50 protein-coding genes and 3 pseudogenes are annotated in these 56144 nt (G+C 55.2%); 18 read left to right on the forward strand and 35 right to left on the reverse strand.

The window, feature by feature from the left end; genetic code table 11:
- Both MELB17_RS19100 and MELB17_RS24715 read right to left on the reverse strand, forming a co-directional pair.
- A pseudogene (locus MELB17_RS19100) lies at positions 1 to 680 on the reverse strand (site-specific integrase); the annotation flags it as partial.
- A 162-nt stretch (positions 681 to 842) separates the two neighbouring features.
- A complete protein-coding gene (locus MELB17_RS24715) occupies positions 843 to 1292 on the reverse strand; it encodes a DUF1499 domain-containing protein (RefSeq protein ID WP_227498979.1) in 450 nt (149 codons plus the stop codon).
- A 215-nt stretch (positions 1293 to 1507) separates the two neighbouring features.
- Here MELB17_RS24715 and MELB17_RS24720 point away from each other — a divergent pair.
- Positions 1508 to 1612, forward strand: a pseudogene (locus MELB17_RS24720) (IS5/IS1182 family transposase); the annotation flags it as partial.
- A 146-nt stretch (positions 1613 to 1758) separates the two neighbouring features.
- Here the strand turns inward: MELB17_RS24720 and MELB17_RS19110 are convergent.
- The 8 genes and pseudogenes from MELB17_RS19110 to MELB17_RS19140 form a co-directional block, all read right to left on the reverse strand.
- Positions 1759 to 3720 (reverse strand): aconitate hydratase, encoded by a 1962-nt coding sequence (locus MELB17_RS19110; RefSeq protein WP_036185589.1) that lies wholly within the window; start codon positions 3718 to 3720, stop codon positions 1759 to 1761.
- Positions 3721 to 3783: 63 nt separating this feature from the next.
- Entirely contained in the window at positions 3784 to 5247 is a 1464-nt protein-coding gene (locus MELB17_RS19115) for a glutamate synthase subunit beta (RefSeq protein ID WP_007351983.1), read from the reverse strand.
- 104 nt (positions 5248 to 5351) lie between these two features.
- On the reverse strand, positions 5352 to 10208 hold the full coding sequence (gene gltB / locus MELB17_RS19120) for a glutamate synthase large subunit (RefSeq protein ID WP_227498980.1): 4857 nt from the start codon (positions 10206 to 10208) through the stop codon (positions 5352 to 5354).
- Positions 10162 to 10434: pseudogene (locus MELB17_RS25845) on the reverse strand (hypothetical protein); the annotation flags it as partial. The gene gltB and the pseudogene MELB17_RS25845, both read right to left, overlap by 47 nt.
- The gene (locus MELB17_RS26220; protein WP_007351986.1) at positions 10400 to 10525 is read right to left on the reverse strand and encodes a hypothetical protein; all 126 of its coding nucleotides are present in this window, start codon (positions 10523 to 10525) and stop codon (positions 10400 to 10402) included. The pseudogene MELB17_RS25845 and the gene MELB17_RS26220, both read right to left, overlap by 35 nt.
- Before the next feature lie 49 nt (positions 10526 to 10574).
- Entirely contained in the window at positions 10575 to 12290 is a 1716-nt protein-coding gene (locus tag MELB17_RS19125) for an NADPH-dependent assimilatory sulfite reductase hemoprotein subunit (protein WP_007351987.1), read from the reverse strand.
- Positions 12291 to 12310: 20 nt separating this feature from the next.
- A complete protein-coding gene (locus MELB17_RS19130; RefSeq protein ID WP_007351988.1) occupies positions 12311 to 14056 on the reverse strand; it encodes a sulfite reductase flavoprotein subunit alpha in 1746 nt (581 codons plus the stop codon).
- Between the two features lie 289 nt (positions 14057 to 14345).
- Positions 14346 to 14999: a MarR family winged helix-turn-helix transcriptional regulator gene (locus MELB17_RS19140; protein WP_227498981.1), complete on the reverse strand. Its 654-nt coding sequence runs from the start codon at positions 14997 to 14999 to the stop codon at positions 14346 to 14348.
- A 247-nt stretch (positions 15000 to 15246) separates the two neighbouring features.
- Here MELB17_RS19140 and MELB17_RS19145 point away from each other — a divergent pair, with 247 nt between their 5' ends.
- The 8 genes from MELB17_RS19145 to MELB17_RS19180 all read left to right on the forward strand — a co-directional run bounded on the left by MELB17_RS19145 (position 15247) and on the right by MELB17_RS19180 (position 22994).
- A complete protein-coding gene (locus MELB17_RS19145) occupies positions 15247 to 16767 on the forward strand; it encodes a protein adenylyltransferase SelO (protein ID WP_007351991.1) in 1521 nt (506 codons plus the stop codon).
- A 138-nt stretch (positions 16768 to 16905) separates the two neighbouring features.
- Positions 16906 to 18354 (forward strand): Fe-S cluster assembly protein SufB, encoded by a 1449-nt coding sequence (gene sufB, locus MELB17_RS19150; protein ID WP_007351992.1) that lies wholly within the window; start codon positions 16906 to 16908, stop codon positions 18352 to 18354.
- 35 nt (positions 18355 to 18389) lie between these two features.
- Entirely contained in the window at positions 18390 to 19154 is a 765-nt protein-coding gene (sufC, locus tag MELB17_RS19155; RefSeq protein WP_007351993.1) for a Fe-S cluster assembly ATPase SufC, read from the forward strand.
- 12 nt (positions 19155 to 19166) lie between these two features.
- The gene (gene sufD / locus MELB17_RS19160) at positions 19167 to 20453 is read left to right on the forward strand and encodes a Fe-S cluster assembly protein SufD (protein WP_007351994.1); all 1287 of its coding nucleotides are present in this window, start codon (positions 19167 to 19169) and stop codon (positions 20451 to 20453) included.
- Positions 20454 to 20512: 59 nt separating this feature from the next.
- On the forward strand, positions 20513 to 20866 hold the full coding sequence (locus MELB17_RS19165; RefSeq protein ID WP_007351995.1) for a HesB/IscA family protein: 354 nt from the start codon (positions 20513 to 20515) through the stop codon (positions 20864 to 20866).
- Positions 20867 to 21162: 296 nt separating this feature from the next.
- The gene (locus MELB17_RS23365; protein WP_007351996.1) at positions 21163 to 22005 is read left to right on the forward strand and encodes an iron-sulfur cluster assembly protein; all 843 of its coding nucleotides are present in this window, start codon (positions 21163 to 21165) and stop codon (positions 22003 to 22005) included.
- Positions 22006 to 22150: 145 nt separating this feature from the next.
- Positions 22151 to 22726 carry an isopentenyl-diphosphate Delta-isomerase gene (idi, locus tag MELB17_RS19175; protein WP_007351997.1) on the forward strand — a complete coding sequence of 192 codons (576 nt, stop codon included), beginning with the start codon at positions 22151 to 22153 and terminating at the stop codon, positions 22724 to 22726.
- Complete coding sequence (locus tag MELB17_RS19180; RefSeq protein ID WP_007351998.1) at positions 22719 to 22994, forward strand: hypothetical protein; 276 nt, start codon at positions 22719 to 22721, stop codon at positions 22992 to 22994. Before idi ends, MELB17_RS19180 begins: the two co-directional genes overlap by 8 nt.
- Positions 22995 to 23146: 152 nt before the next feature.
- Here MELB17_RS19180 and erpA read toward each other — a convergent pair whose 3' ends face one another.
- The 8 genes from erpA to MELB17_RS19220 all read right to left on the reverse strand — a co-directional run bounded on the left by erpA (position 23147) and on the right by MELB17_RS19220 (position 28746).
- A complete protein-coding gene (gene erpA, locus MELB17_RS19185) occupies positions 23147 to 23500 on the reverse strand; it encodes an iron-sulfur cluster insertion protein ErpA (protein ID WP_007352000.1) in 354 nt (117 codons plus the stop codon).
- Positions 23501 to 23612: 112 nt separating this feature from the next.
- Positions 23613 to 23963, reverse strand: a complete 351-nt coding sequence (locus MELB17_RS19190) for a tetratricopeptide repeat protein (RefSeq protein WP_007352001.1) — start codon at positions 23961 to 23963, stop codon at positions 23613 to 23615.
- Positions 23964 to 24050: 87 nt separating this feature from the next.
- A complete protein-coding gene (locus tag MELB17_RS19195) occupies positions 24051 to 25799 on the reverse strand; it encodes a protein adenylyltransferase SelO (RefSeq protein WP_007352002.1) in 1749 nt (582 codons plus the stop codon).
- Complete coding sequence (locus MELB17_RS19200; protein WP_007352003.1) at positions 25796 to 26431, reverse strand: NifU family protein; 636 nt, start codon at positions 26429 to 26431, stop codon at positions 25796 to 25798. Before MELB17_RS19200 ends, MELB17_RS19195 begins: the two co-directional genes overlap by 4 nt.
- Positions 26424 to 27671 (reverse strand): P-loop NTPase, encoded by a 1248-nt coding sequence (locus MELB17_RS26380; protein ID WP_007352004.1) that lies wholly within the window; start codon positions 27669 to 27671, stop codon positions 26424 to 26426. The genes MELB17_RS19200 and MELB17_RS26380 overlap by 8 nt, the downstream gene beginning before the upstream one ends.
- A gap of 132 nt (positions 27672 to 27803) precedes the next feature.
- Positions 27804 to 28127 carry a rhodanese-like domain-containing protein gene (locus MELB17_RS19210; RefSeq protein ID WP_036185626.1) on the reverse strand — a complete coding sequence of 108 codons (324 nt, stop codon included), beginning with the start codon at positions 28125 to 28127 and terminating at the stop codon, positions 27804 to 27806.
- A 35-nt stretch (positions 28128 to 28162) separates the two neighbouring features.
- Complete coding sequence (gene grxD / locus MELB17_RS19215) at positions 28163 to 28480, reverse strand: Grx4 family monothiol glutaredoxin (RefSeq protein WP_007352006.1); 318 nt, start codon at positions 28478 to 28480, stop codon at positions 28163 to 28165.
- Positions 28481 to 28497: 17 nt separating this feature from the next.
- On the reverse strand, positions 28498 to 28746 hold the full coding sequence (locus tag MELB17_RS19220) for a BolA family protein (protein WP_036185598.1): 249 nt from the start codon (positions 28744 to 28746) through the stop codon (positions 28498 to 28500).
- 216 nt (positions 28747 to 28962) lie between these two features.
- Between MELB17_RS19220 and MELB17_RS26560 the strand changes: the two genes are divergently transcribed.
- The 5 genes from MELB17_RS26560 to MELB17_RS19245 all read left to right on the forward strand — a co-directional run bounded on the left by MELB17_RS26560 (position 28963) and on the right by MELB17_RS19245 (position 34007).
- A complete protein-coding gene (locus MELB17_RS26560) occupies positions 28963 to 29298 on the forward strand; it encodes a MarR family winged helix-turn-helix transcriptional regulator (RefSeq protein WP_007352008.1) in 336 nt (111 codons plus the stop codon).
- A gap of 495 nt (positions 29299 to 29793) precedes the next feature.
- Positions 29794 to 30816: an amino acid ABC transporter substrate-binding protein gene (locus MELB17_RS19230; protein ID WP_007352010.1), complete on the forward strand. Its 1023-nt coding sequence runs from the start codon at positions 29794 to 29796 to the stop codon at positions 30814 to 30816.
- A 93-nt stretch (positions 30817 to 30909) separates the two neighbouring features.
- The gene (locus MELB17_RS19235) at positions 30910 to 32100 is read left to right on the forward strand and encodes an amino acid ABC transporter permease (RefSeq protein ID WP_007352011.1); all 1191 of its coding nucleotides are present in this window, start codon (positions 30910 to 30912) and stop codon (positions 32098 to 32100) included.
- A complete protein-coding gene (locus tag MELB17_RS19240) occupies positions 32100 to 33185 on the forward strand; it encodes an amino acid ABC transporter permease (RefSeq protein WP_007352012.1) in 1086 nt (361 codons plus the stop codon). Before MELB17_RS19235 ends, MELB17_RS19240 begins: the two co-directional genes overlap by 1 nt.
- A gap of 111 nt (positions 33186 to 33296) precedes the next feature.
- On the forward strand, positions 33297 to 34007 hold the full coding sequence (locus MELB17_RS19245; protein WP_319795891.1) for an amino acid ABC transporter ATP-binding protein: 711 nt from the start codon (positions 33297 to 33299) through the stop codon (positions 34005 to 34007).
- A gap of 68 nt (positions 34008 to 34075) precedes the next feature.
- Here MELB17_RS19245 and MELB17_RS19250 read toward each other — a convergent pair whose 3' ends face one another.
- Positions 34076 to 36046, reverse strand: a complete 1971-nt coding sequence (locus tag MELB17_RS19250) for a hypothetical protein (RefSeq protein WP_007352014.1) — start codon at positions 36044 to 36046, stop codon at positions 34076 to 34078.
- A gap of 304 nt (positions 36047 to 36350) precedes the next feature.
- Here MELB17_RS19250 and MELB17_RS19255 point away from each other — a divergent pair, with 304 nt between their 5' ends.
- Positions 36351 to 37658 (forward strand): ATP-grasp domain-containing protein, encoded by a 1308-nt coding sequence (locus MELB17_RS19255; protein ID WP_007352015.1) that lies wholly within the window; start codon positions 36351 to 36353, stop codon positions 37656 to 37658.
- Between the two features lie 232 nt (positions 37659 to 37890).
- On the opposite strand, the gene MELB17_RS19260 is transcribed toward MELB17_RS19255, so the two are convergent.
- From MELB17_RS19260 to MELB17_RS19300, 10 genes are all read right to left on the reverse strand, one after another.
- Complete coding sequence (locus tag MELB17_RS19260; RefSeq protein WP_007352016.1) at positions 37891 to 39180, reverse strand: sensor histidine kinase; 1290 nt, start codon at positions 39178 to 39180, stop codon at positions 37891 to 37893.
- A complete protein-coding gene (locus MELB17_RS19265) occupies positions 39177 to 39956 on the reverse strand; it encodes a response regulator transcription factor (protein ID WP_007352017.1) in 780 nt (259 codons plus the stop codon). Before MELB17_RS19265 ends, MELB17_RS19260 begins: the two co-directional genes overlap by 4 nt.
- Positions 39946 to 41445 carry an ArnT family glycosyltransferase gene (locus MELB17_RS19270; protein ID WP_007352018.1) on the reverse strand — a complete coding sequence of 500 codons (1500 nt, stop codon included), beginning with the start codon at positions 41443 to 41445 and terminating at the stop codon, positions 39946 to 39948. Before MELB17_RS19270 ends, MELB17_RS19265 begins: the two co-directional genes overlap by 11 nt.
- Positions 41429 to 42469 (reverse strand): glycosyltransferase family 2 protein, encoded by a 1041-nt coding sequence (locus MELB17_RS19275; protein WP_007352019.1) that lies wholly within the window; start codon positions 42467 to 42469, stop codon positions 41429 to 41431. The genes MELB17_RS19270 and MELB17_RS19275 overlap by 17 nt, the downstream gene beginning before the upstream one ends.
- A complete protein-coding gene (locus MELB17_RS19280) occupies positions 42453 to 42920 on the reverse strand; it encodes a GtrA family protein (protein WP_227498983.1) in 468 nt (155 codons plus the stop codon). The genes MELB17_RS19275 and MELB17_RS19280 overlap by 17 nt, the downstream gene beginning before the upstream one ends.
- A gap of 91 nt (positions 42921 to 43011) precedes the next feature.
- Positions 43012 to 44028, reverse strand: a complete 1017-nt coding sequence (locus MELB17_RS25175; RefSeq protein WP_050774965.1) for a phosphatidylglycerol lysyltransferase domain-containing protein — start codon at positions 44026 to 44028, stop codon at positions 43012 to 43014.
- Between the two features lie 17 nt (positions 44029 to 44045).
- Positions 44046 to 44927, reverse strand: coding sequence for a lysylphosphatidylglycerol synthase transmembrane domain-containing protein (locus MELB17_RS25180; protein ID WP_007352022.1), 882 nt, complete (start codon positions 44925 to 44927; stop codon positions 44046 to 44048).
- Entirely contained in the window at positions 44924 to 45613 is a 690-nt protein-coding gene (locus tag MELB17_RS19290; RefSeq protein WP_036185642.1) for a VIT family protein, read from the reverse strand. The genes MELB17_RS25180 and MELB17_RS19290 overlap by 4 nt, the downstream gene beginning before the upstream one ends.
- A gap of 76 nt (positions 45614 to 45689) precedes the next feature.
- Positions 45690 to 46028 (reverse strand): BON domain-containing protein, encoded by a 339-nt coding sequence (locus tag MELB17_RS25185; RefSeq protein ID WP_007352024.1) that lies wholly within the window; start codon positions 46026 to 46028, stop codon positions 45690 to 45692.
- 134 nt (positions 46029 to 46162) lie between these two features.
- The gene (locus tag MELB17_RS19300) at positions 46163 to 47296 is read right to left on the reverse strand and encodes a ferric reductase-like transmembrane domain-containing protein (RefSeq protein ID WP_227498984.1); all 1134 of its coding nucleotides are present in this window, start codon (positions 47294 to 47296) and stop codon (positions 46163 to 46165) included.
- Positions 47297 to 47419: 123 nt separating this feature from the next.
- Between MELB17_RS19300 and istA the strand changes: the two genes are divergently transcribed.
- Genes istA through istB form a run of 3 tightly spaced genes read left to right on the forward strand, consistent with a single transcriptional unit; the run spans position 47420 to position 49637 of the window.
- Positions 47420 to 48331: an IS21 family transposase gene (istA, locus tag MELB17_RS25860; RefSeq protein WP_007352026.1), complete on the forward strand. Its 912-nt coding sequence runs from the start codon at positions 47420 to 47422 to the stop codon at positions 48329 to 48331.
- A complete protein-coding gene (locus MELB17_RS25865; protein ID WP_227498901.1) occupies positions 48274 to 48885 on the forward strand; it encodes a Mu transposase domain-containing protein in 612 nt (203 codons plus the stop codon). Before istA ends, MELB17_RS25865 begins: the two co-directional genes overlap by 58 nt.
- Positions 48882 to 49637: an IS21-like element helper ATPase IstB gene (gene istB, locus MELB17_RS19310; RefSeq protein WP_007348516.1), complete on the forward strand. Its 756-nt coding sequence runs from the start codon at positions 48882 to 48884 to the stop codon at positions 49635 to 49637. The genes MELB17_RS25865 and istB overlap by 4 nt, the downstream gene beginning before the upstream one ends.
- Before the next feature lie 269 nt (positions 49638 to 49906).
- Here istB and MELB17_RS26565 read toward each other — a convergent pair whose 3' ends face one another.
- The 6 genes from MELB17_RS26565 to MELB17_RS19340 all read right to left on the reverse strand — a co-directional run.
- A complete protein-coding gene (locus MELB17_RS26565; protein ID WP_227498985.1) occupies positions 49907 to 50254 on the reverse strand; it encodes a transposase in 348 nt (115 codons plus the stop codon).
- Positions 50196 to 50987 (reverse strand): ABC transporter ATP-binding protein, encoded by a 792-nt coding sequence (locus tag MELB17_RS19320; RefSeq protein WP_007352028.1) that lies wholly within the window; start codon positions 50985 to 50987, stop codon positions 50196 to 50198. The genes MELB17_RS26565 and MELB17_RS19320 overlap by 59 nt, the downstream gene beginning before the upstream one ends.
- A gap of 26 nt (positions 50988 to 51013) precedes the next feature.
- Positions 51014 to 52069: a FecCD family ABC transporter permease gene (locus MELB17_RS19325; protein WP_007352029.1), complete on the reverse strand. Its 1056-nt coding sequence runs from the start codon at positions 52067 to 52069 to the stop codon at positions 51014 to 51016.
- Positions 52059 to 53063, reverse strand: coding sequence for an iron ABC transporter permease (locus MELB17_RS19330; RefSeq protein WP_007352030.1), 1005 nt, complete (start codon positions 53061 to 53063; stop codon positions 52059 to 52061). The genes MELB17_RS19325 and MELB17_RS19330 overlap by 11 nt, the downstream gene beginning before the upstream one ends.
- The gene (locus MELB17_RS19335) at positions 53060 to 54037 is read right to left on the reverse strand and encodes an ABC transporter substrate-binding protein (RefSeq protein WP_007352031.1); all 978 of its coding nucleotides are present in this window, start codon (positions 54035 to 54037) and stop codon (positions 53060 to 53062) included. The genes MELB17_RS19330 and MELB17_RS19335 overlap by 4 nt, the downstream gene beginning before the upstream one ends.
- A gap of 58 nt (positions 54038 to 54095) precedes the next feature.
- On the reverse strand, positions 54096 to 56144 hold a 2049-nt coding region (locus MELB17_RS19340), incomplete at its 5' end, for a TonB-dependent receptor family protein (protein WP_007352032.1).

Below are 56144 nucleotides of genomic sequence, written 5' to 3' on the forward strand. Positions count from 1 at the left end.
AAATGTCGTTCGCATTTTGGGTTTTGATCGGCTTCGGTCACCAAGGTCTCTAGCAACCAAGACCACTGCCAATCGGTTAGCCGGCGCACAGCGATTTCGAGATCTTTGGCGAGTTGCGGTTTGGCGCGGCGATCACGACGGCGTAGATCGTTGAGCGGGTCTGTCAGCAGATATTGCTGGTAAACCAGATATTTAAAGAAGGTTTGTAAAGCAGTTCGGCTGGCGTTCAGGCTGGCTTGGCTGGCATTGTAAACGGCGTTTTCATCACTGGAGCGCAACGCGAACGGACGCCATTGCCGGTTTGGTAGGCGTAAACCGTTGGCATGGGTGAAAGCCGAAAACACGCCGCGAGCAATCCAACTGTGTGGTGGATTCTTCAGGGTCTTGAAATACGCAGTCACAACATCGGCGTCGGTTTGCGCCAACGTGCGTTTGGTGGTGACCCAAAGATAATTCAGAAAACGCTGAACCTCACCGCGAAAGCGTGAAAAAGTTCCAGGTACATCGGCGTATTTCATCAGAAATTGGCGACTAATTTCATAATCATCGCGCAGTGTGGTTAAGGGCTGCGGCAGAGACGCCAGAAATGTCGGTATGGATGGATGGCAATGAAAGTCTGACAGATCTTCAAGGTAATGAGCGGTATCGAACAGCGGCTGACCGGTAAAGGGTGCTGACACGTTAGTCCTTGATAGTGATGATTTTTACCAGAGTATACAAAGACGTCTATTTTGTCCAATACTCCTAAATATTGGACATTGTATAGTGGGCTCTTCAGAGAGGTTTTGCTCGCAACCTTCGACGACTTTCCCCAAATTTGGTTGGGCTTGACGTTATCGGCATCAGTTAATGGCAATGCCACGTTCTATAAGACGGCTCCTCAGTAACTCGACCCTGCGCCGATTCACTCCTAGATCGTAGAATCCGATAAGCGATTGAGACCTCACGTCCAGATGTTGTTTATCGGAATCGACCAGCAGTTCGAGATAGTCCGGGAAACCCAACAAATCGCTGCGACAGGTGATATCCGCATATCCCAATCGAGCACTGTTGAGCGAAGCGCCAGGCAGTTCGATCGCCACGGCTCTGATCAGCGCCCAGGACGACTGACTCAGTGGCTCAGCCAAACGGATAGGCTCCACAGAATAGAGACCATTTGTGGACGTGCTCGATACGCAGTTCAAAAACGGCGCACAGCCATCGATGCTGAACTGGACTCCTGAAGGCGGCACTTTACCCGTAGAGGCGCATCCTGCGAGCAGGAGGATTGAGAAGGCCAAGAAATGACGCATAGCTATGAGATGCTCCTGAAAAGCGTCCCGGTGGGAACAAGAGACTTTAATACAGTGCATCTTGCACTGCTGGCCCATGAATAAACACATCCTTACTTCTAGCCTGTACTGCGTATAATGTATATTATGTTAAATTACTTACGGCATAGGGATGTTCAGGAAAATTGGAAGGATTGGAAAATAACTAGCCGCCGGCTAAAGCCGTGGTAGCGGACTTGAAACATTTTTGTGGGCTGGCGACGTGCTATGACAAATTGAAACGCAACTATCAGAGCCGCGTCGCCATGGCTTGTGGGTTTTTATGGTTGCCGACGGAATGAAACGTCAACAGACCTTAAAGTAATACAGGTCTTCCTTACTGGACTCCTGCATAACGTTGCGAGAGTTGAAACGCTGGCAGGCCGTTTTACCGCTGCCCTGCCCGGCCTTCGTCAATCCGAGGCGCTGGGGGAGCGCGCGGATTCCATCATGTGCCGCTAGACTCGGGTAAAGCGGAGAGGCGCTCTTTCATCCAGCTGATCAACCCCCCGCGAAGCAAGAACCGCACTTGTCGTGGCGACATGGTGTGACGCATCTGAAATTTGTACTGACGCGTGACGTTTTCGACCACCAGTTCGCCGCCCTCTGTCAGCACGTGGCGCAGATTGGTCAGGCGCAGCACATCGCCGGCCTGAATGCCGTCGTAGTCCGCAGGATCAACGAAGGTCAGCGGCAGCACGCCGAAGTTGATCAGGTTCTGCGCGTGGATCCGCGCAAAACCCTTGGCTAGAACCGCGCGCAGCCCAAGATACTGAGGGCCTAGTGCAGCGTGCTCTCGGCTCGATCCTTGCCCATAATTGCTGCCACCCACCACCACGTGGCCGCGCACCTGCTTGGCTCGCGCGGCGTAGGTGGGATCGAGCCGGTCGAAGGAGAACTCGGCGATCTTGGGAATGTTGCTGCGAAACGGCAGCACCCGCAAGCCAGGTGGCATGATCTCATCGGTGGAAACATCGTCCGCCACCTTGAGCAGAACCGGCACTTCGATCTCATCAGGCAGCGGCTCGAAGTTTGGCAGCGAAGCGATATTCGGGCCCTTCACGAGGTCCACGTGCAGCGCCTCCTCAAGCGGTAACGGCGGCATGAACATCGCGCGGTTGATAATCGGGTGGTCTGGGTCCGCGATGCGTGGATAGGGGATGCCAAGCGTGCGCGGGTCGGTGATCACGCCGGTGAGCGCGGACGCCGTGGCGGTCTCCGGACTGACCAGACACACCTTGTCCTCGCGGGTGCCTGAACGGCCAGGAAAATTGCGCGGTACCGTGCGCAGAGAGATCTCGTTTGTGGCTGGCGCTTGACCCATGCCGATGCAGCCGTTGCAGCCAGCCTGGTGCAGCCGCGCGCCAGCGTGCAACAAGTGGGCTACGTGCCCGTCGCGCACCAAGGTTTCGAGCTGCGCTCGGGACGTGGGGTTGATGTCGAACGACACGCGGTCGTTCACTTTGCGATCCTGTACCATCAGCGCGGAAACGGCGAAGTCGCGGTAGCCGGGATTGGCCGACGAGCCAATGTAGGTCTGGTAGATCCGCTCGCCGGCGACCTCGCTGACCGGGCGCACGTTCCCAGGGCTGGACGGCATGGCGATCAGCGGCACCAGGCTGGACAAATCAATCTCTTCGTTCACATCGTAGGTTGCGTCCGTATCCGCGGCCAGCTCGACCCAGTCCTCTTCCCGCTGCCAGGCGCGCAGGAAACGGCGTACCTCCAGATCGGAAGGGAAAACGGTGGTGGTCGCGCCAAGCTCGGCGCCCATGTTGGCGATCACGTGCCGATCCATCGCGCTCAGCGTGGCCAGCCCCGGCCCGTAGTACTCGACGATCCGGCCCACACCGCCGTCGACGCCGTGGCGGCGCAACATCTCCAGGATCACGTCCTTGGCGCTCACCCAGTCCGGCAAGCTGCCGGTGAGCTTCACGCCCCAGATCAGCGGCATACGTGTGAAGAACGGTTCGCCCGTCATTGCCAGAGCCACTTCCAGCCCACCAGCGCCGATGGCCAGCATGCCAATTGCGCCGGCGGCCGGCGTGTGACTGTCAGAGCCGAGCAGCGTCTTGCCCGGCTTGCCGAAATTTTCCTGGTGGCATGGATGACTCACCCCGTTACCAGGTCGCGAGTACCACACGCCGAAGCGCTGGCAGGCGCTGCGCAGAAAAAGATGATCGTCGGGGTTTTTGAAGTCCTCCTGAATGATGTTGTGGTCAACATACTGGACGCTCACCTCAGTCTTCACCCGGTCCAGGCCCATCGCCTCCAGCTCCAGCATCACCAGCGTGCCGGTGGCGTCTTGGGTGAGCGTCTGGTCAATGCGGATCCCGATCTCCTCGCCGGGTGTCATGTCTCCGTGCATCAGATGCGACTGGATCAACTTCTGCGTAACGTTCATAGTCATGATCTTTCTCCCAACTTTGATAAAATTACGGAATCATACAAAGTTAATGTAGCAATCCTATTTTTAGCGCGGCAAATTAGAGACACCCATCAAAAACTCATCCGCCGCACGCGCGGCCTGACGGCCCTCACGGATTGCCCATACCACCAGAGACTGGCCGCGCCGCATGTCCCCCGCGGCAAATACTTTGTCGACCGACGTCTGGTAGCAACCGTCGCCATCGGTGGTTGCTTTGACGTTGCCGCGCGTATCTTTTTCGACAGCGAACGCTTCCAGCACTTGCGTCACTGGCGACACAAAACCCATCGCCAGCAATACCAAATCCGCTTTCATTTCGAATTCGGAATTTGGCACCTCCTGCATCTTGCCGTCTATCCATTCGACGCGGACTGCAATCAGCTTCTCGACCTTGCCGCCCTTCCCTTCGAAACGCTTGGTCGCAACCGCCCAATCCCGGTCGCAACCCTCTTCTTGTGACGAGGAGGTACGCAACTTGATCGGCCAGTACGGCCATACCAACGGCTTATCCTCTTGTTCCGGCGGTTGCGGCATCAGCTCAAATTGCGCCAAGCTGGCTGCGCTATGGCGGTTGCATGTGCCTACGCAGTCTGATCCGGTATCGCCACCGCCGATAACGACGACGTGCTTACCGCTAGCCATGATCTGGTCGTTGAGCTTGTCACCTGCATCCACCTGGTTTTGCTGCGGCAGGAATTCCATCGCGAAATGGACGCCTTTCAGCTCACGACCAGGTACCGGCAGGTCGCGCGGCAACTCAGCACCGCCAGCGAGGATGATGGCATCGAATTTTTGATTGAGTTGCTTAGGCGAGATGGTTTCTTTGGTCCAGTTGATGATGTTTGACGGAAAATCTTCGCCGATCAAGACACTGGTACGGAACTGCACGCCTTCGGCTTGCATCTGCTCGATGCGGCGGTCGATATGCGACTTTTCCATCTTGAAGCCCGGAATGCCGTAACGCAGCAAACCGCCAATCCGATCGTTTTTTTCGAACACGGTCACATCGTGACCGACACGCGCGAGTTGCTGGGCTGCAGCCAGACCAGCAGGGCCGGATCCAACCACGGCAATTTTTTTACCCGTTTTGAAGGCTGCTGGTTGCGGCGTAACCCAACCGTTTTCCCAGCCTTTATCGATGATGAAATGCTCGATTGATTTGATGCCAACCGCATCGTTGTTGATGGCAAGCACACAGGCAGATTCGCACGGTGCGGGGCAGATGCGGCCGGTGAATTCGGGGAAGTTGTTAGTCGAATGCAGTGTCTCTAACGCTTCGCGATAATTGCCGCTATAAACCAGCTGGTTCCAGTCGGGGATGATGTTGTTAACCGGGCAACCGGTCATGCAAAACGGGGTGCCGCAATCCATACAGCGCGCACCCTCTGTTTTCGCTTGTACATCTTTCAACGGCAGAATGAACTCTTTATAGTTCTTGACGCGTGAAGCGGCCGGTAAATACGATTCTTTCTGACGCTGAAATTCCATAAAGCCGGTTATTTTACCCATTGCCTACCTCTGTCTCATCTAACTCTCCTTGCCAGGGAGAGGGTTCGGGGTCGAATCCCCATCCTGACCTTCCCCCGCAGGAGGAAGGCACTGGCGGAGTAAACTTATATTGCGTTTTTTTCTTTCTGCCGAATAGCCACTCGCGCCACATTCATCTCACCCAGTGCGCGCTTGTACTCGTTCGGGAACACTTTGAGAAATTTGTTGCGGCCATTGGACCAGTCATCCAGCAAATTGCGTGCGCGCGTGCTGCCGGTGTACTTGAAATGGCGCTCAATCAGGCGCTTTAGAATCGCCTCGTCAGTCTCACTTTGGTCGCCGCGCAGCTGGCTATGCCAGATCGAGCGATCGACTTTCGCTTCTTGCTCGGCGTGGGCGAGGACAGGTTCCAGTGTGACCATCGCCATATTGCATTTTTTGGCAAAATCACCGTCAGGGTCCCACACGTAAGCGATACCGCCCGACATACCGGCGGCAAAGTTACGGCCGGCTTCTCCGAACACCACTACTGTGCCGCCAGTCATGTATTCGCAACCATGGTCGCCGACGCCTTCAACCACTGTAATGGCGCCGGAATTGCGCACCGCGAAGCGCTCGCCGGCGACGCCGTTAAAAAATGCCTCGCCAGCAATCGCGCCGTATAAAACGGTGTTGCCGATGATAATGTTGTCGTCTGCCAAACCGGGAAACTCTGTATTCGGACGGACGATAATGCGCCCGCCCGACAAACCTTTGCCGACGTAATCATTGCCTTCGCCGACTAGATCTAGCGTGATGCCGTGCGCCAGAAACGCGCCGGCCGATTGGCCTGCAGTCCCTAGCAACTGGATGTGGATGGTGTCGTCGGGCAAGCCTTCGTGACCGTATTTTTTTGCAACGACGCCAGACAGCATGGTGCCGACCGTGCGGTTAACGTTCCTGATCGGCAAAGTGAACGAGACTTTTTCGCCTTTTTCGAGCGCTGCTTTCGCTTGCGCAATCAGCTTATGGTCGAGTGCCTTTTCCAGGCCGTGGTCTTGCTCCTCCGCGTGATAACGAGGTACGGAAGCAGGTACTTCCGGCTGATAGAAAATCTTGCTGAAATTAAGCCCCTTGGCTTTCCAATGCGTAATCGCTTTCGACTTGTCGAGCAAGTCGACGCGACCGATCAATTCATCAAACGTGCGGATACCGAGTTGCGCCATCAACTGCCGCGCCTCCTCGGCGACGAAGAAGAAATAGTTGACCACGTGTTCTGGCTTGCCGGAGAACTTGGCACGTAGCACCGGGTCTTGTGTCGCGATGCCGACCGAGCAAGTATTGAGGTGGCATTTGCGCAACATAATGCAGCCTTCAACCACCAGCGGCGCGGTCGCAAAACCGATCTCGTCCGCGCCCAGCATGGCTGCGATCACGATATCTCGGCCGGTTTTCATTTGGCCATCGGCTTGTACCCGAATACGGCCACGCAAACCGTTCAGTACCAGCGTTTGCTGGGTTTCGGCCAAGCCCAATTCCCACGGTGTTCCCGCATGTTTGAGTGAAGACAACGGCGTGGCGCCGGTGCCGCCGTCATGACCGGCGATCACCACGTGATCGGCCTTGGCCTTGGTGACGCCGACCGCGACCGTGCCAACTCCGACTTCGGACACCAACTTGATGGAGATCGACGCGCTTGGGTTTACATTTTTCAAATCGTGAATCAGCTGCGCCAAGTCTTCGATCGAATAAATATCATGATGCGGCGGCGGCGAAATCAAGCCCACACCCGGCACCGAGAAACGCAATTTTGCGATGTATTCAGACACCTTGTAGCCTGGCAACTGCCCACCTTCTCCCGGCTTGGCGCCTTGCGCCATCTTGACCTGGATTTGATCAGCGGAATCCAAATACGCTGCTGTCACGCCGAAGCGACCCGCCGCGACTTGCTTGATCCTGGAACGCACCGAATCGCCATCTTGCAGGACAATATCGGCTTCAATCTGGTCATGACCGATGACGGATGCCATGGTCTCGCCTTGCTTGATCGGGATGCCTTTCATCTCCTGGCGATAACGGCTCGGATCTTCACCGCCTTCGCCGGTGTTGGACTTGCCGCCGATGCGGTTCATCGCGACCGCCAGCGTGGCATGCGCTTCGGTGCTGATCGAGCCAAGCGACATTGCGCCGGTGGCGAAACGCTTGACGATTTCTTTCGCCGGCTCGACTTCATCCAGCGCAATCGCCTTGGACGGGTCCAGCTTGAATTCAAACAAACCGCGCAGGGTCATGTGCCGCTTGCTTTGGTCGTTGATGATCTGCGCATATTCTTGGTAGGTGCTGAAATTGTTAGATCGGGTCGAATGCTGCAGTTTGGCAATCGCATCCGGCGTCCACATGTGCTCTTCGCCGCGCACGCGAAACGCGTATTCACCACCGGCATCGAGCGCATGCGCCAATACCGGGTCGTTGCCGAAGGCTTGCTGATGCAGACGCAACGCCTCTTCTGCCACTTCGACGACGCCGATGCCTTCGATATTGGATGCAGTGCCTTTGAAATATTTGTCGATAAGCGATTTATTCAAGCCGATCGCTTCGAAAACCTGCGCGCCGCAATACGACATGTAAGTCGATATGCCCATTTTCGACATCACCTTCAACAAACCCTTGGCGAGCGCTTTCTGGAAATTCTGTATGGCTTTTTCTGGCGACAAATCATCGGATAATCTGTTAGCCATTTCCGCCAGCGTATCCATTGCCAGATACGGGTGGATGGCTTCTGCGCCAAAACCGGCGAGCAATGCGAAATGATGCGTTTCACGGGCAGAACCGGTTTCCACCACCAAGCCGGTCGACGTGCGAAAACCCGTGCTAACCAGATGCAAATGGATTGCCGACGTCGCGAGCAAGGCCGGAATCGCCACTTGCTCGGCGTCCACCTTGCGGTCGGACACGATCAGGATGTTGTGGCCTGATTTGACCGCATCCACCGCTTGCGCACACACCGATGCCAGGCGCACTTCCATGCCTTCTTTACCCCAGGCCACCGGATAGCAAATATTCAGTTCGTGGGATTTGAAATTACCGCTGGTGTGGGCGCTGATGTTGCGCAGTTTGGCGATGTCTGAATAGTCCAGAATCGGCTCCGATACTTCCAAACGCATCGGCGGATTGATGTTATTGACGTCGAGCAGGTTCGGCCTGGGGCCGATGAAGGACACCAGTGACATCACCATCGCTTCGCGGATCGGATCGATCGGCGGGTTCGTCACTTGCGCGAACATCTGCTTGAAGTAGTGATACAGCGGTTTGAGCTTGTTAGACATCACTGCCGGCGGCGAGTCGTTGCCCATTGAGCCCGTCGCTTCTTCGGCATTCAGCGCCATCGGCGACATCAATACCCTGACATCTTCTTGGGTGTAGCCAAATGCCTGCTGACAGTCGAGCAAGGATGCGCTGGTTTTTGCTGCCGATGTTTGCGTCTTGATGTCGTCGAGCGTGACTTCGTGAAGCTTGATGTCGTCCAGATTAATACGCACAGAATTGATCCACGCCTTGTAAGGCTTAGCGTTGGCGTAGGTATCTTTGATTTCCTGGTCATCGATGATGCGCCCGGCTTCGAGGTCGATCAGAAACATCTTGCCGGGTTGCAGGCGCCATTTCTTGATGATTCTGGATTCGGGAATCGGCAGCACGCCGGATTCGGATGCCATCACCACCAAGTCGTCATCGGTTACGATATAACGCGCGGGACGCAAACCGTTGCGATCCAGCGTGCCACCAATGTAACGACCATCGGTGAACGCCATCGCGGCGGGACCATCCCACGGCTCCATCATCGCGGCGTGATATTCGTAGAAGGCGCGGCGGTTGTCGTCCATCAACGGGTGATTTTCCCAGGCTTCGGGGATCATCATCATCATTGCTTGCGCGATCGGATAGCCTGCCATCAGCAGCAGTTCAAGCGCGTCATCGAAGCACGCGGTGTCGGACTGCACGTCGTCAATCAGCGGGAACAATTTTTGCAAATCGTCGCCTAGCACGGCGGATTCCATCACGCCTTCACGCGCGCGCATCCAGTTGATATTGCCCTTGACGGTATTGATCTCGCCGTTGTGGGCAATCAGGCGAAAAGGATGGGCCAGCGGCCATTCCGGGAAGGTATTGGTCGAGAAACGTTGATGCACCAGTGCCAATGCGGAAACGCAGCGCTCATCCTGTAAGTCTTTGTAATAGACGCCGACTTGATCTGCCAGCAGTAAACCCTTGTAGACAATGGTACGGGCCGACATCGAAGGGACGAAAAACTCTTTGCCGTGGGGCAAATCTAGCGCCTGGATCGCGTGACTGGAAGACTTGCGAATCACGTACAGTTTACGTTCCAGCGCGTCGCTCACCGTGATGTCTGGACCGCGACCTATGAAGACCTGGCGGATCACCGGCTCTTTTTCACGCACGGTAGGCGACATCGGCATCTCGGTGTCGATTGGCACGTTGCGCCAACCCAGCACGACCTGGCCTTCGGCGCGCACCACACGTTCTATCTCTTGCTCGCACGCGATGCGGGATGTATTTTCTTTCGGCAAAAAAATCATGCCTACGCCATATTCTTCGGGCGGCGGCAGTTCGACACCCTGCTTGGCCATCTCTTCGCGATAGTATTGATCCGGCAGCTGAATCAGAATGCCCGCGCCGTCGCCCATCAACTTGTCGGCACCGACCGCGCCGCGATGGGCGAGATTCTTTAGGATGAGCAAGCCTTGCTTAACGATCGAATGACTTTTATGGCCTTTGATATGGGCGATAAAACCGATGCCGCAGGCATCATGCTCTTTGGCGGGGTTGTAAAGGCCGTATTGCTGGGCGTGTTGGATTTTGGCTTCGATGTTGTGCTTGTGCTCCACAGCGCACTCCTCATGGATGTTGCGGGAATCGGGCAGCGGCAGAATGGCGCGTTTATCCACCGTGACGGTGGCGGACAAGAATGTCGGTTTGGCGTTCATTATATTCCTTAACGGGCTTCAGGTCAGGCTGCGTTGTGATGCGCAGGTAGGGCTCGACGACTGGGTATCCCTTCGGGAATTTTTTCTTCAACACTTCCCGGTCCTGCAGTGATGGCACAATAATGGTGTCATCACTGACGTTCCAGTTTGCTGGCGGAGCGACGCTGTAACCGTCGGTCAACTGCAGCGAATCAATCACACACAGGATTTGGTTGAAGTTGCGTCCCCAAAACCTTGACGTCGCGGTGCGAGAACAACAGGCCCCAACTGGTGCCGAGCCAGGCGTGAAAATCAATGTCGCCTAAACGTAATGCCATGATGGTTCTCCTTTGTAATTCTAAACAGGAAGTTTAGCATTTTAAAATTTTAGCGGCGGGCGCCCGTGTCCTCATGGAAATCGGTGCCGTTGACGGTCGCGGCGATAAAGCCCGCGCGGATGGTGTAATCGCCGAAGTGTTCTGCGTTCTGGCGCTCGCTCTTGTAAGCGGCGAAGATCGGATCGAGGTTCTCTATGATTGCGCCGTGATCGAGATTTTCGGCGTAGAGTTTGGAAAGCCGCGAGCCGTCGAAGGCGGCCCCCAGATAGAGGTTATAGCGGCCGGGGCCTTTCCCTACCAAGCCGATCTCGGCGATATAAGGCCGAGAACAGCCGTTCGGACAGCCGGTCATGCGGATGACGATTTCGGCCTCGGCCAGCCCGTGCGCGGCCAGACGCTCTTCCAGCGCGGTGATGAGGTCGGGCAGATAGCGTTCGCTTTCGGCGACTGCGAGCCCGCAGGTCGGCAGCGCGACGCAGGCCATCGCATTGCGCCGCAGGGCCGAGGCGCCGGTCGTGGGCCCATACTCGGCCACCAGCGCCTCGATGGCCTGGCGCTTCTCCTTCGGCACGTTGGCGATGATCAGATTCTGGTTGGCGGTGAGGCGAAAATCGCCGTCATGTACCTCGGCGATTCGGCGCAGGCCGGTGAGCCATTGCGGGCCGCCCGGCACATCCTTGACACGGCCGTTCTCGATGAACAGCGTCAGATGCGCGCACCCATTGTCACTTTCGGTCCAACCGTAGCGGTCGCCGGTTGAGGTGAAGGTAAACGGCTTGGCTGCATCCAGCTTGACGCCACTGCGCTGCTCGACCTCGGCCCGGAAAGCGTCGAGACCGCGATCCTCGATCGTGTATTTCAGGCGCGCATGCTTGCGGTTGACGCGGTCGCCCCAGTCGCGCTGTACGGTGACCACGGCTTCGGCCACGGCAATCACCTGGTCCGCTCGGCAATAGCCCATGACGTCTGCCGTGCGGGGATAAGTCTGCGGCTCGCCATGCGTCATGGCCATACCACCACCGACCGTGACGTTATAGCCATCGATCTCATGCTTGCTGTCGAGGATGGCGATGAAGCCGAGGTCATGCGCATAGATATCAACGTCATTCGACGGTGGCACGGCGATGACGATCTTGAACTTGCGCGGCAGGTAGGTTTTGCCGTAGATCGGCTCGACGATCTCATTCTCATCCTCACCACCGGCGATGCGCTCGCCATCGAGCCAGATCTCGCGATAAGCCGTCGTGCGCGGCAATAGATGGTCGGATAGGGCACGGGCAAGCACGAGCGAAGCGGCGTGGGCATGTGACTGATAGGGGTTCGGATTGCACATTACGTTGCGATTGACGTCACCGCATGCCGCCATGGTCGTCAGCAGCACCTCGTCCATCTCGCGCATCGTCGCTTTCAGGTTCGACTTAATGATGCCGTGCAACTGGAAGGTCTGCCGCGTGGTCAGGCGCATCGTGCCGTTGCCGTATGTGCGCGCGATATGGTCCATGGTGAGCCATTGCCCTGGCGTGCACACGCCGCCTGGCACACGCACGCGGATCATGAAGGAGAAGGCCTTCTCCATTTTCTTGCGGCCGCGCTCGGCGCGCAGATCGCGGTCGTCTTGCAGGTACATGCCGTGGAACTTCACCAGCTGCGCATCATCCTCGATGATCGCGCCGGTGATCTCCTCGCGCAGGCCCTCGGCGAGCGTGCCGCGCAGATACTCGCTCGCTTCCTTGATGCGCTCGTTGCGTGAAAGTTCTTTGGTCATGTGGACTCCGTATGAACTATTTAGTAAGTATCCTGAAGATAGCGGTGCTCACCATCGAGATCGTTTACCGCTTGCTCGCCGGCCTCCAAGCTTTGCGCCTTTACATCGGCATAGGCGCGCACGAGCGCCGCACGCACATCCTTCGCCATCGCCTTAGCGTCGCCGCAGACATAGAAATAGGCGCCATTGTCGAGCCAGTCGACGAGGTCGCGGCGCTGCGCCCAGATGAGGTGCTGCACATAGAGTTTCTCCGGCGTGTCGCGGGAGAAGGCGACGTCCATGCGTGTGAGCGAACCATCCTTCAAGGCATCTTGCCATTCGAGCTGGTAGAGGAAATCGTGGGTGAACTGGCGGTCGCCAAAAAACAGCCAGGAGCGGCCGCTCGCGCCGGTGGCACCGCGCTCCTGCACGAAGGCGCGGAACGGAGCTATGCCAGTGCCCGGCCCCACCATGATAATGTCGCGCTCTGGTGGGGGAAGAGCGAAATGCCGGTTCGGTCGCAACTTCACGCGCAGCCGATGGCCTTTCTTTAATTGGTCGGCGACATGGCCGGAAGCGACACCTTTGCGCGCGCGACCGAAGCTCTGGTAGCGCACCGCAGAGATCAGAAGATGCACCTCCTCCCCCACCTCGCGGCGTGAGGAAGCGATCGAATAGGCGCGTGGCGCCAGCGGCCGCGTTATCTGCCGCAGTTGGTCGGCAGACAGCCTAATGGGAAAGGACTGGAGAAGATCGATGAGCTGCCGGCCGGCGATCCAGGCGCGTGCATCAGCTGATTCAAGCAGCGCCTTTACCTCCTGGTGGCCGGTTGTGGCGGCGTAGCTTTCCAGGGTCTTGAGCGACAGCGTCGTGACATCCCGGCTCTTGGTCAGCTCGGCGCGCAGCGCAGCGTCGGCCGCAAGACCTGCCGCTTTCAGCAGATCGTCCACGTAGGCCGCATCGTTCTCAGGGTAGATATCAAGTGAATCGCCAGGTTTATAGGGCGGCGCCGCGCCATCGAAACCGAGTTCGAGATGGATCGTTGCCTTTTCCGACTGCGATGAATTGAGCTGGATGAGCTCGGTGATCTCGGCCTCGACCGGACCGAGGCCTGAGCTGCTCGCCGCCTTCGCGCCAAAATCGACCGCAATAACGCGGCGGCCGGCTTCCTCGACTGGTGCCAGCGCCTTCAGCGCCGTCTCGACCCAGTGCCCGGCGGACTCCGCGAAATCGAGATCGCAATCGACGCGCTCGGCGACGCGCTTGCCGCCGAGCGCTGAAAGTCTTGCGTCCAACGCTTTACCAATCGCGCAGAACTCGGCATAGGCGGTGTCGCCGAGCGCGAGAACGCTGAAAAGGACACCATCGAGGCGCGGCGCGCCCTCGGACATGAGTTCACCGTAAGCGCGAATGGCCCGCGCGGGCGGATCACCTTCACCCCAGGTCGCGGCGATGACGACCAGACGCCGTACCGATGCGAGCGTCGCCACATCGAGATCCGCCATGTCGACGATCGAAGGCTTCAATCCCATCTTGCGCGCCGCCTTGGCCATGTCCAACGCTAGCCGCTCAGAGTTTCCGGATTCGGTGGCGTAGAGGATGGTCAGCGGTTCGGCGGGTTGCGCGCCGCCCACCGGCTGCAGCGCCGTCGTGGAGGCGTCCACTCCGGCAAGAAATCCCGCAAGCCACGCGCGTTGGGTGGGGCTTGCGGGCCCCACCACGCGGTTGAGAATCTCGATCTCCTCTTCGGCGAACGGAGCCGTATTCGGGATCGGCGAAGAATTCATGTCCGGACGCTCATAGTTTGTTGTATCTCAAAAGCGGGGGGCCAACCACGGCCTGCAAAACCCGGCTCAAGACGAGCAGGCGTTTGAGCCTTCAGACTGTCGACGGCGGCCCGTGAATTGGGGATCTGCTGCTCGATAGCCTCGCGGACGATGTCGCAACCCCCGGCGAACTGCCCGCCGACGTACAAGGTGATCGGTGTTGGCCGACCGGCCGAGCTTGGTCGCGAGTAGCTCGGCATCGAGGGTAATCCCGCCGTCTGCGATAGTGATCGCTGATGCGGAACAGGACTCATCGCTGTTCGGCTCCGGTGACAGAACCCTTCACCGTTACGGGTTTGCTCTGGATGAAGTTGATGCAGACTCCGTCGAGTTCTTCCAAAAACAGGGGCGCGCTCATGAAACCGCACGCATAAGGCGCCTGTCCGTCCCGGCTGCAGCCGTCGCTTTCCAGATGTTGACACGACGTGCAGACGCCAAAGCGAGGTTTACATCTCTCTTGCGTCACCTGACCGAGCAAGCGTTGCAACGCGCTGGCGAAGTGGCCTTGGACACTGGGGGGTAGGGATTCCGCAGCACGGACCAGGGATTCGAAGGGGTCATTCGCGAGAATGCCCCGGGCTTTCTCGGTCAGAACTAGCCGGACACTGCGCCTGTCGTCCTCTGACCGTATGCGTGTCAAATAGCCTTGGGTTTCGAGGCTTTTGATTGTCTGTGACGCCGTACCCCGGGTTGTAGCATGGAACGCGGCGAAGGCGGACGGCGTTTGCGAGAAACGGTTGGCCTGTGCGAAGTATCTGAGCGCCGCCCATTGGGCTGCCGTCAGCCCCTCCGCGAGACCCTCGCCGGACGCTATGCGTCCCAAGTGAAAGACCAACTCCGCGTTAGCGCGACCGTTCATTTCCAGCTCCTCGATCATACTTAATTTGGTGGCGTCTAATTTCAAGCTCCTAGATCATTCTTACAGAATAGCGTTTAAGAACTATCTTAACAAGATTGTAGTTTCGAAGCGAAACCATAATATTGTCGTATTCGTGAAGGGTGTGAGGCCCTGAACACCTTTGATAGGTCACCTCTTCAATATTTAGACCGTAATGAGATCACGGTCAATACGATAGCGTTTCGATACTATATTGACAAATTCGTTATCCACATTTAGTATCGTTCCGACACTAATTAAGGAAAAAAGCGATATGGGCGCGCTTACCAGACATCAGGAAGAAAGCTTAGTGCCGTCGCGGATGATGACGGGAATGTGCTTCGATAACAGCTATGCCCGCCTGCCCGCCGCCTTTTATCAACACTGTGAGCCCCTGCCAGTGGCGGCACCAGAATTGCTCGTACTGAACAAACCCCTGGCGGGGGAGTTGGGGATGGATGATTCAGGCTTGATGGCAAATAGCGATCATTTAACGCAACTGTTTGCCGGTAACCGGTTGCCGATGGATGCACAGCCACTGGCCATGGCCTATGCCGGGCACCAGTTTGGCCAGTTTGTGCCGCAACTGGGAGACGACCGGGCGATTCTTCTGGGTGAGGTTATCGACCGCTGCCAACAGCGCCGTGACCTGCAACTGAAGGGCGCCGGTCGGACACCGTTTGCAAGGAGTGGAGATGGCCGTTCGCCGCTAGGACCGGCACTACGTGAATATCTGGTGAGTGAGGCGATGCATGCGCTGGGTGTTCCCACTACCCGGGCACTGGCGTTGACGACAACCGGCGAAAAGATATACCGCCAGGGTACGGAGGCGGCAGCCGTGCTGGCAAGAGTGGCCAGCTGCCATATTCGGGTAGGTACTTTTGAATATTTTGCCCGGCGTCAACAGTGGCAGCCATTAAGGCAGCTGGCTGATTACAGCATTGCCCGCATGGCCCCCGAATTGATGGTCGACCCCGATCCGTATCTCGCTCTGTTGCGCCTGATGGTAGCGCGGCAGGCAAAGCTGGTCGCACACTGGGTGAGTCTGGGGTTTGTTCATGGGGTGATGAACACCGACAACATGTCTCTGGCCGGTGAAACCCTGAATTATAGCTCCTGCGCCTTCCTTGACCATTACGACCCCGATGCGGTGTTCAGCTCGATCGACATCACCGGCCGGTACGCATACAACAGCCAGGGTTTCGCGGCGCAATGGAACCTTGCTCGCCTGGCCGAGGCTCTGCTTGCACTTTTCGAGGGGCCAGAATCCCAGGCCGTGGCCCGGACCTCGCGGGCGGTGCAGGAGTTTTGGCCAATGTACGAAGAACATCTGCTGAACCTGATGCGGGCCCGCCTTGGCCTGGAGGCTGTGATGCCGACGGACCGTCAGCTGGTTCAGGATCTGCGGCAGCTGTTGGCCCTGCAGAAAGTGGATTACCACACTTTTTTCCTGAAACTGGCAGAGGATGTGGAGGGCGGCGGTATCACTGCGGGGCTTTTCGGTGCTGATGCCGGTGATTATCTGAACTGGTACCGGCGTTGGCATCTCAGGCTGACACTGACCGGCCGCAGCTCTCGCCAGTGTGCGGATGCTATGGCTACTGCAAATCCTGTGGTTATACCACGCAATCATCTGGTAGAACACGCCATCCGGCGGGCCCACGAGGGAGATTTCAGTGAGTTCCACCAACTTCTGGAGGCTGTCACCCGGCCGTTCGAGATGCCGGCAGACGCTCGGTATCTGCAGCCACCCAAGCCGGAGGAGGTTTTACGCAGCACGCTTTGTGGCACTTGAGACGGTTTTTTCGTGGGTCCGCGAGGGAGTGTTGTCTCCAGTTTATGGGGTTAAAGCGATGGTGACATTGGGTATTAAATCAAAACCGCAAAAACCAAGGCTCTTGGAGCCTTCAATGAAAGATAAGGAGTGACGATCATGGCGACCACCGATAAAGAAGTGAACGAGCTGGTCAAGCGGGAATACGAACACGGTTTCGTAACTGAGATTGAATCCGACACTTTCGAACCTGGATTGAACGAAGACGTGATTGCCCGCCTTTCCGGCCTTAAGAAAGAGCCGGAATGGATGCTTGAGTGGCGGCTGAAGGCTTATCGTCGTTGGCTGGAAATGGATGAGCCGAACTGGGCGCACGTGGGTTACCCAAAAATTGACTACAACTCAATTTCCTATTATTCCGCGCCCAAGCGCAAAGAAGACATGCTCCAGAGCCTGGACGAAGTGGACCCGGAGCTACTCAGAACCTACGAAAAACTGGGCATCCCCCTGCACGAGCGTGAACAGCTGGCAGGCGTGGCGGTCGATGCCGTGTTTGACTCAGTTTCAGTAGCGACAACGTTCAAAGAACCACTCGCCAAAGCAGGCGTGATTTTCTGCTCCATGTCCGAAGCCATTCAGGAACACCCGGAGCTGGTAAAAAAATATCTGGGCTCTGTCGTTCCGGCGGGTGACAACTTCTTTGCCGGCCTGAACTCTGCGGTCTTCTCCGACGGCACCTTCGTGTACATACCGAAAGGCGTGCGTTGCCCCATGGAGCTGTCTACCTATTTCCGCATCAACGCAGCCAATACTGGGCAGTTTGAACGCACCCTGATCATCGCTGAAGACAGCAGCTACGTCAGCTATTTGGAAGGCTGCACTGCTCCTATGCGGGATGAAAATCAGCTCCACGCAGCTGTGGTCGAACTGGTGGCCCTGGACGACGCCCAGATCAAGTACTCCACCGTCCAGAACTGGTATCCGGGCGATGAAAACGGCAAGGGCGGCATCTTCAACTTCGTCACCAAACGTGGCGCTGCCATCGGCAAAAACTCCAAGATTTCCTGGACTCAGGTAGAAACCGGCTCTGCCGTTACCTGGAAGTATCCGAGCTGCATCCTTCGGGGCGAAAACAGCGTTGGCGAATTCTACTCCGTGGCGCTGACCAACAATTACCAGCAGGCCGACACTGGCACCAAGATGATCCACCTGGGCAAGAACACGTCCAGCACCATCATCGCCAAAGGGATTTCTGCCAGTAACAGCTCGAACGCCTATCGTGGCCTGGTGAAGTTTGGCCCAGGCGCAGAGGGTGCGCGCAACTTTACCCAGTGCGATTCGCTGCTGATTGGCGACCGCTGCGGTGCGCATACCTTCCCGTACATCGAGAGCAAAAATAAATCGGGCATCATCGAGCATGAAGCCACGACCTCCAAGATCAGCGACGAACAAATGTTCCTTTGTCGCCAGCGTGGGATCAACCCTGAACAGGCCGTTTCGATGATTGTCAACGGCTTCTGTAAGGAGGTGTTCAAGGAACTGCCGATGGAGTTCGCCGTTGAAGCTGGCAAATTACTTGAGGTGAGCCTTGAAGGCTCTGTCGGTTAAAAACAGAATTTCAGATTACAGAGAGAAACCAATACATGTTGAACATCAAAAATCTGCACGCGTCCGTTGGGGGTGAAGAAATCCTCAAGGGCATCAACCTGGAAATTAAAGCCGGGGAAATTCACGCCATTATGGGCCCCAATGGCTCAGGTAAAAGCACCTTGTCACAGGTGCTGGCAGGCAGTGAAACCTTTGAAGTCACCGAGGGTGAAGTCACCTTCAACGGTGAAAATCTGCTGGACCTAAAAACCGAAGAAAGGGCCCGTGAAGGCGTTTTCCTGGCGTTTCAGTACCCGGTAGAGATTCCAGGCGTCAGCAACCTGCAGTTCCTGCGTACCGCCGTCAATTCCATGCGCGGCCACCGTGGCGAGCCGGAGATGAATGCGGCTGAGTTTATGAAGCATGCGAGGGAAGTGTCCATGCAAGTCGATCTGGACCCAGCCTTCCTTAAGCGCGGCGTAAACGAGGGCTTCTCCGGTGGCGAGAAGAAGCGCAACGAGATTTTGCAGGCGCTGCTGCTTCAACCGAAGCTGGCCATTCTGGACGAAACCGATTCCGGGCTGGACATCGATGCGCTGCACGTGGTTTCCGACGGTGTCAACGCCCTGCGCGCTAAAGACCGGGCCATCTTGATGGTGACTCACTACCAGCGCCTGCTGAACCACATTGTGCCGGACTATGTTCACGTTCTGGCCGATGGAAAAATTGTCAAATCCGGCGGACGCGAGCTGGCCTATGAGCTTGAAGAGCGCGGTTACGGCTGGCTCAACGTGAAAGACAAAGAAGCCACAGCCAGCTAAGGAGGCCACCGAATGAAGTCAGCACCCACGCTTTCCCGCGTCTTTCTTGAGCCAGCCGGCAACTACCTGCCCGGGCCTTTGCTCGAATTGCGCAAACAAAAGGGCACGGCTCTGGTGGATATGCCATTGCCGACCCGTAAAACCGAGAACTGGAAGTATTCCGTCCGCCACCTAAAGCTGTCGGATGAGCTTGCCGTTGCCCTCCCCTCCCTTGGCAAGGAAGGCACCAGCCTGTCCATGGCTGGATACCGCGTGGTTTTTCGCAACGGCGTAATGGTTCCGGAAGCCAGCGACTTTCCGGATTTTAACGGCATTCGTATTCAGCGGTTCTGCGACCTTGACGACCAGGACGCCGCTGCGCTGGCAGAACGCCTGGACAACACGTTAGACAGCCAAACCGTGCAGATGGCCCGGCTTAACTCCGCCCGGTTTGAGGATGGCCTGTTTATCCAGCTCGACAAAGAAGCCGTTCTCGACCAGCCGCTGTTTATCATCCATGAAGTTACCGCTTCGTCGGTAGGTTCCGCCTATCCGCGGATTTACGTCGATGCGGCAAGGCACAGCCAGATGACGCTGGTAGAAGAGTACATGTCCAGCGGTAGTGAGCCTGTGATGGTCAACACCGTCACTGAATTTTTTCTGGCGGAAGGTGCCCGGATAACCAGCGTGAGGCTTACTCTGGAAGGCGAAAGCGTTCAGCACATCGGGGCAACGGGTGTTCGCCAGGCGACCGCCTCGCGTTTTGAAAGCCATTGCGTTGGCTTTGGCGGCCCGCTGCGTCGGCACGATCTGCAGGTGCGTCTTGAAGGTGAAGGCGCCGAGTGCAAACTGAACGGTGTCGTGGTCACTCAGGGCAAACAGCACTACGACAACCACACGTCAATCGAGCACATAGCAGCCCATTGCGACAGCGAAGAAACCTATCGCAACATCGCTGCCGGCCAGTCTCATGCGATTTTCAATGGGCGCATCCATATTCATCAGGATGCCCAGAAATCCAACGCCAATATGAGCAACAAGAATCTGTTGCTCTCAACCGGCGCAGAAATCGACACCAAGCCCGAGCTGGAAATTTACGCCGACGACGTAAAATGCGCCCACGGCGCCACCATTGGCCAGCTCAATAAAACCTCGTTGTTTTACCTGGTTTCCCGTGGTGTCGGTCGTCGCGAAGCCAACACGTTGTTGACCATCGCATTTATCAACGAGTTGGTTGAACAGATTCCCGTTGAAGCGGTTCGAGAAGCCGTGCAGCTTCGGCTGAATGACTTTTTCAATCAAACGTTTCAGGAGGCGTGAGCCGTTATTCACGGCCCTGCAGAAAATCCAGCGTCTTTTTGCCTGATGGAGGTGGAACCATGACAACCGAAGTATTCACACCAACCGTTGCCGTCACTATGACGCCGAGTGCGGTCACACATGTGCGTAAACAAGTAGACAAGCAACCGGAAGCCAAAGGCATTCGCCTAGCCATTCGGAAGAGCGGTTGCTCCGGGTTCAAATATGAAACCCAATGGGCCGAGGATGTCGCAGCGGACGACAAAGTTTTCCACATTGACGGTGTCGATGTTTACGTCAAAGAGGAGCACCTGGCGTTGGTCAACGGGATCGAAATCGATTTCGTGACGGAAGGCGTGAACTCCGTGTTCCTGTTCCGCAATCCGAATGCCACCGCTGAGTGCGGTTGCGGGGAAAGTTTCACCGTCTTTTAATTGACATCAAACAAGGCCCGATAAGGCATGCAAGACCGTGAAGTGGTCCTGACCAAACGCGAGGTAGACGCTCGACGGGTGCTGACAGTGTGTCAAGAGCTTCCCTCATTTCCACAGTGCCTGAGGACGTAACGATGACTTGCAACAAGCCCGAGCATATTAAAGACGAGATCTGGGATTAACACTCGAGCTGGCTGGATCTTGTAAGCAAAGAGTGTAAAACCAACCGGCTCAAGCGCCGGCGTGAAAACGCAGAACACGAGGGGTATAGCTCGTGAACATTAGGGGTATAGCTCGTGAACATTAATGCTGAAGTAACACCAGAAGCCCATGATTTCCTGATGTCCTTGCTTGCAAAGCAGGAAGTGCCTGGAATGACGGTGCGTGTTTATATGGAGAAGGGTGGCACTCAGAATGCCCAGACCTGCCTGGCCTTCTGCCCGCCCGGCGAAGAGTCAACCAAAGATATCAGAAAAGAGTTTGGTGACCTGATCCTCTATTTCGAAGCGGCGAGCGTGCCCTATCTCCAGGACATGCAGATCGGCCTTGATGAAGAGGATGGTCTTCAGACCCCAACGATCAAGGCACCGAACTCGAAAAAACCGGAAAAGCCGCCCAAAACATTCGTTTTGTCAGAAGACTGCAGTGCCCTAAAGGTACCCTCCGGTGAGTCTGTCACGCTTACGCAGGGAGCGTCTGTCTCGATAACCCAGGCGCTCGGCGGCAGCTACACCGTTAACCACCAGGGCAATCTGTATCGACTGTCACCAGAAGTTACCCAGAAGCTGGGCTTTCAGTCAGACGCCATCGTGTTCGAGCCCCCTGAGGATGGGCAAATCAGTGATCAGCAATGCTGGGATGCGATGCGACTGGTCTATGACCCGGAAATTCCGGTGAATGTTGTCGGTCTGGGTCTCATCTATAAACTGGATATTGACCAGGACAAGCATTTTGTGTTTGTTGAAATGACCCTGACGTCGGCGGGCTGTGGAATGGGCACCATTATTGCCGGCGACGTGAAAGACAAGTTATTGCAGGTTCCGAATGTCAAAGACGGCAAGGTGGATGTTGTGTTTGATCCGCCCTGGAGCTACGACAACCTGGAGGAGGAAGCGCGGCTGGAGTTAGGGCTGATCTGAGCCAGCATCGGTGGCGGTGGTTCCATCATTGCCCTGTGTCCGCCGGCACCCGGCGCTGCCGATCGCATAGAATCGGGTATCCGTGAAGCTGGCTATCAGACGATTCAGATTACAATAGGCGGTAAGCCGAAAAATAGGCGAGGATATGCGGGAAAAAGTATCGTTCGATGACGAGCCCCTGATACTCGTTGATGAAGATGACAACGAGGTTGGCTATCGCTCAAAGAGCGACTGCCACGAGGGCCATGGAACGCTGCACCGGGCGTTCTCAATTTTCCTGTTCGACAAACAGGGCCGGGTGCTGCTGCAGCAGCGTGCGGCGGGCAAACCGCTCTGGCCGCTTTACTGGTCCAACAGTTGCTGTTCGCATCCCCGACGCGGTGAGGCGATGGACCAGGCGCTTCACCGCCGTCTGCGGGAAGAACTGGGGCTGGAAGCGTCGCTGAAATTCGTTTACAAGTTCATCTACCAAGCCGATTTCGGTGATCGCGGTGCTGAGCACGAATTGTGCTACGTATATATCGGCTCATCGGGCGGCGAAGCCCGGGTGCACCCGGCCGAAATTACCGACTGGCGCTGGGTGCCCATCGAAGAAGTGACTCGCGAGCTCGAAGACGCGCCATCCGAGTACACACCCTGGTTCAAGATGGAATGGAAGGCACTAATGGACCAGGGGCGCAACCATATCGACGCACTGCGCGAACGTGGAGCGGATGCTTAGCGGCGAGGGCCGCAATCCGGGAGAGACCACGTCCATTCCAATGATCCAGCAATACCGGATCGCAAAGTACCTGATACAGAGGAAGCTTTCTGGAGAAAAGCGTTTTCCGCTGGTATTGATGCTGGAACCTCTTTTCCAGTGCAATCTCGCGTGCGCCGGTTGCGGCAAGATCGATTATCCGAAGGAAACCCTGCAAAAGCGCCTTTCCGTCGAGGAAGCGCTTCGGGCAGTCGACGAGTGCGGGGCCGCCGATGGTTTGAGTAAATGAGTGGCACGGCCTTTGGCCGTCTGCAGAATGGCCAAAACGATGGCGCCAGAAAGAGATGCCGCATGCTGCAGCTGATTGTAGATTGACCACCACATGACAGTATAAAGTACGATCAGAGGTGGTGCTGGAAATCACTGGTTTTCGTATCGACACTAGATAGTGAACGAACTGCCGCAACCACAGGTTGAGCTGGCGTTCGGGTTCTGCACTACAAACTGGGCTCCTTGTAGCCCCTCCTGATAATCGACCATTGCGCCCACAAGATACTGATAGCTCATCGGGTCGACCAGCATACTCATGCCGTCTTTTTGAATCACCGCGTCTTCATCATCTTGCACCTTATCGAACGAGAAGCCGTACTGAAATCCAGAACAGCCGCCCCCGGTTACGAACACCCGCAGCTTCAGGTTCTCGTTACCTTCTTCTTCGACCAGTTCACGTACTTTGGACACCGCACTGTCACTGAGAAACAGCGGGGTTATCGTATGTTCCTGAACTATGCTCAAAATTGCCTCCGGGTACTTTGATATTTGACTGTTGAATTTCTGACTAAAACAATCAACGGTTCTCTAGCCAGTCGTCATAGGGCCTTGTTGGGTGAATTGACTGCTTTTCACATCACGTGTTTGGCTGTGCTAAGCGTTGCAAATGTTTTTTAGCGATGGGGTCGCCTTGCTGTGCTGCAAGACGATACCAATGAGCCGCCAGGGTCATGTCCAGCGCGATACCTGAGCCATTTTCGTAAAGCTCGCCCAGACTGCGGTGTGCCAAGGCAAAATTTTGTTGTGCGGCGAGCTGCATCCAATAAAAAGCGATGGTCTCATCTTTAGGCACTCCACGGCCGCGCAAGTATCGCATCGCCAATAAACGTTGCGCACGGGCGGAACCCTGCCCAGCATCGGTTTGTAAGGGCACCACCGATTCTTCCCATGTCAAAAACGCTTTTTTTTCGTTAAGTTGATCAGCCATCCCCATGGCTCCTATCGATCTTTTCGTCACGCCTCATAACGTCTATGCTCAGGTGGTTTTCGATCAACTTTTCCGTTACTTTTTTGGTCACGATGAGCAGCTATAATACGACGAGCCGCCAACTTCGAAGAGCTCCAGCGGCTTCAGCCGATAGTATTTTTCCTCTACGTCTTTCGATTGCTCGGCGTATGGCTGCGTCATGACTTCCTGCAGATCTCGCACTAGAGAGTAGTTACCGGCAGCTGCTTGCTGATACGCAGGCACAACGAACCACTCCCGCAAACTGTATTTCGGGTTGACGAGTTTCATCTGTTGAGAGAGCTCCTCACGAGCGCGCGGCGCAGTTGCAGTTGCGTCGGTTGTGCTGACAATGCCGGCAAGCGTTTTCCATTTTTTGAGCCACTCCGCCCAACGCTTGTCCATGCCTTCGAGGTCTGTTTCAAAAGCTGAGCCCTTGTAAAAGCTTTTTTTGAGTAGGCCAATGTCGTCGGGCACCGTCGAGAGCTGGCGAAAGAAAATGGTGTAATCAACAGGCGTTTGCACCATCAGCGTGGCGAGCTCACTGAACAAGGCCTCGTGAAAGGTGGCAAGTCCAAGTTTGGCAGCCCACATCTTCTTCATTTGCGTTTGCATCGCTTTCGAGAAATCACTTTGAATCTGGTCGAGCTCAAGCAGACAGTCCTGATGCGCCGTCAGCAACGGGCGCAACGCCGAACAAAACATGTGGAAGTTGCGTTCGGCTGCTTCTGGCTGATTCAGGAACGAGAAGTGATGTCCGCCACCCGTCCATGGCTGGTACTGCGGATTAAATACATCGCAGAATCCGAATGGACCGTAGTCGAGTGTGAAGCCGCCGGCCGCACAGTTGTCACTGTTGAAGTTTCCCTGGCAGTAGCCGACGCGAATCCAGTTCGCCACAAGCGATGTGAGTCGGCCGCGGAACTCCCGCGCAAGCGATACCACTTTTTCGGTGGTTGCCAGGTTCTGATCGATAACGTCACCGTATTCACGGTCGATCAGGTGCAACACAATCTTCTCAAGCTCTTCCATCGCTTGCGGGTGCTCTTTCTTGCGTGCACGGCGACCGAAGAGCTCCAGTTGACCAACCCGAATAAACGAAGGTGCGACCCGCGTCGAGATGGCGACTGCCTCCGATACAAGCGTGTCTGGATCCTTCGAGCGTGAGCCCTCCGAATACCACGGCCGCTTGACCTTCTCCGTTTTTGACACGTACAAACTCAGCGACCGTGACGTTGGCACCCCAAGCGCGTGCATGTGCTCTTGCGCCAGAAATTCCCGGACACTCGATCGCAGGACGGCCCGACCGTCCGCACCGCGGCAGTATGGCGTCCGGCCGCCACCTTTTAACTGCATCTCCCAGCGGTGACCGTTAATGACGGCCTCAAGCACTGAAATTGCGCGACCGTCGCCGTATCCGTTGCCGGTTTGGAAGGGGCACTGTTGATTGTATTCGGTGCCGAAGATGGAAAGTGCATAGCCACACGCCCAACCGACCTGGCGCATCGGCTCCGGAACGAACGCGATGTTGCCGGAAAACACGCGGATGAAGTCGGCCGACTGTGCCATTCTGTCGGCGAAGCCCAGTTCGCGAAACAGGTTTTTGCTGTGCGCGACGTACTCCGGGTTTTCGATTGGCGTGGGATTGACGGGAACATAGTGGCCCGTGAAGACTTGTCGTGGGGCGTGGTCGCGTCCATTTACTTTCGCGTCAGGGTCGCAGTTGAGGGAATCCATGAGCGAATAGTTTGCCAACGTTGCAAGATCGTCGAGGGTCGAAACAATAGGGGCGGTTTTCTGGGGCGGTCGCTTTATCACAAGGGCTCCTTATGGCGCGGGTAGAAAGGTTGCGTTCCCGCTGCGTGGTCGGTCACATCAATAATCTCCTCAATTTCTGGGGCGACTCTTTTGAGCATGACTTCGAATCCCTGCCTCAGCGTTACCTGAGAAGAAGCGCATCCCTGGCAGCCTCCGCTCATGGTGATAGAAAGCTTCCCTTGCCGGACCCCCACAATAGAAATCTTCCCGCCGTGGTTAGCGATTGAACGATTGACCTCTTTGTCCAGGAGTTCCTGAACCGCCGTAGTGAGCTCTGCATCGGTTTTTCCTTGCCTGCGGTTATGAGCAGGCATCTCCAGGATCGCCGGCACGCCACTACGCAACTGCGTACGGATGGCCATTCCGATACCTGCTTTCAGCCCTGACCACGAGGCGGCCGGCTCTTTGCAGACGGTCACCACGCTATCGGCAATGAGCAAGTTAGCCACGCCAGGGAGTGCGAAAAGTTGCTCTCCGAGCGGCGAACCAACGGCTCGTTCTTTGTTGCCAAAAAAGAACGGGCCGCCAGGATGCAAGGTACGGCTGACGATGAACTTACACGTGTCGGGGTCGGCGAGCGAAGACTCGGCGCGAATACTGACCGGCTGATCCGCAAGCAGGAAATCAGACATTTTCAACATCGCCCGCTACAGCGCTCGCACCCAAGGCACGTAGGTCGTTAAACGAATATATCCCGCTGTTGTGGCCGTCGTTCCAATCGAATTTGATTGCGTAGTTACCTATACTCGTGATCTGTTGCGGAGCGACATCATGGCGTATTGTTTTTGGATCAAGTAGCTTGCGTCCGCTCATCTCCTCGACACAAAGGGCGCAATGACATGCCAGGCGCAGATCGCGGACGTCAAAGTCGTCGCGATGACCATCCTCCCAGAGAATGGATAAAGTGCGCGGATCGCGACGCAATAAACCGATCGGGGTGTTCTGCGATCCAGCAGGCCGCACCGCACCTTCCGTCCAGTCAGGTGCCCCCTCGTTGCTGTCCCACGTCCAGACGAAGGGTTTTAACACTGTAACCGACGCGTGAAGCTGCTCCACAAGCGCCGTTGCGATGGAGGCATACACCTTGGCGCTGACCGATGTTGGCTGTCCCGCCACGATCGGCCGACCTTCATCACCGCTGGTAACGACATCGGCATCGAGAGGTAACGCACCCAGAAACGGGACGCCAAGTTCCTCGCTCATCTGCTCACCGCCGCCGTGACGAAAGATATCCGTGTTCTCGCCGCAGTGAGGACAGGTGAAGGTGCGCATGTTCTCAACCAGCCCGAGAATTTTAACCTGCACTTTCTCGAACATCCGCAAACCTCGGCGCGCGATCTTGAGGCTCACGGTCTGTGGCGTCGTTACGATCACCACACCCGACAGCGGCATACTCTGCGCAAGCGTCAATTGGACGTCGCCTGTGCCGGGTGGCAGGTCAAGAATCAGGTAGTCCAGCGATCCCCATTGCACGCCGTCGACGAACATTTTTAAGTATTTTCCCACCATTGGTCCGCGTAAGACAGCCGGCTCGTCATCTCCGGTGAGCATGCCCATCGACACCACCTTCAGGCCGTGCTGTTCCGCCGGGATCATCTTTCCCTCCGGGGTCGTCGCTGGCCGCTCACCGGTTGGGATGCCGAGCATGCCGGGGATACTGGGGCCAAGAATGTCGGCGTCTACGATTCCGACGCGCGCCCCTAGCCGCTGCAGTGCCAGGGCTAAATTCACACTCACCGTGGATTTTCCAACGCCACCCTTGCCACTTCCGACGGCGATGATATGACGTATCCCCGGCAGCTTATCGGCGCTAACGGCCGACCGGGATGACGCGTCAGGCGCGTGAGGTTGATTACGGTCAGTGCTCTGCATGTTTAAGTTCCTTGTATTTTCAATTAACGGGGGAGAAAGTGGCTTTGATCTCTGCCGCCAAAATAACAACCAATCCCAATTCATACGCTTATTGCCTACCATCATTTTTGCGAAAGTCGATAAACCTGAATCTCAATAGGTCGGCATCGTGCCGTCGACTTGCAGAGCCCAGGCATGAACGCCACCTGTAAGGTTGCTAACGTGGTTAATACCATGCTTTTTTAAAAACAACCCGACTTGCATACTACGCACGCCGTGGTGGCAGATGCAGACAATCGAATGCTCCGCGTCCAGTTCGGAGAACTTGTCAAGGATGGTATTCATAGGCATCGTCAACGCACCGCTAATATGACAGATCTGAAATTCCCACGGCTCACGTATGTCGAGTAATACGGGGTTCGGGCGCGCCGCATTCTCGATCCATGCGGCCAGTTCTGGTGCAGTCAAGCTTTGCATCGTTGGGAGCCCGCCCCTCACCGGTTTCAATGTCATCAAGCCAGCGCTGATTGGAGCAATTTCTGCAGTTCACCTTGCTCATACATTTCACGCACAATATCGGCACCACCGACAAACTCGCCCTTGATGTAGAGCTGAGGAATGGTCGGCCAGTTGCTGTACACCTTGATGCCATCGCGGATTTCCGGATCGGCTAGCACATCGACAGCAGCAAAATCCTGCACGCCGCAGGCATTTAATACCTGCACAGTCGTAGCAGAAAAACCACACAGCGGAGACTGGGGCTTGCCTTTCATGTAAAGCACAATGGTATCAGCTGTGACCTGACTGAGAATTTTTTCCTGTACGTTCATTTCTGATTTCTCCGACGTTATTTGGTGGCTGGTCGCGCCCAGGTTTGGGGCGTAAAAGTGCGCATGGCCAGCGCGTGAATCTCCGAGCGCATCCGATCTCCGAGTGCCAGATAAACCAGTTGATGCTGCTGTATCTTATTTTTCCCGGCAAATTGCTGGCTCACGATGACCGCTTCGAAGTGCTGGCCGTCATCGCCCTGCACTTCCACATGATCGCAGGTCAGGCCATTCATGATGTAGTCTCTTAGATCATTCGCTGTCAGCATTTTGTCCTCCCAAGGGTTACAAAGGCCTCATGACCTTCACCAATACGGCAGGATTATAGTATCGTTCCGAAACTATAATATTGTCAAGATAGTTTAAAAACGCTACTTTCAAAAAATAACGAAAGGGGTTGAATATGGACAGTCGTGCGATCGCAGATTTGGTCTATTACTTGAGGCGTATCGCGAACGCCGTTCGCCTTTGACACTTTCTATGGCATGACCCGAGGTACGGCTTCACAGACAATAAAAAACATCGAAACTCTAGGCTATCTGACACGCATACGCCCAGAAGATGACAGGCACCGTGTCCAGTTCGTTCTGACTGAAAAAACCAGGAACGTTCTTGCGAACGATCCCCTGGGAACCTGCGGCCGCAAGAATAAACTGTATTTTTCTTTCAGGGAGCGGGGCAAAGTGATCCGGATTGGTTTTCTATTGAATTACACCGACGATCTGGAATTGCGTCAGACAATGACGGAAGACATCCCGCCGGGAACGTATTCGCTTGCCGTCATTGGTGCAGGGAGTGGCGCCAGAAGTCATCAGGCGTGAGGGTAAGCACACCGATGATGCGGCCGTTCGACAGTTTTGAGAACAAGAATAAATTCTTTTCTGACCCAGATTATATTCGCGAGATTCAGCGCTGATGAGCGCCGCTTTGCCGACACAGAAAATACATGCTTTTTTGTTACTGAAGAATGCGGCATTATCATCTGAGCTGAACGTCACTGCGTGTTTTTTTAAAAATGAAATACGTACAAACGCGATGCAAAGTCGACAAATATTAGGAGAGATTCCCGGATACCGATGAAGTTCTCGTGAAAGGCACAACCTGCCTCTGAAGTTGCGGTTCGCGGACAGTGCACCACAGTCCGGCCTGAACGCACTAATAAGCGGCGTTTTTTAGGCAATAGGCACCAAGATGAACGATATTTTTCAGGGATGAAGTTTTATTACTATAACAATCATAAAGTTACACGGACTGGCTTGCGCTTTGCTTTACCACAGTGGGTGTGTAACTAACTGAAACTTCGGAGACTTACGACAATGAAAAAACAACTCTTACTGGTCGCCATTGCGACAACCCTCGGTGGCACCCTGATGGCAGGAAGTGTGCAGGCCGCAACCCTGGACGACGTTAAATCAAGGGGGCACGTGCAGTGTGGTGTTACCTCCGGTTTGCCGGGTTTCTCCCAGCCAGATGAAAACGGCAACTGGACAGGTATCGATGTGGATACCTGTCGCGCCGTAGCGGCCGCAGTCTTTGGCAGTGCCGACAAAGTCCAGTTCACGCCGCTGACGGCGAAAGAACGCTTTACCGCGTTGCAGTCTGGTGAAATCGATATTCTTTCACGTAACACCACATGGACCCTTACCCGCGATGCCTCCCTGGGCCTCAATTTTGCCGGCACCAACTACTATGACGGCCAAGGTTTTCTGGTCAGCAAATCGTTAGGCGTAGACAATGCCGAGCAACTGGACGGTGCCACGATCTGTATTCAGGCGGGCACTACAACGGAACTGAATCTGGCGGACTATTTCCGCACCAAGGGTATGAAGTTCAACCCTCTGGTATTCGATACCTCCGAACAGACTGTCAGCGGCTTTGCAGCCGGCCGCTGTGATGTTCTGACCTCAGACCGCTCACAGCTGGCCGCCCTGCGCAGTAAACTGGAAGACCCCAGCAGCGCTGTCATCCTGCCGAACATTATTTCCAAGGAACCTCTTGGCCCTGTCGTTCGCCAGGGAGATGACCAATGGTTCAATATCGTGAAATGGACGCTGTTTGTGCAGATCAACGCGGAAGAACTGGGCGTCACCCAGGCCAACGTTTCAGATATGAAGTCGTCCACAAACCCTGAAATCCAGCGTTTACTCGGCACCACCGGCGACATGGGCGAGAAGCTCGGCGTTCCAGCTGACTTTGGCTTCCGAATCATCCAGACCGTCGGTAACTACGGTGAGATGTATGAGCGTAACGTTGGACCAGACACCCCGCTTGGGCTCGACCGCGGTCTAAACGCTTTGTGGAATAATGGCGGTATTATGTACGCGCCACCGGTTCGTTAATACCCGATAGCCATGACATTCCGGTTGCTGCGTGGCCGGAATGTTTGACGTTCAGTTGCCCCTGGAATCCAGGGGCATTTTTCGGGTTAATCTATGAACGAATCCAATATGACTCCTTCAAACGGCTCGCGGCCAAAGCCCTGGAACAACCCCAAGGTACGGATGTTTGTATTTCAGACCCTCGCGCTGGCAACTGTTTTCTGGTTTGGCTGGACACTGTTCCATAACACCCTGAGCAATATGGAAAGCCGCGGTATTAGCACAGGTTTCGGCTTCCTGGACGAGACTTCGGGCTTTGGCATCATCATGAGCCTGATTCCCTACGACTCCACCATGACCTATGGCCGCACTTTTTTTGTGGGTCTGCTTAATACTTTGCTTGTGTCAGCCATGGGTGTTGTAGCGGCTACGATTATCGGTTTTGTTGTTGGTGTAGCACGACTTTCCAGCAACTGGCTAATTGCCAAGTTGGCGCTGGTTTATATTGAAACCATTCGTAATATTCCGCTCCTACTGCAAATTTTCTTCTGGTACTTTGCGGTGCTGCAAACTCTTCCCAGCCCGCGTCAAAGCCTTGATGTGGCTGACATGTTTTTTCTCAGCAATCGTGGCCTTTACTTCCCGACTGCGAGTGCGGAGCCCGGATTTGGCTGGGTAATGGCAGCGTTGATTGTGGGTGTCGCAGCGGCGGTTTTTGTACACCGCTGGGCTAAGAAACGCCAATTCCGCACTGGCCAGTTGTTTCCGGCCTTACGGGTCGGGGCGGTGCTGATTCTGGCTTTGCCGCTTCTGATGTTCGTGCTGGTCGGCAGGCCCCTGGTCTGGGAAATGCCGTCACTGACCGGTTTTAACTTTACCGGTGGGGCTTCAATACTGCCGGAGCTTGCCGCACTCTGGATTGCTCTGTCGCTCTACACCGCCAGTTTTATCGCGGAAATCGTCCGCTCCGGCATTCTGGCGGTAAACCGCGGCCAAACGGAAGCTGCTAGTGCGCTTGGTCTTAGGTCCAGTTTCACCCTGCGACTGGTCGTCATTCCACAGGCCATGCGGGTCATCATTCCGCCTTTGACCAGCCAATATCTAAACCTGGTTAAAAACTCGTCGCTGGCAACCGCGATCGCCTATCCAGACCTGGTATCGGTGTTTATGGGTACTACCCTGAACCAGACAGGACAAGCGGTTGAGGTGGTGGCCATCACCATGGCTGTTTATCTCACTATCAGCCTGATCATTTCGGGTCTCATGAACATTTATAACCGCGCCGTAGCGCTGCAGGAGCGATGATGAGTCTTCCATCGGAATTGCCGCCCCGTCAGGACATCGGTGTTATTGGCTGGGTGCGTAAAAACCTGTTCTCAACCTGGTACAACATTGTGCTGACGCTGGTAGCCGCCTATCTGGTGATTACGAGCGCGGGGCCGCTGCTGAACTGGGTGATTCTTGAAGCGACGTTCACCGGCGAAAGTGCGTCTGACTGCAGTGGTGAAGGCGCTTGCTGGCTGTTTATCGGTCAACGGTTGAACTTCTTTATCTACGGATTTTATCCCGACGCCTTGCAATGGCGCGTTGACATCATGTTCGGCCTGCTCGCGGTGGCCTTCGTGCCTCAGTTCATCGAGCGCTTCCCGCGCCGCAAGTGGTTCGGTATCTTCGGGCTGACCGGCCTGCCGCTGATCGGATACATCCTGATCCCCGGTGGCTGGTTTGGACTGGAAGAAGTTCAAAGCAGTAGATGGGGCGGCCTGATGCTGACGTTGATTCTCGCTTACGTAGGGATCCTCGCCGCATTGCCAATAGGTACCATACTGGCACTGGGGCGTCGCTCCGATATGCCGATTATTCGCGGCATGTGCGTCGTTTTCATTGAAGTCTGGCGAGCCGTGCCGTTGATTACAGTGCTGTTCATGGCGTCCGTGATGCTACCCCTATTCCTGCCGGACGGGGTCAACTTTGAAAAGCTGATGCGGGCGTTGATCGGTATCACTCTCTGGCAATCGGCCTATATGGCAGAGGTAGTACGAGGCGGCCTGCAAGCAATCCCGAAAGGCCAGTATGAGGCTGCCAGCGCTCTGGGACTGGGCTATTGGCGCAAGACCGGGCTGGTGGTATTGCCGCAGGCACTCACACTGGTGATCCCCGGTATCGTTAACACCTTCATTTCCCTGTTCAAAGACACCACACTGGTCCTCATTATTGGCCTGTTCGATATTCTGGGAGCGGTGCAGTCGACCATCACTGACCCGGCCTGGCGCAACGTCACTACGGAAGGTTATGTCTTTGTGGCCTTCTGTTTCTGGATTTTCTGTTTCGGCATGTCCCGTTACAGCCAGAACCTTGAACGAAAACTCGACACTGGCCATAAATCTTGACGGGACACCAACATGACTGAGCACAACACTGCACAAAATCCGGAGAGTGCGCGCACCGCTCCGGTTGAATTGACCAAGCGCACTGACGAGACCATTATCAAGGTCGCCGACATGCATAAATGGTACGGCACCTTTCACGTACTCAAGGGTCTGAACCTTGATGTGAAGGAAGGTGAGCGGATCGTTATTTGTGGACCTTCTGGTTCAGGAAAATCGACATTTATCCGGTGTATAAACCGGCTGGAAGAACACCAGCGCGGTCAGATCATTGTGGACGGTGTCGAGATTACTGACGATGTGAAGCAGATCGACACCGTGCGCAAGGAAGTCGGCATGGTGTTCCAGCACTTCAACCTGTTTCCGCACCTGACCGTGCTAGAGAACTGCTGTTTAGCGCCGCTGTGGGTGCGCAAGGTACCCAAGCGGGAAGCTCTCGCCACCGCTATGGAATATCTAGATCGAGTGAAGATTCCGGAGCAGGCGGACAAATACCCAGGTCAACTTTCCGGTGGCCAACAACAGCGCGTTGCCATTGCCCGGGCGCTGTGCATGAAGCCAAAAATTATGCTGTTTGACGAACCCACCTCGGCGCTGGACCCGGAAATGATCAAAGAAGTACTGGATGTGATGATTGAACTGGCAGGCAGTGGCATGACCATGATTTGTGTCACCCACGAGATGGGTTTTGCTAAAACCGTAGCGGACCGGGTGATCTTCATGGACCAAGGCGAGATTGTTGAGGTGGCGCCGCCGGAGGAGTTCTTCTCGAACCCCAAAGAAGCACGGACCCAGCAATTTCTGAATCAGATTTTACAGCACTGATTCGCAGGCTACTGATGACAACAGACGCCGTTGCTAGAGCTTCTCCCTAAAGGGAAGTTGCCCGCGTTTTACTCATAACCGGCAGCCCAACTGGTGCGGCCGAGTTCTGTTGCGCGTGCGACGTCTGTTTCAGGTACAACGGATAGGTCTCCCAGTTCCCTCGAGTCGTAATGAAATACGCACAAACGTGACGCAAATTCGGCGAATGGCAGCGATGCTTCGCCATGCCGCTCTCCATTGCTTTGAGTCGAGCAGTTAATCCCCTGCCCCCAATCCTGGCCGCTGTCGTTATTGGGGTTATAAAAGTAGATGCGCATCTCGCTAAGGCGATCAAGGCTGACGCGGATGATGGTTATGGCGTGGCGCCCCACAAGGCGCCCGCCACTGTCGGTGACTGCAATACCGGCCGGTTGCGGATGTATAACAGGTATGCTGCCGTTGTAATAAGGGTGATAACAGGCGTAGAAATGACGTATAAAGTACGGATAATCATGAATTTTCCCTGTCTCATAGCTAATAACGCTAAGGAAATCCTGCCCTACCCACCAACCGTACATTTCCGGGTTAATCCAGCGATGCAAATCATCGTCGCGCTCGCCGCACAAGCGGCCCATCTCCGCATAAATGCGATCAAGATGTGGCACCAGAATCAGTGAAACCGGGTCCACATCGGTGGGCGACTCTTTGGCAAGACCTGGTTCCAGGTGCTGTGAGGTAATTCGCTGACCTTCGAAGCGCATGATGACATCGTCATCGCGGGCAGCCCAGGCGACCAACTGCAATAGAAAATCGGCGTCGTTGAAGGCCCACATGGAAAGACCAATGACCGACTGACACGTCGGGTTATTACCTTGGCCAACACCCAGCGGTTGCCCAAGAAGGTTCAATACACCGGCGAGTAAATACACCCTTGGCGGGTGGGTGTCACCAAAAACCTCGCGCAGAGCACTAGCTGCTACCGGGCAAAGTTTCAGTTCAAGCTGCCGCCAAAGGCCGGACGCTACAGGCGGTGTGAACAGGCCACCACGTTCAAGAAACATAGCCAGGCCGTATACTGCCTGGCAGGTTTCCGGGTGTACAACCTGGTCGATCAGCTCAAAAACAATCTCTTGGTAGCATTGAAGAACATCAATGCCGGTGCTGCTCAGGCCCAACGCCAAAGGTATGATGTCATCCTGAAGCCCCCGCAGATGCCGCAAAAGCATAGGGTGGTAGGGAGAAACCATGCCCGTTTCATGCATTGCTTTGGCAAAGCCCTGCGCCTCTTCCGACAGTGCTGCCTCGTCCATAGCGGCGAGGCGTTCGCTGTAAACGGCAAAACCCGGGTCATCACGACAGCCTTTCGCTGGGCCGAACAAAGCCCGGACGAGACGCGCGGCCTTGTCCATCCCTTCGGTCTCTATGTTCGGGTCAAACAGGCATTTTGCAATCTGGCCGACCATCTGCTTGATACTGCCTGTCTGTATGGGGCGCTGGGCTAGCAACCGACGCACTTCGTCCACCAAACTGTCGAGAATGCTCTCGTAGCCAAGTCTGTTGAGCAAATATTGGTAGAGAGAGTTGACGATCTGCCCTAGCTCCTGCGGCCGCTCCCGATCGGCTTCGCTCATCTGGCCAGACAGCAAGTCCAGGTTCAACGCCGTTACTTGGGTCAGAAAGCGCCTGGCCTGCTCTGCCGAAATTCCGCGATGACGGTAATCACCCATAGCCACGGCAAGTAGGCGAAGCTCACTCAAGGCTTCGATAGACGTGTAGTCTGGCGCTCCCAGACGTAACGTGCGTACGGCAATTGCGGGCCGCAGAATAGCAGGTTGGCCCCAATCACCGTTGGTAAATATGCCCTTGGTTTCCATTGCCGGTACTCGGGCGTAAAGCGCATCCAGTCCGCCAGGAGCCTCCATAACGTGAAGTGCCGCTGCCAGTACCTCCCTGTTAGACGCCATTCGGTCAGTCTGGCGTGCAATCGCAAGCCGTTCCAGCGTCTCGTCAAAACTTGCTACTAGAGCGATGGTATCTCGGTCAAAACAGGTGACAGTCAAAATATTTTCCTTGCCTACTCAACAGGCTGCTCGGGCTCGCCCAAAGATGCTCTTATGGCGCTAAGGAAGCAATTGATTCCGGCGCTTTCGTTTCAATTTGTGACTATACCGTCTATATTAAGGCAGACGATTACAACCAGTGACCTTTTAAAGCCGCGCAGTGAGAACGTCTTCAGTCTAAGTGTCTCGCCTAATTTCAGGTTGCTCAACCTCCTTCATAAACGAAATTATTTAACGGCTCGGTTTCCATTTTGCGCTCCAAATCCAGCGCAGTTTTTAGACACGCCTTCAAGGAGCACGTCGAATGTCAATAACATCTGAGAGAGAGCTATCCCAATCGGTAACAGCCTGGCTTGACCCGGAAATGGACTCGGTTAAAGGTACCGAAACTCCCAAAGATCCGAACAAAGGCTACATTGCACTGCTTGGCTGGAGTGTGAATGCAATCAAGGCCGCGCAAAAGTTCGACCGCCGCTACATCGTAATTGCCCCGGATTGGGCTGCTGATTTTTGTACGGCAAACAAGATTCCTTTCATCGCCTGGGATTTTCTCCGCTTGAATGATCGGTCCCTGGAGATCGCAAAAAGGCTCCAGGCGGAAGGTGTTGATGTGGCAATACCGCTGTTCGAAGAAACCGTCGAATGGTCCGGTGCCATCAACTCCGTCTTGCTGAACAGCCCCCGCATGTTCGGACAGTCCATCTTGTTCCGCGACAAATCACTGATGAAGCGCCGCGCTCAACTGGGCGGCATTCGCGTCGGGATCTTTGAGGAAGCACACGATAAAGAAGACATCGTTCGCTTCATGAAGCGTGTTAACCAGACTTTGCTGAAGCTTGACGGTGACCCGGATGACCCGATTCACGTCAAAGCATTCGACAAGGCCGGTTGTCTAGGCCACAGGATGATCCGCAAGGTTGAAGAAATCGACTACATACCTGCCGAAGATTACCCCCTGCTGATGGAAAGTCACCTGGATGGTTGGGAATTTGCCGTCGAAGCCTGGATCCACGACGGAAAAGTCAAGTTTCTGAATATTTCCGAATACGTGACCTTGGGTTATTCGGTGTTTGTTCCTGCGACCGATCAACTGGAAAGCTGGCGCAACGCGATCACCAAGCAGATCGAGTTGCTGGTTAAAACCTTCGACATTCAGTTCGGTTTTATTCACCCCGAGTACTTCGTAACGGCTGACGGCGAAATGTACTTTGGCGAGGTTGCTTACCGCCCGCCCGGCTTCAAGGCCTTCGAATTGATAGAGCGAGCTTACGGATTCAGCGCTTACCAAGCCTCAATGCTGGTATTTGACCCCAAGAGCACGAAAGAGGAAGTGGATGCCTTTTTCCCGCGGGAAGTGGTTGATGCAAAATGCTACGCAGGTTGCTTCGGTGTCTACCCAAGGCGTCGTGTGGTCAGCAAGCTGGAAATGCCCAGTGCAACGGTTGATCACCCCTACTTCGAGTCTCACGAATTGGTCGCACCGACGGAAGAGACAGTTCCTGACCGGTCAGCTTTCGGAACGCATTGGGGCCTGATTTTCTTCACAGGTGATGATCCCATCAAAATGCGGGACCTGCTGAAAGCCCAGGAAGATCTGGACTTCTACGTTTAAGGGTTTGGCTTAATCTGCCTGGTTTCCCCATTGGAAAACCAGGCAGATTTTCAATTTTCAACAATTTACTCTACTAGCCTGATCATGCATTTCAATGATCACTTTCCGCTTTTAAAGACCGCGCCCTCTTAATTTAGTGATCGTTCTTGAGGAAAGCCTGGGTGCGGCTTTTTGTGAATCGTTTGCTGGCAACCCCGTTTAGCTTGGGAGTCTGCGTAGCGAGCCGTGCCTGTCAGGCACGATTGTGAACGTGTATCAGGAACTCCGTTCCCTTATTGTCTGACCGTGCGATCTCCAGATCCCAGCCCAGTCGTTCACAAACCAACCGCACGATCAGCAACCCAAAGGTGGTGTTACTGAACTCTCCGGCCGTTGAAGTAATGGCACTGGGCGCTCCGATAGCGCTCAAGTGCTCCGTTATTTTACTAGGAAGCCCGGGACCGAAGTCTCGCACCGAGATTCTGTTTTCGATCATACGAACCTCCACCCCGGCATGAGTGTGCCTTAGCGCATTCTGCAACAGGTTGCGGAGCACCATTCGCACCAGAGCGGGATGGGTTTTGACTCTCAGCTCAAGGTTATTGTTGTAGACAGTGATTCGCCCGGCGTGAGCCGGATTTCCATGCTCCAGGTCATCAATGGTGTTTTGAACGATGTCTTGTAGCACAATGGTTCTTGCGTCACCTTCGGGCGCCTCACTGCGCGCAAGTTCAAGCAGTACGTCGGTATCGTCGCGCATGGTTTGCATGGCTCGACGAATACGGGAGAGGGTTTTCTGATCGGGCGCCGACAAGCTTTGGCGTTGTTCCAGTACATTCAAGGCGCCACTCATCACGGCCAGAGGCGTACGAAGTTCATGGCTGGCCAGCTTAACAAACGATTTTTCCCGCTCGATATGATGTTCAAGCGCAGATAGAAAACGATTAAACGCCTCGGCAATATCGCAAAACTCCTGATCACGGTAATCCGTGGCGATTTGCTCCATCGAGGATCCGGGCACTGTGTTCAGTACTTCGTGGGTTAACTTTCTGAAAGGACGTACCAGGTACTGCGCTCCTGTGCGAGCAACGAAAAAGCCGATAAGGAGCATTAAACCCGCCACACCCACCAGGACGAGCAGAACCAAACTCTCACGATTCTCCATGATGGTGATGTCTTTGGCCAGAAAGAGCTTGCCAGAAGGCGCTTCAAGCTGCCGGCCGTAAATCAGAAGCGTTGTCTGCCCTACTTCGATTTCCTGGGAAAACGGCAAGGAAAGGCTCCGAAAATATTCTGGCATCACTGCGTCTTCCTGGCCTTCTGGTAGAAAAACGGCCACAAGCTGCGCCGTTTTAATGGTCTGAAAACGCCCTTGCTGAAGTTGCTCCGTGAAATACTCGGCTTCAGCCTTGAGCTCCAAACCCAGAATGGTGTCCTCAACGTCATTAACAAACAGTTCGACAATAAACATCGATGTCGCTGTGGTGGCGGCAATCAGAAAAAAAAGTGTTCGCGCCAGGCGTGCGGTCAAAGATGACTTCATTGCGGCTCAGGGTTCTCTGTTGGCGGGGCTTCCAGGCTGTATCCGCGGCCATGGATTGTTTTTACGAGCCCATTGCCCAAGCCAACTTGCAAGGATTTTCGAAGCGTATAGATGTGGGTGCGAAGACTGTTGCCTTCGGTTTCTCCATGATGAGCGCCCCATACGGCATCCGTTAGCGCCTCGTGGCTAAGAAAGCTCGGATAGGCTCGCACCAGCAATTCAAACAGGCGAGCCGGCGTGCCGGACAAAGTTGTTTTCGATCCACGTAGCGCCACTTCCAGCGTACCCGGGTCAAACCGAATATTGCCGGCCGCCAGAACCGGTCTTTGAGGCGAATGGCGCCGATGCAAAGCCTCAATCCTTAATTGCAGTTCACGCAGTTCAAACGGCTTCACCAGATAATCATCTGCACCGCAATTAAACCCCTTCTCCTTGTCGGCCATTGCACTCAATGCCGTCATCAGAATAACGGGGGTCTGACATTGCAGGTCTTGACGAATACGCCGACAAATATCATAACCATTGACACCAGGTAACATCAGATCGAGCACAATCACGTCATAGCTTTGTGTCGCCAGAAGATGCAAAGCCGTTAAACCGTCCGAGGCAAAGTCGAGACTGTAGCGGTCTTCACCCAGAAACTCGAACAGGTTTTCTGCCAGATCGACCTGGTCTTCAATAATCAGCAGCCTGAGAGGAGACTGAACAGGCGCTTTCCGCGAAACGTGGCTAGAACTTTGGCCGGAATCTTGAAGAGAAGCTTGATTAGATGTCATTCGAGCGAACCCCCTTGGTGTCAGACACCGATTGCTGATCGCGGCGAAATCCATCAATGACCAGCAATTGATAGCGCTTATTTTCCATAACTTTCCGGGCGGACGGTGATAAACCGGCGACTTTTTCGCGCGACCATTTTTTGGGTACCGCCACATACAGGTGCTCAAATGCGTCAACGTGGGGGAAATTGTCTAAACCGCTCCTGGTGACTTCCAAAGCCGTTCCACCTGAGTAAAATCTGGCTGAAAATGGCAGATCGTCCAGATAGATCAACGGGCTGTCATCGGCTTCCCTGATCTGCTGATAATAACTTACCAGTTCCTTCTCTGTTTTGAGCGGCGTCCAGCCCAAGACGGCGACACACACAAATCCGGTCAGTAAGACAGGCACAAACGCGACCAAGCCACCACGCACAGAAGACAACCAGAAAGGCTTACATTCTGACACCCAGCGGCCGATCAAAATGGCGGTAAACGGCAGTGAAGGCAGTATATACGTCCACAGTGTATTACCTGCAAGCGTGAAAAACAGCATCGGTGCCAGTGCGCTTACCAGCAAAAAGCTAACGCCCGGACTCGATATCGTGCGGCTTACAATACCGTGTCTTTTGCCCCTGAACCACGCCAGTGCCAGGCTCAACAATGCGACTATGCCCCAGGGGAACGAGGCCCACAACCAGAACATCCAGATCATGCCTTTTGGCTGGTCATGGGCGCTGCCATAAAGATCACCCGCCCACCCCGGATCCAGAAACCGACGAATATGCTCCCCAATGATAAAGTAATCCAGAAATCCGGGCGTCTTTAACTCTGCCAGTATGTACCACGGACAGACCAGCACGGCTGTCATCAGTGTTCCTCGCAACCAGGGCAGTCGCCTCAGATTGTTGCCGGCTTCCCGCCATGAGAGCATTAACCACAGCACGATGGGAATTCCGACCAGCACCAGCGCCAAAGGCCCCTTGGATAGCAGCCCGATCACCAAGCCAATAAAGAAAAGCCAGCGCCACCGACCGCCTTCCCCCATCATCACCAAACAGAAACTGACCAAAGTGAGGGTTGTGCCCAGAGCCAGAAAGGCGTCCGTCATCACCGCGCCGGCGCTGATATACGTCAGGGCCATGGTGGCGAAGACCAGGCTGCTCCATCGAGCCACATGAACACTCCAAAGTTGCCGCGCCAGTCGCCAGACCAGCCAGACCATGGCAAGCGTTGCCAGCCAGGAGGGAAAACGCAGCGTAAACTCCGACACGCCAAACACCTTGATGGCCGCCGCCTGGGCCCAAAATGATAAAGGCGGCTTACCCCAAAAAGGAACACCGGGCTCGAACCAGGGTGTAATCCAGTCTCCGGTTTCGGCCATCAGGCGGGCAATCTCCGCGTAACGGGGCTCTGTGGTGTCAGCAAAGGGAAACAGCGCCATGCCGATGAAGCGACTGACCATTATTGCAGCCAGTATCAGCAACCAAGCATTAAACCGCTTTGACATGACGCGTCTCCGTCATTTTTTGGTTAGCCTGTTGGCGCAGACCATCCTGACTTTCGAAGACTTCCTCTGTCAGGTAAACCGGCCGCTGCTTCGATTCCATATAGGTCTTGCCAACGTATTCACCCACGATGCCTACACTCATCAGCTGAATGCCCCCCAAAAAGCTGATGATGGCCACAAGCGAGGGATAACCGCTGGTTGCATCGCCCAGCATGATGGCCTTCACCACAATCCACAGTCCGAAGACCGCGCCCATACTGGCGGCAATGAGCCCGATCACGGTTGCCCAGCGCAATGGTGAAATAGAAAACGAGGTCAGCCCTTCGAGAGCCAGGCCTACCAGCCCGGGGTAATCCCATTTCGTTTCCCCGGCGACTCGCGGTTCACGGTCGTACTGGATGACCTGAGTTGGCATGCCAATCCAGGCAAACAAACCTTTCATATACCGATTGCGCTCCTTCAGCCCCAACAGAGCATTAACGGCTTTGCGGCTCATCAACCGGAAATCGCCGGTATCCACCGGAATATTCGTCCGACTGGTTCGGTTCAGCAAACGGTAAAACAGATGTGCGCTCCAGCGTTTGAACGCAGTTTCGCCCGCCCGTGAACGACGCTGCATCAGAACAACGTCAACACCAGATTGCCAGCATTCGACCATAGCCGGAATCTGCTCGGGCGGATCTTGCAGATCAGCGTCCAGCACGATCACCGCATCGCCCCTGGCGTGTTCCAGCCCCGCCGTCATTGCAGCTTCTTTGCCAAAATTACGGCTTAGTTTGATCAAACGGACGCCCGGCGTTCGGTCGATAACATTGCGAATGTACTGGGCACTGCTATCGTCACTGCCATCATCAACCAGCACGACTTCCCAGCGCAGATTCAGTTTGGCAAGCACGGGTAAAACCCGGTCGAAGAATAGTGGCAGCATCGGGCGCTCGTTGAAGAGCGGCACCACCAGTGATAGTAGCTGCTTATTAAACGGACCATCAAACGGCAAAACGGGAAAGTTAACGGGTTTGTTCATGGAAAACCAGCCTTTGGTAGACGATGTAATTCAGTGCAGCAACAAGAGCTGTCGTCACGACTTGTGACAGCGGTACAGAAAGTGTCAGAACGTTATTGAGCAGGGAGAAAAAGGCGAGATTGCACAGCCAGGCGACAAAGCAGGAGCCGATATAGCGCCAGAGCGTGACCCTGTGGGGCCCGGCATTACGGAATGCCAGACGCCGCTGGAGGCCATAATTCAGTGCAGCGCCAGACATGCTTCCACTTGCGGTTGCTAGAGTTGGCTCAAGCCCGGCGCCGATCAGCGCTGCCATCACAAGCCAATGAAACAGCGTGGCAAGGCCACCAGCAGCCATAAACCCTTGCAATTGAAGCGGTAAGAATTGTTTCATTATAAAAATAACCACCACATTGACGACTGAAAAAGTGGGCCTGACATTGAAAGCGTACGATAGCCCATCCCATGTCATGGCTTTGTGGAAGTTTCATCAGGAAAATGTCAAAAATTGACAGATTGCGGTCTATCTCAGAAGATTTTTTAAGCTGAATTCCCTCACCAAACTACTTCATTAGTCGGCGAAACCCGCCCGAAATCAGCACATTGACCTCGTTAAGAATTTTTGGTGCAGCCAGTCCGCCGGGAGTGGCCAGATAAATCGGGCTCCACTCCGGATCAAATTTCTCTTTAAAGGCCCTGAGCCCCTCGAAGTTGTAGAAATGTTCGCCGTGCTCATAGACAAAGCCGCCAATGCGGTTCCAAATGGGTGCCAGCTGGCGGTTTTCTATGCCTGAAAAGGGTGCTGCGCCCAGTGAGAACCATCGATAATCCTGGGCTGCACCCCAGAGCATGAGCTCCGCAAGCAGCGCATCCATCGCGAACCCGGGACCGCCCGGACGATGGCGCATAAGATCGAATGACAATTCATGCACGTTAGCGCCCTTGAAGAGATTAGCGAAAGCGGCAATTTGGCCCGTATTACTGCGCAAGACGGCCACGTCGAAATTGGCGATATAGCCTTCTTCGAAGGCTCCAAGCGAAAACCCCTTCTCCTCTCCCTGCTTACTTTTGAGCCATGCATTTGAAATCGATCGCAGCTCCGCCATTGATGAAGCGAGCCTGGCCGCAGGAACCACCTCAAACACATAACCGTCGCGCTCGGAACGGTTGCGCGCCTGGCGTAGAGCTTTCCTATTTGAACCGTCGAGTGTGAAGCTACGAAGGTCGACCCGCGCTACCTCTCCGATCTTGAGGATCGACAGGCCAAGATCGAGAAAAACCGCCATGTAGGTCAGCGATACGGCATAGAAGGCGCATCGTTTTCCCTGTCGGTCGCCCATTTCACGGAATTGCCAGATAAGTTTCTTGGCCACTATCGCATCACCTATTGGGTCGCCCTTTGCAATTAGCGAACGGCCGGTGTCGGCATAAGCGATGAAAGCGCTCTGGTCATCGGCAACAAGAAATGACTTGTCCCCCGTCAGCGCAATGCTCGCCTCAGTGTTTTCGCTGGCCGCAACGAGCCTGCGCACCGTATCGGGAACCGGCTCCAATCGTTTGCGGCTGGCCTTGCCGATCATTAGTGAATTGAACGTGATCACAGCCAGAGTAATCGCACTCGCAAGGCTGGCCCGCAAGAATCTTGACGCGTCCCCGTGCCACGTAAAATCCCACCAGAGCACATTGCGATAAGGTAAATGGGAATAGGCAAAAAGCCCAACGCGACCGCACCAAAGAAAATCGTCACGAAATAAGGCAGGTTCTGCACTAAGTCCGCAGGCATCAGGACGTAAAGCACCATCGCAGCACTGGTCAGATCGAGCAGCCCTGCGCCCGTCAGCGCCGTGCCGATTTTTGCGCCCGGAAGGGGAATTCCAAAACCTCCAGCCTTCAAATTTCGCTTGCCCGTTGCCAGCCAGAACAGATAAGCAGCCAGCCCGCCCAGAATGGCAAGACCAGCGCCAGTTTCAAACGCTGGTGTTATTGGCAAGATCGCGCTCAAACCCGATGGGTGAAATACCAGCAGACCGCCAAACACCAACGCCAGCCCCGAACAAAAGCCAGTCCGGGATATAGCGATGACCCCGGTGACCGATGCCAGGTCGAGGCCGAACGACGAATAAACACGGTAGCGGACGGCTGTGCCCGTCAGGTAAGAGACGCCTAACAATCCGGATATGGCATAGCCTGCCGCTCCAGCCAATGCGGCAATGCGAAAAGGCACCTTTGATGGCGCGACCAAGTTAACGGCAAGGGCGTCATAGAAAGAGATTCCAACAAAACTGAGCGCTGCGAAAGCGAGGGCTTTGAGCAATAAAACGGGAGACGCCGCTACAAGATCGGCTTTCACGTCGTTCCATGTTACGTGGGACGCAAAACGGTGAAGGGCAAAAACGACCATCACCGCAATAACAAGTGGAACGGCAATCCTGACTGCAGGATGTTTGATGATCCGCAGCCATCTTCCCTGAGGCATCATGCAACCACACCGAATATTCGACCTACGCCAGCTGTAAGTGCCATTGCCAGTGCACCCCAAAATGTGACCCTGATTGCGCCAATAGCAATTGACGCCCCACCCGCACGCGCAGCCATTCCGCCTAGAAGAGCGAGGAAAATCAAAGAAGATGCTGCAACAACAGAAATAAGCTGGCTACCGGGTACAATCCACGCCGCCGCTAATGGAAGTGCGGCACCCACGGTAAAAGTGCCTGCGGAAGAGAACGCTGCCTGAACAGGTTGGGCGCGGGCGCTTTCCGAGATACCGATCTCATCCCTGGCATGCGCACCCAGTGCATCGTAAGCCATCAGCTGCTTAGCAACTTGGTTCGCTAGAGCCGACTCAAGCCCTCTGCGTTCGTATATTAAAGCAAGCTCCTCTGTTTCAGATTCAAAATCTTGTTCCAACGATTTTTTCTCAATAGCCAGGTCGGCTTTTTCAGTGTCAGACTGAGAGCTGACGGACACGTACTCACCCGCAGCCATAGACATAGCGCCTGCGACTAGGCCGGCAAGTCCTGCTAGCAGAATACCTTCATGAGCGCTGCTGGCCGCAGCAACACCAATAATAAGGCTCGCTGTAGACACTATTCCGTCGTTCGCACCCAGGACTGCAGCGCGTAGCCAACCGACGCGATGTGATCGATGGTTTTCAATATGGCTCATAGGCTTCACCAATCACTCAGGTTGTAGAGAACGACGCTGCAGAAAACGCCTTTAAAGAGAATAGTCCGCAGCAGGCTCAATTCTTGATGGTCAATTCATTATTGATGGTGTGGGCGCCGTCCGCCCCCCGCGCCAGCTTTATAACAGCATCGATTTGCGTCTGCGTGTCAACGACACCCACCAGGCGCACATCACCCTTCCGCGTGGTCACGCTAATGTCAAAGCCATTAATAGCAATATCACCATCAAGCGCTATCTTGACATTTTTCGTCACGTCGGCATCCGCTACGTTGACGGCGTTCGAGATATTCTGCTGTATACCTTCGAAGTTTCCAGGGGGCTTGTTGCAAGCCGTCAACAGCAAAAGGCTGAACAAGGCGATGCTAAAAAACTGTGTTCCACGATAGTGACTCATCTTAGTCTACTCATTGATGGCAGGGTTTTCGCCAATTTATAATTTGTCAGACTGCGCCTACACGCGACGCCGGCCTGTGCGTTGCCAAACACCAGCGGCCCTCCAATGACCGAGGCTGAAAGACGAGCCTTATTTCAGCGAAACTCAAAAATTTCCTGATGAAAGCGCAGTGACACAGACTGTTGCTTAAGTTCGCTTCGCAGCGCCTTTGCCAGGCCTTGCGGCCCGCAAAACCAGACGTCCACCTTGGAGCCATGGATGTGCAGTTGGTTCGCGGTCAATCGCTGCCACTGCAGGCTGTCGTAGAGGTGAAGTGAAATGTCCGGAAGTTGCTCTGTCAGTTGTTGCAGACGAATCACCATTGGGTCATTCACGGCTCCGGCGGTGCAGTAGTGGAGTGTCACGGCTGGATGTCTTTTTTCGTTATTGATCAGGCGGTTGTCCAGTGCTGCCAGAAACGGTGTGATGCCGATGCCGCCCGCCACCCAAATCTGCTGGGCGCTTTTTCTGCCGCTGTCGAGATTAAAACGCCCATAAGGGCCTTCGAGCGTCACCGCCTGGCCACTGTGCAGCTGCTGCGGAATTTTGCGGGTGTAGTCTCCTAACGCCTTGATCTGAAAGCTGAGCTGACCGGTGGCATTGTCAGCACAAGACAGGCTGAAAGGATGTGCCCCTTCGACCCGGTCGAATGTCACCAGGGCGAATTGCCCGGCGCGATGCCCGGACCACCGCTTGCCTATGTCACAGACAACTTCCGTGATGTTCGCTGAGGTCTGCTTGACCGCCTGAACCAGCCCCTCGTAGCGGCGACTCCTGCCGATTTTTCCAGTCAGTGATTGCAGGCTCGCGGTGGCACCACCGACTATTAACAGCGCCATCAGCCAGCCGGTGGGTTGTTGCCACCACAGCAGCGGAGCCAACAATAGTGCATGGGCGGCCAGTGCAAGATAAATCAGTGGCATCACCCGGTGCAGGTAACGCCAGTAACCGTAGGGCACCCGGCGAATCAGGGTAATAACAACCAGAAACACCAGCAGATACAGGCCGGGTTCGCCCAGATCTTCAGCGCCATCCTGGAGACTGTCCAGCAAGCCCGAAAAGTGTGCTTCTTTCAAACTTCGATCCGAGCCAAACAGGGCTTCAAGGGCATCATTCGCCATTTCGATCAGCCAGTGCGCCAGGGCAAAACTGACGGCCATAATGCCGGTCCATTTATGCAACTGATACATTCTGTCCAGACCACCCAACGGGGATTTGTTCGGCGACAATTAGGATGACCGGTTAACGACAATTATCTTGGCCGGTTGGGTGTAACAATCGGTACTTTGTTTTCCACTGTGGAGCACAAGGTGCCTGGTCAACACATAACCAACCGACAAGAGGAGCTGTACATGCAGCACCGACAAAATGGCGCAAGCCAAGAAGTAGCTGCCGCCAAGGCAGGCGTTTCTGTCCGATCTGGGCGACGCATCGAGACATCAGCACAAAAACCCTGCCTTGACACCGAGCGGCAATGGCGTACCCGAGAAGATCCACTGGAAGCGGTTTGGGAAACAGAGTTGCTCCATCTGTTAGAAAATGAGCCTAAGCTGACCGGTACAACTCTGCTTGATTATCTGCAAGAGCATTACCCTGAGCACTACGATCAGACCATTCTGCGCACCCTGCAACGCCGTGTGAAGCTCTGGCGGGCGCTACACGGGCCGGAACGCGAGGTCATTTTTCGCCAGCAGGCGGTTGTGGCGCAACAGGGGTTTTCTGATTTTACCCACCCCGACAACCCGGTTACGATTCAATCCAAGACCTTTCCACACCTGCTCTATCAATTTCGATTGGCCTACAGCGGTTGGCGCTCGGTTACCGTCGTTCAAGGTGGTGAGAGTTATGCGGCTCTGGCGGCGGGCTTGCAGCGAGCCTTACAACAGGTGGGTGGCAGTCCCATTGAGCACCGCACCGACAGCTTAAGCGCGGCACGCAATAACCGTCAAAACGTGTGGACTGAGGCTTATAGCGAGCTGTGCCAGCATTACCGCATGACACCCACTCGCAATAATCTGGGGCAGTCCCATGAAAACGGCGTGGTGGAGTGCGCCAATGGCTCGCTCAAGAAACGCTTGGCACAACAGTTGTTATTGCGCGGTCACAGTGACTTCGACGGTGTTGCGCACTATCAGGCTTTTATTGATCGCGTGTCGACAAGCTCAATCAGCGCAACCGATCGCGCGCGCTTGAAGAGCAGGCGGCCTTGCAGCCTCTGCCGGAGTTTACGGCGGCCGAGTATCAGACCCTCCACCTTAAGGTGACGCGCAGCTCAACGATCGAAGTCCGGCGCGTTGTTTACACCGTGCCATCGCGGCTGATTGGAGAGTCGGTACAAATCCGGTTGCACCACGACAAGCTGGTGCTGTTCGTCGGACAGCAGCCGGCACTGACATTACCGCGCATTTACCCCAAACCTGGCGAGAATCGCGCCCGCAGCGTCAATTACCGGCACGTTATCCGCTCGCTGGCCTCGAAGCCGCAGGCCTTCCGTTACTCTCAGTTGCGTGATGACTTACTCCCGGACGACAACTACCGTCAACTCTGGCAGCTTGCGGATACGCACCTTGAAGCCCGAGAAGCCTGCAAATGGATCGTGACAACATTGCGACTGGCCTTCGAGTACGATGATGAACAGTCGCTGGGGGAGGATCTGCTGATTGAGGCCCAAGCAGGCCGGTTCGCGTCCATTACCGAGATTCAGTCACGCTACCTTCGCGGCAACCCAGACCTCAAGTGCTCTGCATCAAGCCAACACACCTTAGTGAGCTACGACGAGCTACTGTCCTCGATCAACAGTCAGGAGGCACAGATATGACAGGCTCTGTCGCTTTACTGTTAAAAGAACTCCGTCTGCCGGCCTTCCACCGTCATTACCAATCGCTCTGGGAAACCGCCATTGAGAAGAACTGGTCACACACCGATTACCTAGCGGCATTGTGTGAGTACGAGCTCTCAGACCGCTACCAGCGCCGGACCCAGAAGTGGGTACGCGAGGCAAAACTTGCCGCCAACAAGACCTTCTCAGCGCTTGATCAAAGCGCGTTCAGCCGCCCCTGCAACACCGCACTGGCAAGGCTGCAACAAGACAGTGACTGGGCACACCATGCCGACAATGTGCTGTTGATTGGCCCCAGCGGCACTGGCAAAACCCATATCGCTAATGCACTGGGTCATCAACTCACCGAACAGGGGGTACGCTGCAAACTGTTCCCTGCCATAGCGCTGGTTCAGCACTTACAACAGGCCAAGCGCGATCTCGACTTGATGACAGCCATGACACGGCTGGATAAATACAGGGTCGTCATCATCGATGACATCGGTTATGTAAAAAAGACGGATGCAGAAACCCAGGTACTGTTCGAGTTCATCGCCCATCGCTATGAGAGTGGCAGTCTAATCGTCACAGCCAACCAACCATTTAGTGAGTGGGATCAAATCTTCCCAGACAGCATGATGACTGTAGCGGCCATAGACCGGCTGATACACCACGCAACTATTATCGAATTAGAGGGGGAAAGTTACCGAAGACAGCAGCATCTCAAGCAGGCTGCAAAGAGTAAGAAGTAAGACCACCCAACCGGCCATCATAGTTGTCGCGGACCGGACAGGATAGTTGACGCCGAACAGGGATTCCAGCCACCCAGGGCGGGTAGCCAGCAGCATAGTGATGGACATGAAGTTGATGGCAAGGTATCCACTGAGTGTCAGAAATTGCTCATAACTCAGCCCAGGAGTCCAGAAACTCAACTGAACCGCTAAAAGCAAAAAAAGGACGACACTGGTGCGTAGGTTGGGCACAAACAAACTCCGATTAGGTTTGTTTGAATTGTGCAGAGTTAACCTGACACCAGCCTTAAACTTCTGGTAACCGTATCTTTAGGGACACTGCTCAAGGGTCGGCAAAGATGCTGATTAAAATCGAGCGTATAGTCGCCAAATCGATTTATATGGTTCGTGCGGCATGGCGCCAATCCTCTGAGGATATCGTGATCGATAGGGTGGCCTCGTTCCTTGAGATCTTTAAGGGTCAACGTCATCGACTCAAGGTTGTAAAGAATGACCAGAATGACCAGGGTGCGGAAGTAAATCTTAAGCCTGCAACGTATTGAGCGCGTAGAAATTACGTCAGGTACTGTGCAAACCTTTTGCAGTGCCGCGTCCGATGCAATAGGGCCGGCCTTCATCGTTCAGCGTAACAGCGCCCCTTACCCTGAAAACCTGAGCCAGAAGGGTTTCTGTAATCACCTGCCCCGGCACCCCAGCCGCTTTTACCTGTCCATCCTCCAACACCAGCACGTGGTCGGCAAATTGAGCGGCCTGATTCAGGTCATGTAAAGACATGATCACTGTAAGCCCTCGGGTTTGATTGAGATCAACCAGAAGTTCCAGCACTTCTAACTGATACCCCCAATCCAGATAGGTCGTAGGCTCATCCAGCAACAGAATGTCGGTCTGCTGAGCCAGGGCCATGGCGATCCATGCACGCTGCTGCTGCCCGCCGGACAACGATGCCACAGGACGTCCGCCAAGCGACTCAACACCGGTCATGTGCATGGCTTGCTGGGATGCCTCGCGGTCTTCTCGCCCGTCACGTTGCCACCATTTGCGGTGAGGAAAACGCCCCAACGCGACCAGGTCCTTCACAAGAATGCCTTCAGGCACGATGGGTTTCTGCGGCAACATAGCAAGACGAAGCGCCAGTTCGTTGCGACTCCACAAAGACAAAGGCTGTTCCTCAAGTAATACCTCGCCTTGGCGTGGGGCTATTAATCCTGCAAGCCCTTTCAGCAGCGTACTTTTGCCCGACCCGTTAGGGCCGACCAGGCAGCTGATTCTGCCTGTTGGAATCGCCAATGATAATTCATGCACGACGTTGGTATTGCCGTAAGCAAGGGTGAGTCGATCCGTACGCAACATAGCTGGTTTCCTGGTTATTTTCCGGACTACGGCTGACGCGACAGCAGGTAAAGAAAAAATGGCACGCCCAGTGCCGCCGAAACCACGCCAACGGGTAACTCATAAGGCGCGAAAATAGCCCGCCCTAACGTATCGGCCACGACAGCCAGAGTGGCACCAAGTGCCGTACACATCAGACACTGAACCACCAGACCTGAACCGGCCAGACGCCGGCTGATATGGGGCACCAATAACCCGAGAAAACCTACCGGGCCAACAATGCCCACAGCGCTTGCAGCCATCAGCGCTGCAACCACCAAGGCGACGGCGCGCCAACGGTTCAGGTGCAGTCCGAGACTGCGTGCGTGCTCGTCTTCCAGTTGCATAGCGCTAAGTGGGCGCAACAAAATCACCACTCCGATCAGCCCCAGTACTGTCCAGGGCAGCAAAGCCTCAAGGTGCTCCCAGGTCGTACCGTACAGGGAGCCGGCCAACCATTGCGCCACCAGTTCGGTGTGTGCGTGCCCCCAGAAAGCCAGGCCGCCGGTGGTCAACGCGTGAAGCATGCCAGCCAATACCGCACCCGTCAGGGTCAGTTTCAGGGGCGACAGCCCCCCGTGACGCAGGCTCAACCCATAGACGGCCAGTGCTGCCAGTAAGCCACCAAGCATGGCCAGCAGCGGCAGATACTGAAGCGCAAAGGGAATTCCGGCGTAAGGATTGTCGCCCGGCTGTATCCAGTCACCCACCACAAAGGCGGCCACTGCCACCAGACTGGCACCACCGGATATGCCGAGTATGCCCGCTTCTGCCAGCGGGTTTCGGGTAAGCAATTGCAATAGCCAGCCAGACAAAGCGAAGTGAACGCCGATTACCAGGCCAATCAGAGTCCGGGGCAGGCGCAGATCCATCACCACGCGCTCAACGTGACTTGAACCCTCTCCCAACAACCCGGCCAAAACCTGCTGCCAACTCAAATCCGTGGCGCCAAACTGCAAGCCTAACCAAGGCGTCAGTAAAATAAGTCCACACCCAAACCACAGCAAAACCGACGTTCGCTGCAGCAGGGGCTTTTTGTGCGTCTCTCTGGCATTAGCCAACATGGTTAGGCCCACGGGAGTTCAGCAGATACAGCAACCAGGGCGCACCAATCAATGCCGTCAACATCCCCACGGGCAACTCCTGCGGAAATGCCAGTTGCCGGGCCAATGTGTCTGCAGCCAAAAGCAGTAACCCGCCTAGCAGCGCACTTAATGGCAGCCAATGCTCAAAATGGTCGCCGACCAGGCGTCGTGCAATATGGGGCGCAACCAGGCCAATAAAGATCACCGGACCCGTTACGGAAACCAGAGCGGCCGCCATGATCAACGCCAATGCAAGAAATAGCATCCGCCAGCGCCCGACGGCCAACCCCATGGACAGCGCTAACTCGTCATCAAACTGCAGCACCCAAAAAGGTCGACGTAAAAAAAGTACCGCGAGTAAAGGCAACATCAGCCACAGAGCGACCAGCTTGAGCTGTAACCAGCCCCGCCCCATCAGGCTCCCGGCGAGCCAGTAGTAAAGTTCAGCGGCTTCAGATCCGGATATCAGCAAGGTGCCCGTCGTCAGAGCCGTGCACAGCGCGGTAACCGCAATACCGGCCAGCACGACGCGTTCGGGCTGGAGCCTGCCGCGACCGGCAATAACAAACGTCAGCATGCCACCTAAAAGTCCACCGCAAAGGGAAATGACAGGCAGCCACAAGGCATCCGGAGTAAAAAACGTCTGTGTGCCCACCATACCAAACGCGGCGGCGGCAATGACTCCGGTCAGCCCCGGCGAAGCCAGTGAATTACGGGTGACCCCTTGCATGATTGCACCGGCCGCCCCGAGAGCGCCGCCGCCCAGCATGGCGAGCAGATTGCGAGGTAAACGAAGCTCCAGCACACTGACCCGTTCGATAATACTGCCCTGCCCTTGCAAGACGCCCCAGAGTGCTTCGGGGGTGGTCCACTGACGGCCGGCCAACAAACCCATCAAAAATAGTGCTCCGAGCGCCAGTATCGTTGCGCCATAGATATAGGGCATGTTGGTTTCGGTGGTTGCTCGCGTCATCGCAACGACGTCTTGCGCCGCGCATTATCCGGAAATAACAGACGCTCCATGTCGTCAAGGACCAGAGACCGCGCGATAGGCCCGGCACTCTCTTTCCAGTGTTGGCCGGCCTCAAATACCTGATTGTTTTTTACCGCCTGCAGATAAGGCCACACCGGGTTGAGGGTGTAACCCCGCTGGCGGTTACTTGGTAGCAAAAATATGACATCCGGATTCAGTGTCAAAAGCGCCTCCAGGCTGATGCGGTAGCCCAGCGGAATACCGGAATCGGGATTGGGTGGCGGTCCGCCCACATTGTCAAGATGCAGTTGCTCCAACAGCGCAGCCGTCAGGAAGTGGTCGTAATAGACGAAAGGAGTTTCACCACCGCTGGTCAGAATGGCGACCGTGCGATTACCGGGACTTCGAGCTGCAACGCTGTTCAGCCTGGCCAGAAACTGCTCATTGATTCGCTTCGCCTCTTGCGGTCGGCCCAACGCCTCGCCCGCCAGGGCTATGGCATTCAGACTGTCTTGCAGGGTAATCAGGTCCAGCGCGACCATGGGCGCAATGGCTTCAATTTGAGGGCCATCCTTTTCGGTGTAACGTCGAATGGCAAACACCAGATCCGGTGCAATGCGGGACAATCGTTCCAGATTAGGTTGATGGCGAGGCCCAAGACTGGGTACCTTATCCATGCTAGGCCCCAGGTAGGCAGGCGCTCCTTGCAAACCAAAGGTGGTGATCGCTACGGGCTGAACACCCAGGGCTTTTGCCACGTCCGCACCAAATGTCGATATGGCTGCCGGTCTGGTGGCGGGCCGCGTCAACTCAATGGTTTTGCCCCGGTCATCCGTGAGCGTGACTGAGCTGTCTTCTGCCTGGGTAAGTGCAGGGATTGCAATAGCCACCCAGGTTATCAATATCGCAAATCGGCGCCATAAGCCTAGGCCCGTCTTGACCTGGAGTTTTTCTTTATCGGGGTTAAATAGCATATTCAAATGAGAACCATTAGTAATTGAATCGTTGGCGTAATCGACTGGTATGGGCGATTCAGAAGTCCAGTTGTGCTTCCAGAATGAAGCTGCGGCCGGGCTGCGGGATACGGCCAATCGGACTGACGTCCACACCCCGGAAGTAGGCATCTTCATCCAGCAGATTGTTCACCGCCAGGGCCAGGTTCAAATTACGCCCATTCCCCACGGCGATGTCGCGACCCAGGCGGGCATTGACCAGGTGATAGGCAGGCAGTTCGCCAGCACTGCCATTGGCAGTTTCTTCTTCGGTGTTGTCCGCGTCGCTGTAGCTGGTGCTGACATACAGCCAGTTCAGACTGGCATTCCAGGCCTGATAGGAATAGACCGCGTCAGCACTAACCTTGTGCTCCGGGGCATTAGGCAATTCATTGCCCGCATTGGCGCCGCTCAACTGCTCTGTCTCGAGAAAGGTATAACCCAACCCCAGTTCCAGGTCGGGGTTCACCTGCCAGCGATTATCCAGTTCAACGCCCTGATGGCGGGTTTCACCCAGGTTCTCGAACCGGCTCTCAGTGCGGTTAAACTGAATCTGGTCATCGTAATCAATACGGAACAGAGTCGCTGAAGACAGCAGGTTCGGCGTGAGCTGTATCCGACCGCCTAACTCGTAATTCCAGGCCGTTTCGTTGGCAACATCGCCTTCCCGTGTTGTTTGAGCGATTTGCACCGGTACCAGAGAACGCTGGCTGTTGGTAAATAGAAAGATGCGGTCGGTCGCCTGATATCCAACCGTCAAACCCGGCAGCCATTCGTCCGTGTTGTTCTCTTCCTTGGTTCCGTTCAGGTTGTCACGAAAATCCATGTTAACGTCTTCATAACGCAAGCCCGGAGTCACCGTCAGACGGTCATCCAGAAAGTGCATGGTATCGCTGACGTACAGAGCCAAGGCCTTGGTGTCGAGATGCCAGTCCCGCGCGGTTGAGCGTGTATTGCTGGCAAATTCAACGCGATTGACATCGAATTCGACATCTTCCGTGAGATAACGTGCTCCGAGTGTAACGTCATGGCGCCCCTTGCTGATGGCCAGGCGTGGCTCGGTACTGTAAACGCGGAAAAGCCGGGGTGAGTCAGCCCGGTGAGTAGATGCAAGGCCTGGGTCAAATGTATTGCCGGTTCCGCTCAGGTTTTGACCGAAAAAGAAGGTGCGGTCCGCATCATGAACGAAGTTGCGCCACTGGAATTCAACATCCGGCGACGGATTGTAGGTCCAGGTAAAGGTTGCGCGGGTCATGTCGGCTTCATAGGCATCGTAAGGACGTTGGCTTTGGGTACGGTCTTGCTCATAAGCCTCGGGCGTCAATCCACCTGGCAGCTCGGCATCGACGTTGTAATACTGAAGCTGGGTGGCGAGTTCATTCTGATTGTTTAGGTAGTAGCGGGCATCAACGATAAAATTGTCGACCTGGGTGTCCAAGTGGTCCCGAAAACCATCACCACGCTGGATATTGGCCTGAAACTGCAAGTCGAGCTTGTCACTGGCCGGGCCACCTATGCGGTAGTAGGTGTCGGTAAAAATATTGCCTGTCTCCTCCGCGATGGTTAGCCGCTCACGCAAGGTTTGGGAGGTTTCAGCGGGAATCGGACGGGTTACAAAATTGACCACACCACCGACGTTGTTCGGGCCATAGTGAACCGCCGCCCCACCCCGCACGACATCCACCGCCTCCAAGCTGGGAAGAGTAACCGGGAACAGGGAAACGCCCACATTGCTATAAGGACCAATAGCGATGGGGTAACCGTCGGTCAGAATTTGCAGGCGCTCGCTGCGCAGAGGGTTCAGGCCACGGACCCCTATGTTAGGCAGAATTCCGGTTCCGGTTTCGTCCAGGACCTGAACACCGGGGTTGGCTCGGAGGGCGTCTTCAAGATTGAGAGCACCGCGCTCGTGCAACTCCTCGCTGTCGACGACGGTACGTGAGCCAGTATAGGTTTTTTCGGACTCTTCCGTAGGTGCACCCAGCCAGTCCCCTGTCACAGTAATTGCAGGCAAAGCAAACTGTGTGTCGTCGGTATCAGAGGTTGGACCCTGAGCCATTGCGGGGGCGCTGATAAGCGCTACTACCGA

Origin of the sequence: Marinobacter sp. ELB17, from assembly GCF_000169375.1 — a bacterium.
Taxonomy (GTDB): domain Bacteria; phylum Pseudomonadota; class Gammaproteobacteria; order Pseudomonadales; family Oleiphilaceae; genus Marinobacter.

What these genes read in the sequence shown, in the direction of transcription:
- MELB17_RS26560 (WP_007352008.1), top strand. Translation starts at nt 28,963, where the DNA reads ATGACCCGAGGTACGGCTTCACAGACAATAAAAAACATCGAAACTCTA.
- MELB17_RS19270 (WP_007352018.1), bottom strand. Translation starts at nt 41,445, where the DNA reads ATGTCAAAGCGGTTTAATGCTTGGTTGCTGATACTGGCTGCAATAATG.
- MELB17_RS19260 (WP_007352016.1), bottom strand. Translation starts at nt 39,180, where the DNA reads ATGAAGTCATCTTTGACCGCACGCCTGGCGCGAACACTTTTTTTTCTG.
- MELB17_RS19325 (WP_007352029.1), bottom strand. Translation starts at nt 52,069, where the DNA reads ATGTTGGCTAATGCCAGAGAGACGCACAAAAAGCCCCTGCTGCAGCGA.
- MELB17_RS19280 (WP_227498983.1), bottom strand. Translation starts at nt 42,920, where the DNA reads ATGACATGGGATGGGCTATCGTACGCTTTCAATGTCAGGCCCACTTTT.
- MELB17_RS19255 (WP_007352015.1), top strand. Translation starts at nt 36,351, where the DNA reads ATGTCAATAACATCTGAGAGAGAGCTATCCCAATCGGTAACAGCCTGG.
- idi (WP_007351997.1), top strand. Translation starts at nt 22,151, where the DNA reads ATGCGGGAAAAAGTATCGTTCGATGACGAGCCCCTGATACTCGTTGAT.
- MELB17_RS19265 (WP_007352017.1), bottom strand. Translation starts at nt 39,956, where the DNA reads ATGACATCTAATCAAGCTTCTCTTCAAGATTCCGGCCAAAGTTCTAGC.
- MELB17_RS19110 (WP_036185589.1), bottom strand. Translation starts at nt 3,720, where the DNA reads ATGACTATGAACGTTACGCAGAAGTTGATCCAGTCGCATCTGATGCAC.
- MELB17_RS25175 (WP_050774965.1), bottom strand. Translation starts at nt 44,028, where the DNA reads ATGATCGGCAAGGCCAGCCGCAAACGATTGGAGCCGGTTCCCGATACG.
- MELB17_RS26565 (WP_227498985.1), bottom strand. Translation starts at nt 50,254, where the DNA reads ATGAAGGCCGGCCCTATTGCATCGGACGCGGCACTGCAAAAGGTTTGC.
- MELB17_RS26220 (WP_007351986.1), bottom strand. Translation starts at nt 10,525, where the DNA reads ATGGCATTACGTTTAGGCGACATTGATTTTCACGCCTGGCTCGGCACC.
- MELB17_RS26380 (WP_007352004.1), bottom strand. Translation starts at nt 27,671, where the DNA reads ATGCAGAGCACTGACCGTAATCAACCTCACGCGCCTGACGCGTCATCC.
- MELB17_RS19130 (WP_007351988.1), bottom strand. Translation starts at nt 14,056, where the DNA reads ATGAATTCTTCGCCGATCCCGAATACGGCTCCGTTCGCCGAAGAGGAG.
- MELB17_RS19240 (WP_007352012.1), top strand. Translation starts at nt 32,100, where the DNA reads ATGAGTCTTCCATCGGAATTGCCGCCCCGTCAGGACATCGGTGTTATT.
- grxD (WP_007352006.1), bottom strand. Translation starts at nt 28,480, where the DNA reads ATGAACGTACAGGAAAAAATTCTCAGTCAGGTCACAGCTGATACCATT.
- MELB17_RS19125 (WP_007351987.1), bottom strand. Translation starts at nt 12,290, where the DNA reads ATGACCAAAGAACTTTCACGCAACGAGCGCATCAAGGAAGCGAGCGAG.
- MELB17_RS19220 (WP_036185598.1), bottom strand. Translation starts at nt 28,746, where the DNA reads ATGCTGACAGCGAATGATCTAAGAGACTACATCATGAATGGCCTGACC.
- MELB17_RS19200 (WP_007352003.1), bottom strand. Translation starts at nt 26,431, where the DNA reads ATGTCTGATTTCCTGCTTGCGGATCAGCCGGTCAGTATTCGCGCCGAG.
- MELB17_RS19245 (WP_319795891.1), top strand. Translation starts at nt 33,297, where the DNA reads ATGCATAAATGGTACGGCACCTTTCACGTACTCAAGGGTCTGAACCTT.
- sufB (WP_007351992.1), top strand. Translation starts at nt 16,906, where the DNA reads ATGGCGACCACCGATAAAGAAGTGAACGAGCTGGTCAAGCGGGAATAC.
- MELB17_RS19210 (WP_036185626.1), bottom strand. Translation starts at nt 28,127, where the DNA reads ATGCAAAGCTTGACTGCACCAGAACTGGCCGCATGGATCGAGAATGCG.
- sufC (WP_007351993.1), top strand. Translation starts at nt 18,390, where the DNA reads ATGTTGAACATCAAAAATCTGCACGCGTCCGTTGGGGGTGAAGAAATC.
- MELB17_RS25185 (WP_007352024.1), bottom strand. Translation starts at nt 46,028, where the DNA reads ATGAGTCACTATCGTGGAACACAGTTTTTTAGCATCGCCTTGTTCAGC.
- MELB17_RS19190 (WP_007352001.1), bottom strand. Translation starts at nt 23,963, where the DNA reads ATGGCTGATCAACTTAACGAAAAAAAAGCGTTTTTGACATGGGAAGAA.
- MELB17_RS19290 (WP_036185642.1), bottom strand. Translation starts at nt 45,613, where the DNA reads ATGAGCCATATTGAAAACCATCGATCACATCGCGTCGGTTGGCTACGC.
- sufD (WP_007351994.1), top strand. Translation starts at nt 19,167, where the DNA reads ATGAAGTCAGCACCCACGCTTTCCCGCGTCTTTCTTGAGCCAGCCGGC.
- istA (WP_007352026.1), top strand. Translation starts at nt 47,420, where the DNA reads ATGCAGCACCGACAAAATGGCGCAAGCCAAGAAGTAGCTGCCGCCAAG.
- MELB17_RS19235 (WP_007352011.1), top strand. Translation starts at nt 30,910, where the DNA reads ATGAACGAATCCAATATGACTCCTTCAAACGGCTCGCGGCCAAAGCCC.
- istB (WP_007348516.1), top strand. Translation starts at nt 48,882, where the DNA reads ATGACAGGCTCTGTCGCTTTACTGTTAAAAGAACTCCGTCTGCCGGCC.
- MELB17_RS19165 (WP_007351995.1), top strand. Translation starts at nt 20,513, where the DNA reads ATGACAACCGAAGTATTCACACCAACCGTTGCCGTCACTATGACGCCG.
- MELB17_RS19320 (WP_007352028.1), bottom strand. Translation starts at nt 50,987, where the DNA reads ATGTTGCGTACGGATCGACTCACCCTTGCTTACGGCAATACCAACGTC.
- MELB17_RS19230 (WP_007352010.1), top strand. Translation starts at nt 29,794, where the DNA reads ATGAAAAAACAACTCTTACTGGTCGCCATTGCGACAACCCTCGGTGGC.
- MELB17_RS19115 (WP_007351983.1), bottom strand. Translation starts at nt 5,247, where the DNA reads ATGGGTAAAATAACCGGCTTTATGGAATTTCAGCGTCAGAAAGAATCG.
- MELB17_RS19335 (WP_007352031.1), bottom strand. Translation starts at nt 54,037, where the DNA reads ATGCTATTTAACCCCGATAAAGAAAAACTCCAGGTCAAGACGGGCCTA.
- MELB17_RS24715 (WP_227498979.1), bottom strand. Translation starts at nt 1,292, where the DNA reads ATGCGTCATTTCTTGGCCTTCTCAATCCTCCTGCTCGCAGGATGCGCC.
- gltB (WP_227498980.1), bottom strand. Translation starts at nt 10,208, where the DNA reads ATGAACGCCAAACCGACATTCTTGTCCGCCACCGTCACGGTGGATAAA.
- MELB17_RS19275 (WP_007352019.1), bottom strand. Translation starts at nt 42,469, where the DNA reads ATGAACAAACCCGTTAACTTTCCCGTTTTGCCGTTTGATGGTCCGTTT.
- MELB17_RS19180 (WP_007351998.1), top strand. Translation starts at nt 22,719, where the DNA reads ATGCTTAGCGGCGAGGGCCGCAATCCGGGAGAGACCACGTCCATTCCA.
- MELB17_RS19145 (WP_007351991.1), top strand. Translation starts at nt 15,247, where the DNA reads ATGGGCGCGCTTACCAGACATCAGGAAGAAAGCTTAGTGCCGTCGCGG.
- MELB17_RS25180 (WP_007352022.1), bottom strand. Translation starts at nt 44,927, where the DNA reads ATGATGCCTCAGGGAAGATGGCTGCGGATCATCAAACATCCTGCAGTC.
- MELB17_RS19330 (WP_007352030.1), bottom strand. Translation starts at nt 53,063, where the DNA reads ATGACGCGAGCAACCACCGAAACCAACATGCCCTATATCTATGGCGCA.